We start from the raw sequence: 57,671 nt of genomic DNA on the forward strand, positions 1-57,671 counted from the left end.
AGTGTACTAAAGAAAGAGTTTGTTTATTGTACTGTTTATTGTACGAGATTTTTGACCAAAGCCCAAGCACAACAAGATATGTTCGAATACATTGAACTTTTTTACAATCGTAAAAGGATCCATGGTTCTTTGGGTTACCTTTCACCAGTTCGATTCGAAGAAAACTATTACAAGAGTGTTGCTGAATTCTCTTAACGAGTGTCTACTTTCTTGACAGAGGTCCAAACCTCCATCTATTAGCAGAGGAATCACACATTTGAGCCTCATCGTGTAAAATTAATTACATAAAATCCATCTAACTCGATATATCGGCGAGATATCTCAAAATTAGATGGAGTTTTTCCAGTTAATCGTTATGTTGAATGGTTAAGATAGGACATTTAAGTCATAGCGTTAATTCAGCTTCGTTTTACTGTATATAACAGGACGTATCCTTACTCGATATTTTCACTAAACCAGCTTTACGGTACGGATGGAAACGAAGCAGCATCCACAACCGCGGGAGAAGCATCCAGCAGTGGAAGATCGTCAGGTGGATCAGCCAAGTACCAGGGATCCAAGGATACAGGATGAGTATCAAAGCAAGTCCAATGCAGAACAGGTGAAGCTGTACTTTGGTAACGAGACGTACGGATGCATTGCCTTCAGGTAAGAAGCCGGACCAGAAGATGCCCCAGCGATAGGACCAACCACGCATGGCCATTCCAATGGTGAAGTGGAAATAAGCGCGAATGAGCAAGGTATGGAAGATGAGCACAAGTGGATAGCTAACTAGTAAGGGGAGCCAATGAGACGAGTCAAATTTGTACAATACTATTAGAATAAGGGACGCATAATAGAGAACTATTTTATATATAGAATGGTAAAATCGCCTCATTAACGTGTAACTGTAAATCGTAGATTGTTTGGATAAATTGGATTCTTGTTTGATTGACATAAAGAGACCTCCGCGCTGCGGTAACGTGTATGAAGGTATTATCGGCATCTCCCTGCCAAAATATGAGCATTTAGCTAGTTTAGGAGAATCGAGAATCGGACATACTAGTTATAAAAGGTCATGGGGTGATCATATGGAGGAGAATCGGTTTGGACTATGTATGATTTGTGAGCAACAGCGGATTGGCGGCATTCATATTGTGACGGCGTTCATATGTGATGAATGTAGTAAGGAGATCGTCAAAACGAGCGTTTCTGACCAGAAATATCCGTTTTTTGTGAATCAGATGAAGAAGGCATTTTACATGGGGAATTCGAGACAGTATATGAATTAAGAGGAGAAGCTTCTTTTATAGAAGCTTTTTTTGTTTTTTTATCGGTAATCCACTACTATAGAAGGGTAAATTGAAAATTGAAAGCTATTGTAGCTGGGGGAGTTTGATCTGTTTGTGCAGCGAACATTTACATAAGGCTCGAGCCCCGCTTTTTGAGGCTATGGTTGCCCATCACGCTACGAAGTCCGTTAGCCTGCATGTGCCAGGTCATAAATCAGGCCAAGGGCTGCTGGAAGAAGGAGCAGGCTTTCTACAATCGATCATGTCCATTGATTATACAGAAATAACGGGGCTGGATGATTTGCATCATCCGGAAGGCGTTATTAGGGAGGCGGAGCAGCTCGCGGCTGATTGTTTTGGCGCGGAGGAGACGTATTTTCTCGTCGGGGGCAGTACGGTTGGTAATTTAGCCATGATCGGAGCTGTTTGTCAGAGGAATGACCTCATCCTTGTTCAAAGAAATGTACATAAGTCAGTCATTCATGGACTCATGCTGGCGGGTGCACAAGCTGTTTTCTTAGCGCCAGAGGTCGACGAAGAAACAGGCGTTGCAACAGGTTTACATATCGAGGTTGTTAAACAAGCGATAGAACAGTACCCAACTGCGAAGGCGTTATTTATAACGAATCCGAATTATTATGGTTTCGGGACGGATTTGAAGCCTTTTGCAGAGATGATGCATGAGAAAGGGAAGCTCCTGCTCGTGGATGAAGCGCATGGTGCGCATTTCGGCTTCCACGAAGAGGTACCCCCATCAGCCTTATCTCAAGGCGCTGACGCCGTCGTACAGTCTACACATAAGATGCTCACCGCTATGACTATGGGGGCGATGCTGCACGTACAGGGTTCAAGGATCAACCGTAAAGCCCTCCAACAATTGTTGGCGATGCTGCAAAGCTCAAGCCCTTCCTATCCAATTATGGCCTCATTGGACTTAGCGAGAAAGCGAATGCATACCGAGGGCCAATCTTGGTTGGAGCAAGGACTTACAATCATGAAAGAATTCAGAGAAGGTGTAGAGGCGTTGCAATGTCTCCGTTTCTATCCAAGAGGGCATCAGCAGTCATTCGGCGCGGGGGGCGTAGCAACTACGACAGATCCTTTTAAAATTGCTATATATGATCCTACCCATAGAATATCTGGAGCCGAGCTCAAAGAGCGATTAGAGGCTGAAGGGTGTTATATTGAGATGACGGATGGCTATCTGGTTTTACTGGTATTTACCCCTTCTAATTCAAGGGAGGATATGCTGCGTGTAGTCCAAGTTTTAAGCAACATTTGTTTGGACATCATGAACCGTAAGCAGGAACTTCAGGCGCCTATCTCGAATATAATTAAATTACCCACCTACGCACCCATCTCCTCACCAATAAGGTTTGACCATGGTGTCTTGTTTCAAGAGACAACTCAACTGGTTAATATAGAGGAAGCGATTGGGAAGCGTTCAGGTGAGATGGTCATTCCTTATCCGCCAGGTATTCCTTATTTATATCCAGGTGAAGTCATAACGGCTTCTGTAGCTGAGGCACTCGTATTTTTGGCTAGACAGGGCATCAGGTTCCAAGGAACCTATTTTGGGCAGACGAACAAATTAACTATATACACAGATCACGAAGGGGCTTCGTGAGGCAGCTAAGCAGGAGGAACACGTGAACGGAATTTTTATTACGTTTGAAGGGCCGGATGGCTCCGGGAAAACAACGCAGCTCAAAATGGTAGCGCAAGAGTTACAAAAGTTAGGACATGACGTACTTGTTACAAGAGAACCGGGTGGCACTGCAATTAGCGATAAAATCCGCAGTATTATTCTCGATCCTGTGAATAAGGAGATGGTGGATCAAGCAGAGGTATTGCTTTATGCAGCATCGCGTGCGCAACATGTTCACGAGCTTATCCTTCCAGCGCTGAAAGCTGGTCGAATTGTGCTTTGCGATCGATTTATTGATGCTAGTGTAGCCTACCAATCTTATGGGCTTGGCGTTGATATCGAGATGGTGAAGAATATTTCGAAATATGCAAGCTCAGGACTGCAGGCAACTAGGACTTATATGATGGACGTTCCCGTTGAAGTGAGTTTGGAACGATTAAATCAGCGAGCAGGTGCTACTGAGTTTACACAGCAGCTGGATCGCATTGAGCAGAAAAATGTCGATTATCACAGCAGAGTACGAGCAGGATTCCACCAAATTGCATCCGATCATCCAGAACGAGTCATCATGATTGATGCTAATCGAGACGTAGAACGTATAGCCGCGGATATATGGCAGGATTGTAAACAGTTGCTTGAGGAACATATTTCCGTCTAAAGCGGAAAACCAATTCTTAGTTTATAATATAAGGAGGCATCACCTATGAAACTAGTCGTAGCCGTTGTTCAGGATAAAGACAGTAACCGTCTCTCTAAMGCTTTAATTAAGGAAGGGTTCAGAGCCACGAAGTTGGCAAGTACCGGTGGGTTTTTGCGTGCGGGGAATACAACCTTTATGATTGGTACGGAAGATGATCGTGTGCAAGAGGTGATGCAGGTGATTCGAGCAAATTGTAAAATTCGCGAGCAGTTGGTGACACCTGTTTCTCCAATGGGAGGAACAACGGATTCGTACATTCCATTTCCAGTGGAAGTGCAAGTGGGTGGAGCAGCCGTTTTCGTATTGCCAGTCGAACGATTCGAGCATTTCTAAACATAATCAGCTCTACACAAGGATGGATGCGTCTTGAAAATTAACCCGGGGCTGCAGCCCATCGGTAAGAATATTAAAGTTGGTGAGAATGTTCCACCGCCACAGATGGCTCCGCGGAATTTCTCTGACATCATGCAGCAGCACGATGAGAAGTATACGCAGGAACAGCTTACCAAAATGGTACAACAAATTACACTCCAAGGCGATCGTTTGTCGAGAGGCATGACCGTTAGAGCGCTTTTGCAATATAAGCTGCTCATTCGTCAGTTTCTCGAAGAAACAGCTCGTCGAGGTGTTAACTTAAGAGATACGAAGGGCTGGGATCGCCGCGGCCGTTCGAAGCGATATAAGCTTTTGGAAGAAATCGATCAAGAGCTCCTCTTGTTAGCTGATGAATTATTGGAAAATGAGCAGGGGCGGATCGAAATTTTGCATAGAATCGGAGAAATCCGAGGTATGTTGATCAACTTGTTATTTTAAAAATATAAGTGTGTAATGGGGCGAAAATAAATGTCCTTTCAATCTATACCGGGACAAGCAGCAGCCAAACGGCTGCTGCAGAACGGACTACGTCAAGACAGGCTGTCGCATGCGTATATTTTTAGTGGCCCTGTTGGGACAGGGCGTTCGGAAATGGCAATCGCACTCGCTAAAGCGATCTATTGTCAGATTGGAACGGATGATGCATGTGGTGAATGCCTGGAATGCCGTAAAGTCGAACATGGCAATCATCCAGACCTTCATATGGTCGCTCCTGAAGGCGCTTCAATTAAGATTGAGCAGATTCGGGAGTTGCAGAAGGAGTTCGCTTACAGAGCAACAGCGTCCGGAACGAAAATATATGTTCTATACCATGCAGAGAAAATGACGGTACAGGCTGCGAATAGTTTGTTGAAATTTCTAGAGGAACCGAACTCTCGTGTGGTAGCTATTCTGATCACTGAGAACGGAAATGCACTGTTACCTACGATCCAATCGCGGGCACAGTGGATCCAATTTACACCAATGCCACGTGAGCAGATGGTGCTCACCTTGCTGGAAGAAGGGCTTCCAGCGGCATTAGTACAACCAGCAGCACATGTAACAGCAGGTTTGCAAGCGGCAAGAGATTTAATTGCAGCAAATTGGTTTGCAGAAATGAGAACCGTAATGTTACAATTAGCGAAGGAGACGCTCACACGTTTCCCTACTTCCATGATTACCGTACAACAGCGGATTGTGAAAACAGAACTTGCGGATCATGTTTCGGCTTTGTTCGACCTATTGATCCTCTGGTTTAAAGATATGGTGCAGTTGCGCCTTGAGCGCAGAGATAAGCTTGTATATAATGACCAGCTAGACTGGATGAGCTCTCTCGCGTTAAGTCGAGATGTCTCGGTCTGGGTGCGTATGATGGAGCAAGCCGTAGATTTACAAAAGCGACTGCGTTCCAATGCCAATTCTCAGCTGGTTATAGAGAAAATGCTCGTGGAGATGCAGGGGGTGTAAGATGTACTCAGTGGTTGGCGTCCGCTTCAAGAAGGCGGGTAAAATATATTATTTTGACCCCATTGATTTACCGATCGAGAAAGAAAGTGCCGTTATCGTAGAAACCGCACGCGGTGTAGAATACGGCAAGGTCGTAGTGGGCAAAAAGATCGTCAAAGAAAACGATGTGGTTCTGCCACTCAAAAAAGTCATTCGCATTGCGGATGAAACGGATGCTGATTTGGTTGAAGAGAATAAAAAAGCAGCCAAGGACGCTTTCCAAACGTGTCATGATAAAATTAAAGACCACAGTCTTAAGATGAAGCTAGTGGACGTAGAGTATACCTTCGACCGGAATAAAATTATATTTTATTTTACAGCTGAAGGACGCGTCGATTTCCGTGAGCTTGTGAAGGATTTGGCGAGTATTTTTCGGACAAGAATTGAGCTTCGTCAAATTGGTGTGCGTGATGAAGCGAAGATGCTGGGTGGCATAGGTCCGTGTGGGCGAATTCTATGTTGTTCCTCCTTCTTAGGTGATTTCGAGCCAGTCTCCATTAAGATGGCGAAAGATCAGAATCTGTCCTTGAATCCTACCAAGATATCAGGGTTATGCGGAAGATTAATGTGCTGCTTGAAATATGAACATGATAACTATGAAAGTGCCAAAGATTCGTTACCGACGGTTGGCCGATTAGTGATTACATCTTTTGGCAGTGGAAAAGTATTGGGGCTTAATATTAAAGAACGTACGGCAAAGGTTCAATTGTTTGATCTTGGGAAAGCGCTAGATCTACCATTCGATGATGTTGTTGAACAAGAGTAGAAGATCGAAGATCCAAGGAGGCGCTGGCCAGTAAGCATGCATGGCACTAGAGGTGAAAGCGTGGATAAACAAGATATTTTTGGACAAATAGATGGGATCGAAGAACGAATGGGTACCACGTATGCTGAATTAGGTGCCTTGAAGAAACGGATTATTACCCTCATCGAAGAAAATAAGAGATTAAGCATAGAGAATCAGCAACTTCGTAAGCTCATTCGCCAAGAGGAAACGGTGGTTGAGGAGCCGACGAGAGATACTGAAGACGAACCGGTACAGCTCCCAGGAGCCGGATATGATAATTTAACCCGCTTATACAATGAAGGATTTCATATTTGCAATGTGTATTATGGACACCTTCGGACCGAGGGAGATTGTTTGTTTTGCTTATCCTTTTTAAATAAATAAGATGCTTGGCCGTAGGGGTGTATCCCTTACGGTTTTTTTCCATAATAAGCAAGAAAGAGAAAGGGAAGACGTATGAAGCAAGTTTCGTTACAACCGACAGAGCGAATTGATGATTTATTGACATATGATTTGAAAATTATCCAAAGTGATGAAGTGTTCAGCTTCTCGATGGATGCGGTACTCCTAGGGAGGTTCAGCAGTGTTCCGCCTAAGGGGCGAATCGTAGACTTATGTACAGGTAATGGTGTGGTGCCCCTGTTGCTATCAACAAGGACGCGTGCGGAGATCTGGGGCGTTGAGATCCAAGAGCGTTTGGCGGATATGGCTGTGCGCAATGCGGAGATTAACGATCTATCGGAACGGTTGCATATGGTACAAGGCGATTTGAAAAACATTCACAAGACCTTGGGACACGGACAATTTGATGCTGTCACCGTAAACCCGCCTTATCTGCCTGTGCCTAATGGGGAGCAGAATAGTAATGCGCATTTTGCGGCGGCGCGTCACGAGATTCATTGCACGCTGGAGGACGTGATTGCGGCAAGTGCTAAGCTAGTCAAAGCAGGCGGTAAAGTCGCCATGGTACACCGGGCTACGCGGCTGGTGGACATCATCTGTCTAATGAGGCAGTATCGTATTGAACCGAAGCGAATTCGTTATGTACACGCACGTGCGGGAGAAGAAGCAATGATGGTGTTGATCGAAGGAATGAAGGATGGCAAGCCGGAGATTCGTACCCTGCCGCCTCTGATTGTATACACAGAGAAGGAAGAATACTGCCAAGAGCTGAAAGACATCTACTATGGTGGACGGAGCGCTCTAGAGTTCTCGTAGACAGGCTAACTGTACGATTAATATAAAGTGATGAGGGATTTAACTGTGAGTGTAACGATACAGAAAAGCTACCGCGATGATTCTAGCGGTGTAGGCACGCTATACCTGGTTGCCACACCGATCGGCAACCTGGAAGATATGACCTTCCGCGCGATTCGCACGCTGAAGGAAGTGAGCATGATTGCCGCGGAAGACACGCGGCAAACACGCAAGCTGCTGACCCATTTCGAAGTCGCTACGCGACTGGTCAGCTATCACGAACACAACAAGCAAGCAAGCGGCCCGGAGCTGGTCCGCTTGCTGCTTGAAGGGCAGAGCATCGCGCTAGTCAGCGATGCCGGCTTGCCGGCCATTTCCGACCCAGGTTATGACCTGGTGCGGATGGCCGTAGACGAGGGCGTGCCGGTGGTGCCCATCCCCGGCGCCAATGCAGCCCTGTCGGCGCTGATTGCATCAGGCCTGCCGACAGAGCGATTCGCCTTCGTCGGTTTTCTCCCTAGGGAGAAAAAGGACCAGACGAAGTTGCTTGAAGGGCTGCAGCATGTGCAAGACACACTGCTGTTCTATGAATCGCCGCACCGCGTGGAGAAAACACTTCAGCGCATGGCGGAAGTGTGGGGGGCGGAGCGCAGGGTTTGCCTCGCCCGCGAGTTGACGAAGCGGTACGAGGAGTTCTTGCGCGGCACAATCGCAGAGTGCCTCGCGCACTTGGAGCAGTACCCGCCGCAGGGCGAGTACTGCGTGATCGCCGAAGGCGCATCCGACGCGGCCGTGCAGGAGGCGGCCGATGGTTGGTGGGAGGCGAAGTCGCTCGGCGAGCATGTCGCCCACTACGAGAATCGCGGGATCGATCGCAAGGATGCGCTGAAGCTGGTTGCTACCGATCGCGGATTATCGAAGCGTGATGTATACAATGCGTTGCTGGAGCGTTAAGGTGCCAAGCAAGGGGAATTATAGAAAAAGGCCCCACTAGGGGGGCCTTTCCATCTATCATATATGTAAGGGTGGTAAAATCATTGCATCAATTCATATTATGTCAGTCTTCTATCTTCTAAGGTCTATACAAAAAAAGATCTCTAACCCGTGGCCGAAGCCAACAAAGTTAGAGATGAAAGGAGATATGAAAAAGGTTAGAATTACCAATAGGATAAGTGCTACTTCTATTATATACTACTTTTCTTATTTTGTCACAGGTGTTGGCATTTCTGCTAAACAAATATGACAAACAATTTTTCCTTTGAAGTACGATACATTCTCCGCATTGCCACAGAAGATACAAGCTGGCTCATATTTCTTCAGCATGATGCGCTCACCGTCTACATATATTTCCAAAGCGTCTTTCTCGCCAATACCCAACGTGCGGCGCAACTCAATTGGAATAACAACGCGTCCTAGTTCGTCCACTTTTCTAACAATTCCGGTAGATTTCATCATATATATAAAACCCCTTTCGATTTTATCAATTTTTTATCAATATCGTCATGTTTCGACATTTGCTTATGACTTATGATACCAACGATTCCCAAAATAGTCAACCATATTTTCGCTGAAATCGAGTAGTTTTATCCCTATTTTAATTATTTGTGTAACGAGGTAAAAAACGAAGATGGCGCTATCTACAAGGGGTTGTAAGGATTATATTACGCGCTTTTCAAATGCCTATTTAATAAGAGATACTGGAAAATAGGCGATTGAGATCTGCATAAATTGGAATTTCAAATTCGACAATAATCGACATTGTAAAAGGTTTCATGTCGAAAATGTCGAAAGTATTAAACTATATTAAGGGGGTTCAAGCTGTATGAATGAAGAAAAGGTATTTAAAGATCCCGTTCACAAATACATTTACGTGCAAGACGATACGATTTGGGATTTGATTAATACCCGTGAGTTTCAACGGCTGCGCCGCATTCGTCAATTAGGCACGTCGTATTTAACTTTTCATGGTGCGGAGCATAGCCGCTTCTCCCACTCGCTTGGTGTCTATGAAATTACGCGGAAAATTATTTCGCAATTCGAACGCAATCACTATGAGGATTGGCCGAAGGAAGAGCGTCTGCTATGTTTATGCGCCGCATTGCTGCATGATTTGGGTCATGGTCCGTTTTCACATTCAATTGAGAAGGCTTTTGGCACAAAGCACGAGGACTGGTCCTGCCGCATCGTGTTAGGGGATACTGAAGTGAACGAAGTGCTGAGTCGCGTCTCGCCTGATTTTCCGAAGAAGGTGGCAGGTGTCATCTGTAAATCCTATAGCGAAGAGATTGTCGTCAGCCTGGTTTCCAGTCAGCTGGATGCGGACCGGATGGATTATTTGCTGCGTGATGCCTACTTTACAGGGGTTAACTATGGGACATTCGATTTGGAGCGAATTCTTCGGGTGATTAGGCCTTACAAGGGGCATATTGTTGTCAAAGAGAGCGGTATGCATGCGGTTGAGGATTATCTAATGTCTCGCTATCAGATGTACTGGCAGGTTTATTTTCATCCCGTTACGAGAAGTGCAGAAATTCTTTTGCATAAAGTATTTGCACGAGCTAAACATTTGTATGAGGAAGGCTATACGTTCGGATTTATGGTCGAGCCAATTCTTCATCTCATTCAGAATCAAATCTCCTTAGAAGATTATTTGCTGCTGGATGAGTCTGTCATGCAAACGATGCTGACCTTTTGGATTCAAGAGAAGGATGGTATGCTGAGGGATATGTGCAAGCGCTTCTTGGATCGTAAATTGTACAAGTACAGTACCTTCGATGGAGATCAGGGGGAGCTTATTCAGCGTATGGAAAAAGTGATGAGCGAAGTTGGTTTCGATCCAACGTACTATATGGAGATCGATTTCCCTTCGAATCAATCTTATGACGTGTACAGAGCTGGTGAAAATGATGATAATTTGCCGATCTTCTTGCTGGATCATAAGGAGACATTAACTGAAATTACGCATCGCTCCGAAATTGTACAGTCGATTAGTGGCTTCCAGATGGGTAAGCATCATGTGTACTATCCAGAAGAGTTTCTTGAGCGGTTGAACGCCGAAGATTATCCGGATGTTTGGAAGATGTTGGGGGAGCAAGAATAAACAGGTATAAGAGGCTATAAGCAAAATGACGGAACATCATTCATATTTAGTTACATAAGGGAGAACAGTCATGCTAACGGATTCACACACACATTTAAATGCGGAGCAATTCAAAGATGATCAAGATGAGGTCATTCAGCGGGCGTTAGAGGCCGGCGTTACAAGAATTGTGAATGTTGGCTTTAATCGAGAAACGATTCCTAGCTCAATCGAGCTTGCTGAGAAATACGATTTTATATATTCGACGGTTGGCTGGCATCCTGTAGATGCGATAGATATGATGCCTGGTGATTTGGAATGGATTGAGTCCTTATGCCAGCATGAGAAGGTGGTCGCGATTGGGGAGATTGGTCTAGACTATTACTGGGACAAGTCGCCCAAGGATGTTCAGCAACGAGTTTTTCGGGAGCAAATTCGGCTTGCACGTAAGTTGGGGATGCCCATTGTGATTCATAATCGGGATGCACATCAAGACATTCTAACGATTCTCAAAGAAGAGAAGGCAGCGGAGGTCGGAGGTATCATGCATTGTTTCTCGGGCAGTTGGGAGACAGCGAAGCAGTGTCTGGATATGAATTTCCATATTTCCTTTGGAGGCCCTGTTACATTTAAAAATGCGGTGCAGCCGAAAGAGGTACTGGCGCAGGTTCCGCTTGACCGTTTATTGRTCGAGACGGATGCGCCGTACTTAACGCCACATCCTTTCCGCGGTAAGCGCAACGAAACCGGTTATGTTCGCTTGGTGGCCGAGACTGCCGCGGAAATTCGAGGAATGACGCTGGAAGAGATAGCTGAAATTACAACAAACAATGCGATTCGGTTACTCGGCCTCAAGTAAGGCGTTTTTCTTGAACTTCCGGCGTAGGACAACGCCGCATGCGAAAGAAATAAAGGCAAGACTGAGCAAGGGGACTACGATATACAGGATGGGGGTTCCCATCATGAATGGAATCGTTAGGATCACAAGCTCTAGTAAGAGGGTTAGCCAGATGATGAAGGCTAGCGAACCTGCTCTGGTTTTAGGTTCCAATGGATACATATGGAGCCAAAACGTATAGCGATGTGCACGCTCCAATGAAGTAAGCTGAACCATCGAGATGACAAGCGCAATGAGTAGGATGACGCTGCGCGCAGTCGTGGAATCTGCAACGGCCAGGGCTAAGATGCCAATCACAGTCAGACGTAGCACAATGGCGAACATCTCGGTGCGCAACAAGGTCTTCATATATAAGTAGAGAAACGCCGAATCCTGTCGAAATGGAATCGTTCGGGTAATCCCGCTGATCCAACCTCGGCGGGCTATTCGCGTTGGCAATTGAGGTACATCCACGAACCAGTTGAAGAAAGCATAGAGTCTTGCTTGCTGCTGCTTCTCTTTGGCAATCAGATAGTCCCATCCGATCACATATTTACCCACGGATCGGAAGGCAATCAGCCAAATGAATACAAGAAGCATGGCAGCTACACTTGCCCATAAACTGCTATAGTGAAACTGGATCGTTATTAAGGCAAGTGATGCCACCCATCGAAAACAAACAGATACGAATCGAGTTCGTTCAGCGGCAAATCTGCCTTCCTGCCAACTCGCTAATAGGTTCGCTACTTTTAATAGAAGTAATAGAGCGAATATGAGAAGAAATGGCTGTGCATCAGTACCTAGACAGTGTTTATATAGGGGTTTTACTGCGACCCATCCGAGAAATAACCAAACAGCCTGAAGTGATAAACTATACAAAAAGCTGCTTCGGAAATAGGTGCCCATTTCATGTTCAATCCGCAATAGAAACATCCGATCGGCACTGCGAGTCAGCGTTCGAATGGAGCTTGAAGCGACGAGTGGAACAAGCACGAGCAACACGATCCATAGGTACGGATAATCTGTCGGAAGACGCTGTAATGTTTTTGCATAATAATAGGAAGAAACGATGACAAGAAACAACAAAAAGCCGATAAAGTTGCTGCGTGCGGCATACTGCCAATATCCCATGGATTCCTTCCAATAATGTTGAAAACGCTGCTTCCATAATGCATGTGTATTAAATGCAGGCGTACTATCGGTTAAGTGACTCATGCCTTGTCTCCTTGAACGAGCTTGTAGAAGATGTCGTCTAATGACGCCTGAGGCAGCGCCGTCTGGGCGCGTAATTCGACTAAATCTCCCTGAGCCACCATGTGCCCTTTGTGGAGAACGACATAAGCATCGCAATATTTTTCAATTGTAGACAAAATGTGTGAGGAAATGAGAAAGGATGCACCTTTTTTCTTCATTTGAACCATGAGATCAAGCAAGGAACGTATGGCTAAAGGATCGAGTCCGAGAAATGGTTCATCGATAATATATAAAGAAGGTTCGATCAGGAAGGCATTCATGATCATGACCTTCTGTTTCATCCCTTTGGATAAATGACTTGCGAAGCTATTCAGCTTGTCTTTCATTTGAAACTGCTCTAATAAGGATCGAGAACGGGTTTCATAATCCGCTTTAGAAATACCGTAAGCCATCGCTGTTAGCTCGAGGTGTTCGCGAATCGTAAGTTCTTCGTATAACTCTGGACTTTCAGGCACATAAGCGTATGTTGCTCGGTAAGGTAGCGGATTTTCGGCCAACGTTAAACCGTTAATGCGAATGGACCCTTTTTGTGGCTGAAGCAGCCCAAGAATATTTTTGATGGTGGTACTTTTCCCTGCACCATTAAGTCCAATTAGCCCCATCATTTCACCTTGACGGATCGAGAAGGAAAGGTTATGAAGAACGGGTTTGTTGGGTAAATATCCACCGAATAAAGCGTTTACTTGCAAGATGGGACCCATCTCAATTGCCTCCCTAAATAGCAAATTTTTGGTATTATTCATTCAAATACTTCCAGAATCATTATAAACAAAATTGCATTTTTAGCCTAGTTTTGACCATTATACACTGAAAAATCGCGTATACGTACGTTAAAGTTAGACACATGTAGATATAAGTGGGTTATATATGAAAAATAATCGAAATTTAGGCGATTTAGCCCTTTTTAACGGGTGTTAATCCCTTTACAGGTTGAGATTAACAGCGTAATATACTTTTCATAATAACTTAATATCCAATTTGCCAATTTTCCATTCGCTGAGTTCCAAATGTGGAAACGGGGGAACCACTGCAAGCTTAATGAGCATACCAATGCGGTTAAGTAAGCAGAGAGTAACAGGGGTGAATCATAGACGTCAAACAAGCAGTTTGCGTTTACGTAGGGCGACTCTCACGTCCGAATCCGTCAGCTAACCTCGTAAGCGTAAGAGAGGTAACGATTGTCGTGCGTGCTATTTGTATTTCATTATGCAAACTAAGCCAGCGAGAAGAGTCCTCTTCTTGCTGGCTTTTTGTCCACATACAGGGTTCTACACAGATCAGAAGACATAAAATAACCCGGAATTCATAGGATGATGAATAGGTAAAAGGGGGGGACGACCAGATTCAGCGAAGTAACTTGCTGATGATGGCGAGCATTAAGTTAAACTAAAAACCTTAGTCGCGTCAAATTAATCATGCTGTAACCTGGCGGCGAGGCTTTGAAGGAGGACCGAAGAAGTGGGCAGTATCTCAATTAGCGAGACCCATGTAAAACGATCATCCAGCATGTCCTTCGCATTGCGATGGAAGCATGAAAACTTGCGTTTGATTTTAAGCCTAGCTATAATCTCAATCGCAATGACTTTCATGTTTTTGGTGTTGTTGTACGGAACGGCTACCAAGAGCGTATCCGTGGTTGTTAATGGACAAGAAACTATTGTGCACACGAAGCAATGGGTCCTGCAACGCCTACTGGATGAACAAGCCATAACGATTGGTGAGCACGATGAAATTTCAGCTTCACTCACGACCAAGCTCAAGGGTGGAGACAAAATTGTTATCGAGCATGCTTCACCGATTCAATTGACTGCTGATGGAAAGACCACCACTGTTTACACAACTGCAAGAACGGTAGAAAGTGCATTGCAACGTTTACATATTGCACTTGGGGAGAACGATCGTATTTCTCCCGAACCGACGTCCGCTCTTACCACTGGCGATGAAATCAAGATCGTCCGTGTGAAAAAAGAGACGGAGGAAGTCTCTGAACCGATCGCATTCGAGACAGAGAAAAAGAATGACGCATCTTTACTTAAAGGGAAAGAGCAAGTGGTCCAAGAAGGTAAAGAAGGCGTTTTGGTCAAGAAGAAAGAAAAGACTTTCGAGGACGGTGTTTTAGTCGCGGAAGCAGTTGTGGGTGAAGAAGTACAAACAGAAAGCATTAAGAAAGTAGTTTCCGTAGGCACGAAAAATCCTGTGGTTGTTCTCTCCGCCTCTTCACCGAGTGTGGATGAGGTTTCCAAGAACGGTGTGACCTTCGGCTACAAACAAATTCTCAAAAACGTGAAGCTGACGGCTTATTCAGCGGATGTTGCTTCGACAGGCAAAACTGAGGGCTCCTCGGGTTATGGTAAGACCTACACAGGTACTACGGTGACTGAAGGGCGTACAATTGCTGTCGATCCGAAGGTTATTCCGCTAGGTTGGTGGGTATACATCGAAGGGATTGGTTTCCGTCGTGCTGAGGATATTGGAAGCGGCGTGAAAGGCCAAATGATCGATGTGTACTATGAAGATCACGGCTATGCGAATAAATTTGGCACGAAGCAAGGGTACACTGTGTATGTGGTTGGCCCTACAAAACCGTCCCAAAACTAACGTGTAAACGGTAGTTTTGACGGGAACACTACTAAATACACGTAGCTTGGCATCTGCCTGCGCGAAAGAAGAGGAGACCCCTCTTCTTTTTCTGCGTACTGGGGAAGGAAAACGGTGATGATAAAAGAAATGATCGTTGTGGAAGGCAAGGACGATACAGCTGCAATCAAACGGGCTGTGCAGGCGGATACCATTGAAACAGGCGGTTCTGCCATCGGACAAGCCGTACTGAAGCGGATTGCGTTGGCTCAGCAGCGCAGAGGCGTCATTATATTCACGGATCCGGATCACGCAGGGGAACGGATACGCAAAATCGTGGCAGCGAAGGTACCTGGCTGCAAGCATGCCTTCATTACGCAGGAGCAAGCGGCGTATAAGGGCGACATCGGTGTCGAGAACGCGACGCCGGAGACGATCCGTCAGGCGCTGCAGAGCCTGCGGACAGAGTATAACGCTGTCGTCTCGCAGCTGACGATGGAGGATCTGATCGCTGCCGGTCTCATCGTGCATCCGGATGCGGCTGCTCGCCGCTTGGCCGTAGGCAATGCGCTGGGCATTGGTTATTGCAATGGCAAGCAATTTTATAAGCGCTGCGCCATGTTTCAGATTTCTCGTGAAGAATTTGAGGCGGCGCTCGAACATTTGAATCAGTAGAATCCCTAGAACCCTATAGATACGAGGTCTATACTATGAATATAACCGGACAAGAGGTTGTTGTAACAGCAGAAGATGTGGCAACACCAAGTAAAACCAAACAAATTATTAAGAAAAATGGTCTAGTGCTGAAGAAAAGCTTAGGCCAGAACTTCTTAATTGATCAAAATATATTGAGCAAAATCGTCTTGGCTGCTGAGCTCGGGCCTACGAAGGCTGCGCTCGAGATCGGCCCTGGCATCGGCGCGCTCACACAGCAGCTAGCCAAGCTCGCTGGCCGCGTGCTGGCCGTCGAGATCGATCAGCGCCTGCTGCCCATCCTGGACGAGACGCTGGCTCCTTACCCCCATGCCACTGTCGTTCATGGGGATATCTTGAAGACGAACCTGCCGGAGCTGTTCCGGCAGCATTTCGAAGGCATGGAAGGCGTCAGCGTTGTCGCCAACTTGCCTTACTACATCACGACGCCAATCATCATGAAGCTTCTCGAAGAGAAGCTTCCCCTGGAGAATATCGTCGTGATGATTCAAAAAGAAGTAGCCGACCGCATGGCGGCTCGTCCGGGCACCAAAGATTACGGCAGCCTTAGCATTGCCGTGCAGTTCTACTGCKAGCCGGAGCTCGTCACGATCGTGCCTCGCACCGTCTTCGTGCCGCAGCCGAACGTCGATTCCGCCGTTATCCGGCTGCGCGTGCGTCAAGCGCCGCCAGTTGAAGTGGCGGACGTGGACTTCTTCTTCGCTGTCGTCCAAGCGTCCTTCGTTCAGCGTCGCAAAACCCTCTATAATAACCTCGCGGCGAGGTTCTTTACCAAAGAGAACAAGCCTGAGCTGGAAGCGTTGCTGCATGGCATTCAGATCGAGCCTTCACGCCGGGGTGAAACACTCAGCATGGAGGAGTTCGCACGCTTGTCTACGGCTCTTCGTGCGCACGGCTGCAAATAACCCGCACCAAATGCCTAGTCTCACCATAGGATACCCTTAGGAGGGGATTTGTGCGATGAGGCAAGGAGATTTTGTTACCCGTATTTCCTATGGCGGCGACGTCGTGTTTAGAATTGAACGAATTGAGCATCTCAAGGCCATTCTGAGGGGTGTCGATTTTCGGTTACTTGCAGATGCGCCGCTCACGGATCTGACGAAAACGAATCCTAAGGAGACCTTAGATCATCCACGGTCAAGCTCGCCTGAATTTCGTGAGTCACTGCGTCGCCTGGCGGTGTCCCAAGTGCAATTGCAGGAGAAGAATCAGATAGCCGTCAATCATAAACAGAAGTCACAACCGACTCATAACAGTTATTTTGAAGTGCCTGGAAGAGTTCTTCACTTGGATGGCGATCCGAGCTATCTGCGAAAAAGTATGCAGCTCTACGGCGAATTGCGCGTACCTGCAGAAGGTTTCTTCGTTCCTGAGGCGCAAATGGCGGAAGCACTGCAAAGATTGCTTCCTCAATATAAACCGGACATTGTCGTCATTACGGGGCATGATGGTATTTTGAAAAATCGGCAAAGCGTGAGCCCGAGCAATCTGTCGAGCTATAAGAATTCCCAAAACTTTGTGAATGCGGTGCGAGTAGCCAGACAATTTGAGAGGAATCGGGATTCCTTAATTATTGTGGCGGGCGCTTGTCAGTCGCATTTCGAAGCGTTATTGCGGGCGGGGGCTAACTTCGCAAGTTCTCCTGCGCGCATACTCATCCACGCCTTAGACCCTTTGTGCATCGCTGCTAAGCTGTCCTATACCCCAACTAGAGAAACGATTTCGATGTTGGATATTATGGATTTGACGGTGACAGGCCTAGAGGGGCTAGGCGGGGTGGAGACGCGGGGCAGTTATCGGATGGGTGTTCCTGGTATTCAGCACACAGAAGAGTCAGTATAGCTGAATTAGGCGCCCTTAGAGGACGACAAGTGGCTTGTAGTTACTTGATGCGAGTGAAACTCTAGCCAAATTGTGCGATTCAAAGCAACACTTTCTGTTATGAACTCCGTATGGAGGGTGACAGAAAGTGTTCTTTTTTTTATCCACGGCAGGCCGTTAAGCCTTGGTGTTTGCTCATCTTCGTGAGTCTAGGGGAAGAAGTTTCTCCTTAACTGGAAAAGTGTGAATAATTTGCGAACATTGGTGACAACCTGAAGGGAGGAGAAATCGGAAAACCTACAAAAATGCCGTTGACAACGGGATTGGGGTGCTGATATAATATTTGCCCTCATTTGACATGATGGGGTGAATGGGTTATAATTGACAAGGAAAGAGGTGGTAGTTGACAATGGCAAAAAATGCGCTATTGGAAATCAAACGCAGTTTGGAGCCCCATGTTGGGCAGAAGATCATGTTGAGAGCGAATGGTGGCCGTCGTAAGACTGTCGAGCGTTCCGGTGTTTTAGAAGAAACCTACCCTTCTGTGTTTATTGTGAAATTAGATCAAGAATCCCATGCCTTCAAACGAGTGTCATACAGCTACGCCGATATCCTAACCGAGTCCGTTGAAGTTACCGTATGCAACGATGATGGTCAGGTTCGCATCACTTACATACAGCATTAGCTTAATAGCGTTCCGATATTGAACAGGCCCTTGTGGCCTGTTTTTGCTTTGATTGATAAGAGTTTATAAGTTTTCAAGGACGGCGTAGCCGTTCATTTTGTATCTATCCGAACTATCAGGGCATAATACTATAATCGTCATCAATCCATGCTTATGATGGTTGCAGCGATCATTGTGCAAATGATAAGGAGGATTTGGTATGAGTCGAAGAAGAAGTGTAATGTCTGAGAATTTTAAATATGAGTTAGCGAAGGATCTTGGTTTTTACGATGTCGTGCAGCGAGAAGGCTGGTCAGGGATTCGAACTAAGGATGCAGGGAATATGGTGAAGCGGGCGATTCAAATAGCACAGGAGCATCTGGCCAAGCAATATGTTTCAGCTCCGACGAATGCTTATAACTCCTCGTCTAACTATCATCAGCCAACCGCAAGTCAGCCGGCATTTAATGGACAGGGCTATACAAACTATTCACCGTCATATAACAGTCATCATCAGCAACAAACGGGGGCTACGAATAATCCGCCGGCTGGCTACCAGCAGTCCTACCAGCAGTCCGGACAAGGAATGCAACGTCCGAATTACAGCTAAAGCAAATGCTTTAGCTTTTTTTTTATGCTTTTGTTATAATATCGGGGTGGCTAACGAGCAAAAGAAGGTGATCGGATGAAGATTTTTGAGAAAGCACCGGCTAAAATTAATTTGTCTCTTGATGTTTTACATAAAAGGCCAGACGGTTACCATGAAGTTGAGATGGTAATGACGATGGTGGACTTGGCTGATCGGATCGAAATGCAGGAGATGGCGCGCGACACGATTATTATATCGAGTCAGGCGGGGTATATTCCGCTCGATGAGAAGAATCTAGCCTTTCAGGCTGCGCGTCTCATTAAAGACCGCTACGACGTCAAACAGGGCGTCTATATTCACTTAGACAAGCGGATACCAGTGGCTGCTGGTTTGGCCGGCGGGAGCAGTGACGCAGCAGCAACCTTGCGAGGGCTCAACCGTCTCTGGAATCTGAATATCCCAAATGAGGAGCTTCAGGTGCTAGGCGCAGAGCTTGGCTCGGATGTGCCTTTCTGTGTGACAGGAGGAACTGCTCTTGCTACGGGGCGTGGCGAGAAGCTGGAGCATATCTCAGCGCCACCTCAGTGCTGGGTTGTCCTAGCGAAGCCGCCTATTAATGTGTCGACCTCAGAGATCTACGGAAAGCTGAACGCGAGAGAGATCAAGCATCATCCTTCTACGTCGGGTGTATTAAGTGCGATACGGGACAAGCAGTTCGATCGTTTGTGCGATAATCTAGGCAATGTCCTGGAGGAAGTAACGCTGGATCTGTACCCAGAGGTCAGGCATCTGAAGGAGTGTATGCAACGCTTAGGGGCAGACGGTGTATTGATGTCGGGCAGCGGGCCAACCGTCTTCGGTCTTGTTTCCAAGGAGGCGAAAGTGCCGCGCATCTATAACGGGCTGCGAGGCTTTTGTAAGGATGTTTACGCTGTGCGCATGCTGACCTAAAGTAGCTTAGTTGAGCCCCGTGACGGGGCTCTTTTTTCATCTTAAGGGGCATATTGGAAAGAGAAGGTGACGAATCCTAGGCGATGTTAGATGTATGTTAAGTTTGTGTTAACATATTTTTCATGGTTCGCTTGAACAAATACGTATAAAAGTGGTATATTTTCATTATAATATTCGGATTTTGGGGGGTAGTGCGATGAAAAAGTTGAAAAGGAGCGCTAGGCTGGTAGAAATGACACAATATTTGTTATTTCGCCCCCACTCGTTAATCCCTTTAACGACTTTTGCCGAGCGTTACAACTCCGCGAAATCTTCCATAAGCGAAGATCTTGCCATCATCAAGGAAGTTTTTGAAGAAGAAGGATTGGGCGAACTGAATACGCTGGCCGGAGCGGCTGGGGGCGTGAAGTTTTCACCGAAGGTACCCAAAGAAATATCACTGAAGTTTATCCAGAACCTATGTTTACAACTTCAACAACCAGAACGGATTCTTCCGGGCGGCTATTTGTATATGTCAGATATCATGGGACAACCCCAGTATTTGAACGAAATTGGCAAAACCTTTGCATCCGCTTTCGCAGGTCGCGACGTGGACGTGATTATGACCGTTGAAACCAAAGGAATACCGCTCGCGTATGCGACGGCCACTTATATGAATTTGCCAGTTGTAATTGTACGTAGAGACAGCCGAGTGACGGAAGGTTCTGCTGTTAGCATTAACTATGTGTCGGGCTCCAACAAGCGAATCCAGACCATGTCACTTGCAAGGCGCGCATTGAAGGAAGAATCCAAGGTGCTGATCATCGATGACTTCATGCATGTTGGCGGAACGATTCATGGCATGATGGACCTGCTAGCCGAGTTTAAAGCAACTGTACAAGGTGTTGGCGTATTCATGGAATCCTGCGAGGCCGAGGAGCAGTTGGTGGATAACTACGTGTCACTAGCTCGGCTATATGGCGTAGACTCCAAGACGAAACAAATTACGGTAGAGCCTGGCAACTATTTTGACGCTAAATAAAAGGAGATTCGTACAAATATGGAATTCATTTCAACATCAGCAGCACCTGCTGCTATCGGACCTTACTCACAAGCGGTTAAACTGGGTAACCTGTTGTTTACTTCCGGACAAATCCCGCTAGGCTTAGATGGTCAAATCGTAGAAGGCGGCATCAAGGAACAGGCGCATCAAGTTTTTGCAAACTTGCAAGGCGTGCTTGAGGCAGCAGGTTCATCATTCGGCCAAGTTGTGAAGGCGACTGTATTTCTGAAGGACATGAACCAATTTGGCGAGCTTAATGAGATCTATGCAAGCTACTTCGGTGACCACAAACCTGCTAGATCTACCGTTGAAGTTGCAAGATTACCTCGTGATGTTTTTGTCGAAATTGAACTAATTGCTGTGATTCCTGTCGAAATTTAACAGAAACATTAAGAACACATTAAATTATCAAAAATTTCAAAATAATAAGAAGGAATTTGCATGGAGATGTTGAATATATCACCCAAGTCTCAGAGATGGAAAAAGGTGGTGAACACAAGTGCAAATTACAGATGTAAGACTCCGCCGGGTAAACTCCGAGGGGAGGATGAAGGCGATTGCTTCTATTACCATTGATAACGAGTTCGTCGTACACGACATTCGTGTCATCGATGGCAATAACGGAATGTTCGTTGCTATGCCGAGCAAGCGAACACCAGACGGTGAATTCCGCGACATCGCTCATCCGATTTCGTCCACAACTCGTGAGAAAATTCAAGCAGCAGTACTTGCTGAATATGATCGCGCGGCTGTAGAAGAGGAAGTTATTGAAGAAGGCGCATAATTCAGATTATTGAGAGAGCCCTTGGGGCTCTCTTTTCTTTTGACAGGTAATGATGCTATATTGGGGGAAGAACTCATCGTTTTAGAGATAAGCTTTAGAGAGATATAAAGAGAAATCATGAATTCATAATAAAGGAGTTGGATATTCGTTGAAGCTCATGGCAATTGTGTTGGCTGCAGGACAAGGGAAACGAATGAAATCAAAGCTATACAAGGTGCTTCACCCGGTTGTTGGTAAACCGATGGTGGGTCACGTTGTAGATACGCTGGAACATATAGAAGTAACGCAAACCGTGGTGGTGGTTGGATTTGGTGCAGAAGCTGTAAAAGGCTACTTAGGTGATCGTGCCCAGTATGCGCTGCAAGAGCAACAGTTAGGAACGGGTCATGCCGTGCTTCAGGCCAAGGATCTACTTGGTGAGGAAGAGGGGATGACGGTTGTCATTTGCGGCGATACGCCTCTAATTACGGCAGCTACACTGAAAGAGACGATTGAACTACATCAACAATCGGGCGCAGCAGCGACGATTCTCACAGCGAAGTTGGGTGAGCCGACAGGTTACGGACGTATTATTCGCGGAGAAGATGGGCGCGTAGCACGTATCGTTGAGCAGAAGGATTGCTCCCCAGAGGAAGCCGCTGTTCAGGAGATTAACACGGGTACGTACATTTTTAATAATCGCAAAATGTTCAAAGCGCTAGCGTCAGTTACGAACAAGAATGTACAGAATGAGTACTATTTGACTGATGTTATCGGGATTATGACAAGTGCTGGCGAAGTTGTTCAAGGGTATTGCATGGCAGATCCAGCTGAATCGATTGGTGTGAACGATCGTGTGGCATTGTCCGAAGCGGAGCAACTGTTCAAAGCGCGGATTAACCACGAGCATATGTTGAATGGGGTTACGATTATCGATCCAATCAATACGTATATCGAGAAGGATGTAACGATTGGCGCAGATACGGTTCTGCTACCAGGGACGATATTGCGCGGAAACACCCAGATTGGTGAACTGTGTACGATTGGACCGCAAACTGAAATCATCGATTCCATTATTCGGGACGAAGTAACAATTAAGCAATCTGTTCTTCAAGAGGCTTATGTGGATAGTGAAACATCGATTGGGCCATTCGCGTATTTACGACCTGGCGCTAAGCTTGGCAAACAAGTGAAGGTTGGCGATTTCGTTGAGATCAAAAATGCGACGCTGGGTGAAGGAACGAAGGTTTCTCATTTGAGCTACGTTGGTGACGCAGTGGTTGGCACGAATGTGAACATCGGCTGCGGTGCTATAACGGTGAATTATGATGGGTTTAATAAAAACCTAACGGAAATCGGAAATGATGCGTTTATTGGCAGTAATGTCAATTTGATTGCGCCTGTGAAAATCGGCGATGGGGCTTATGTGGTCGCTGGCACCACGATCACACATAATGTGAACGAAGGTGATCTGTCTATCGCTCGTGTACGCCAAGAGAATAAAGCGGGTTATGCTGATAAAATTAAAGCGCGGATGAAGGCGAAGAAAGAAAATAAGGGTCGTTGATGGACCGTGCGTTGCCATATACGACGGAGTGATTGAGCAATAGGAATGGAACCTCTTAAGGCGGGGTACGCTAGCAATGAAGTGCTGCCCACTCAGCTTGGTTTACGTGGAAGCGTCCAGGCTGAGCGAGACCGATAGAGGTTCTTTTTCGTAAGCTAGTCCATGGATCAGCATCCAAATTAGGGTGTGTCCCTTCAATGAAAGCGCTTAATATCCAGGCCGCGAAACAAAAGTATGCTTCTTTCTGCTATAAAAGATACGATTAATCTTAACGAAATGACGGTTGTACATTTCAACGAAGCCTATATCCTTGTGCAGATTTTGATAGTATACTTGGACGGGTACGTCCGCATCGATATGATCTTGAAAATGATCATCTTCTGTAAGCTGTTGTCCATGAAGATACATCGTTCTTTTATCACCTACAGCTTTTATGGGATGGATAACATTAGGTAACAGGTATATTGTAAACAATAACCTTTAGAAGCGGGTTCCGCAAAGGTTTTTTAGTTTATCGATAGTTGAAAAAGAAAGTATTCATTTTTACTTTCTAGTCAACCTGGACAAACACGCTCGTCCCTCGAAGGACGGCGTATCCGTTTATCTATGGGGGGATTTTGAAAATTATGAAATGTTTTATCGGACTAGGAAATCCGGGAAAGCAGTATGAGCTAAATCGGCACAATGTTGGATTCATGGCAATTGATCGCTTTGCCGCCAAGTGGGGGATTACCTCTTTTCAGAATAAAGGAAAAGGGCTGCTCGCAGAAGGTAATGTGAACGGGACGAAGGTATATTTATTGAAACCAATGACGTACATGAACCTTTCAGGTGAATCCATGCGCGCCTTCCTTGATTTCTATAAAGCGAAATTGGAAGATGTCGTGATTGTTTATGATGATATGGACACATCCTTCGGTCAGATTCGTCTTCGTTATCAAGGGAGTCCAGGCGGACATAACGGTATTAAGTCCATTATTCAGCATGGGGGCACACAGATCTTTAATCGGATTCGAATTGGTGTGAATCGCCCGGCACCGGGCTATAATATTGCGGATTATGTACTGTCTAACTTTTCCAAAGATGAGATGAAATCCATTAACGACGTACTGGATTTAACCTGCGATGCCATGGAGTTTAGTTTGGGCGAGTCCTTCGAGAAAACGATGGCTAAGTTTAATAAATAATCACCACATGTAAACCTGCTGTATATAAGATGATATGTAAGCTCCATATTCGAAAATGACAATGGCAGATTCGGCTAAGTATTCCGAAGAATGGTCATACTAGGATGTAATCGAATTGTCGAAGGAGGCATACATATGATCAAGTATATTTGCAGGCATTGTCATACCTTTGTTGGGGAAATTAATCAGCGTGCGATTACCGAGCAGCAGTTAGGCTTCCATTTCTTGACCCCTGATGAGCGTAGAGATATAATATCGTATAATACGAACGGAGATGTTACGGTTAGGGTCGTTTGCGACTACTGTCATGAGGCATTAGAAGCGAACCCAGAATTATCCCTGCTAGCCAGTCCGTTGCAATAATTTATGATGAAGATAAAGAGTTAATAGCCGAGGCAAGTGTGCCGAGGCTTCTTTTTGTGAGGGGAGTGTACTTGTTTGCAAGCTTTAATTCAAGCTTTTTCTGCGGATTCCGACTTTCAAACGATCGTGACAGGCCTCAAGTCCGAAATGAAAGAGCAGCTCATCGCCGGTTTAACTGGCTCCTCCAGACAAGTGATGTTTGCCTCACTTGCGCGTGAGCTGGAGCGTCCGCTTTTCGTTGTTACGCACAATATGTTCGCTGCGCAAAAAATAGCGGAAGACCTCTTGGAGTGTCTGTCCCCTGATGAAGTGCTGCTCTATCCATCTCAAGAGCTTCTGACGACAGAAGAAGCGGCTTCAAGCCCAGAGATGCTAGCGCAGCGTATTGACGTTCTCACTAAACTTGCTGGCGGATTCCGCGGTGTAGTTATTGCACCTTTTGCTGGTGTGCGAAGATTGCTGCCACTCAAACAGGTGTTCGAGGAATCCCGAGTAACGATTAATGTCGGTGACACGGTTCAATTAGACGAGCTGCTGGCTTCTTTATCCAGTCTAGGCTATGAACGGGTTGAACGCGTAGAAACCAAAGGCGAAATGAGTGTGCGAGGCGGTATTCTCGATTTATTTCCGCTAACGTCGGAGAATGCGATTCGGATTGAGCTGTTTGATATCGAAGTCGACTCTATTCGGACTTTCGATGTAAGTGACCAACGGTCAATTGATAAACTAACAACGGTGACGATCCCCCCATGCCGCGAGATTCAAGCGGATAGAAAGCGGTTACAGTCAGCCGCACAGCACGCATATGAGCTGCTGCAAGCGCAGTTGGCGAAGATGAGCGAACGCTCAGCCAAAGACAAGCTGTTGGAGGTCGTAGGCCGCGATATCGAGCTTATGCGAGAAGGGCAGACGTTCCCAGGCATTTATAAATATATTTCTCTCCTATACACGGAAAGACAGACACTCATGGACTACATGCCCACAGACTCGATTCTCATTATCGACGAGCCTGCCCGCCTCCTGGAAACAGCGAAGCAGCTCGAGCGTGATGAAGCCGAGTGGATGATGCATGCGTTGACTGAGGGGAAGAGCTTGCCGGCTTTTGTGCTGTCCAAATCTTACGAGACCCTGCTGCACCGCAGACCGTTCCCGACGTTGTATGTGTCCCTTTTCCTTCGTCAGGTAGCGGGTATTCAGCCGCAGAATATCGTGAACTTCGTATGCCGTGTCATGCAAAACTTCCATGGGCAGATGAATCTTCTCAAGGCGGAGATGGAGCGGTGGAAGAAGAATGGCAGTAAGGTCATTCTTCTAGCGAATGGCGATGACCGTGCAGAACGTGTACGTCGTGTTCTTGGCGACTACCAGATTGAAGTTCCTGAGATTGTAGATGGCAATCTGCAAACAGGCTTTGAAATGCCTTCCATTCATCTCGTCGTGATTACAGAGGGTGAGATATTCACTCAGAAGCAGCGTAAAGCACGTAAAGTGGAGAAGAAGCTGGAGAACGCAGAACGGATCAAAAGCTATCAAGAGCTGAAGGTCGGCGATTACGTTGTTCACGTCAATCACGGGATCGGGAAATACGTTGGCATCGGCACGTTAGAGGTTGGCGGGATTCATAAGGATTATTTGCATATTATGTACGCCGGCGGCGATAAGCTGTCTGTTCCGATTGATCAAATTGATTTGATTCAGAAGTATGTCGGTTCCGAAGAGAAAGAACCGAAGGTATATAAACTTGGCGGCGCTGATTGGGCACGGGTGAAAAGCAAAGCACGCGCATCCGTCAAAGATATTGCTGATGAGCTGATTAAGCTGTATGCCGAGCGTCAAGCTGCGACGGGTTACGGATTTAGCAAGGATAGCTCCTATCAGAACGAGTTCGAAGCGATGTTTCCTTACGATGAAACACGGGATCAACTTCGTGCGATTGAAGAAATTAAAACGGATATGGAAAAAGCACGTCCTATGGATCGATTGTTATGCGGAGACGTTGGCTACGGCAAAACCGAAGTTGCCGTTCGTGCAGCCTTCAAGGCAGCGATTGACGGGAAACAGGTTGCTGTTCTCGTACCAACGACGATTTTGGCGCAGCAGCATTATGAAACGTTCCGTGAACGCTTCTCCGGTTATCCGTTCAATGTAAAAGTGTTAAGTCGTTTCCGTTCGAAGAAAGAACAGACGGAGGTCATGAAAGGGGTCAAGAAAGGCGTCGTTGACGTCGTGATTGGAACTCATCGCCTCTTGTCGCAAGACATTCAGTTTAAGGATCTAGGTTTGCTCATCGTCGATGAGGAGCAGCGCTTCGGTGTGTCCCACAAAGAGAAGCTCAAGCGTTTGAAGACGAACGTGGACGTGCTGACGCTAACGGCGACGCCAATTCCAAGAACGTTGCATATGTCCATGCTGGGCGTTCGTGACTTGTCAGTTATTGAAACCCCGCCAGAGAACCGCTTCCCGGTTCAGACCTATGTGGTGGAATACGGGCCGACGCTGGTTAGAGAAGCTATCGAACGTGAGCTAGCGCGTGAGGGGCAAGTCTATTATCTTTACAATCGCGTGCAAGGCATTACACAAATCGCTGATCAAATCTCGATGATGATTCCGGATGCACGTGTAACCGTAGCGCATGGTCAAATGGGTGAGCAGGAGCTCGAGAAAACGATTCTCGATTTCTTGGACGGGGAGTACGATGTTCTCGTCAGCACGAGCATTATCGAAACCGGCGTAGACATCCCGAATGTGAATACACTTATTGTCCATGATGCGGATAAAATGGGCCTTTCTCAGCTCTATCAGCTGCGCGGACGTGTAGGCAGGTCGAATCGCGTCGCTTATGCGTATTTCACGTATCAGCGTGATAAAGTGCTGACAGAAGTAGCCGAGAAACGACTTCAAGCGATTAAAGAGTTTACAGAACTTGGTTCAGGCTTTAAAATTGCGATGAGGGACTTATCCATTCGTGGCGCAGGAAACTTATTGGGTGCTGAACAGCACGGCTTTATTGCATCTGTCGGCTTTGATTTGTACTCGCAAATGTTAGCCGAAGAAATTGCAAAGCTGAAGCTTGCGATAGATGGAGAAGCGGTCATTCCAGAACCGGAATGGCATACGTCAATCGACATTCAATTGGATGCGTATCTGCCATCTGATTACATCTATGACAGCATGCAAAAAATCGAAATTTACAAAAAAGTGGCCGCCATTCGTACGCTGGAAGAAGCCGCGGATCTGCATGATGAGCTCGTTGATCGCTTCGGCGATCTGCCGCAGGCCGTGTTCAACCTACTGACAGTGGCTCGTTTGAAAGCATACGGTTCGGATTACCGGATTGAAACGATTAGCCAAAAAGGGGAGGATTACCTAATCAAGGTGCATATCGACCAGAATGGCAGGCTGGATGGCCAGAAGCTGCTCGCCTTGTCCAAAGGCTTTGATGGTCGTATCAAATTGAACGCAGATCCGCAGCTACTTATTGTTATCCGATTTAAAGGCATGAAGCCGGAAGCCTCCATCGAATTGTTGGAGAAATTCTTGGTACAATATAAGGATGTTCTGAAAACGAAAGGGGAATTACAGGATGTTGCCAAATGAAACTAGCAGACAACGACGTACTTCGAAAAAATGGATATTAAGTTTGGTGACAGTAGTCCTTGCATTCTCTGTCCTCAGCGCGTGTGGAGACAAAAAGGAAGGCGCTGCAACAGCTTCGCCTTCCGCATCAGCGGCTGCTACAGGTAATCCAAGCGATATTATTGCTACGTACAAAGAAGGCGGGAAAATTACACGGGGTGAATTCAATTCTTTCATCAACGTAAATAAAATGTTTTCCCCGCAATTAGCTCAATACTTGGCAGATCCAGCTTTTCAACAAGATATGTTGAAGCAAATGGTTACTTTCCGTGTTCTTTCCGCTAAAGCGGACGACAAAGTGAAAGCGGATGCTGACAAACAAGTAACAGAGCAAATGAAAGCCATCACCGATTACTTCGGTAAGCAAGAAGGCGGAATGGACAAGCAGTTGAAAGACAACGGGATCGAATTGAAAGATATCGAGTCCTTGATGAAATTAAGCTTCTACACAATGGGCAGCATGGAAAGCAAAATTACGGACCAAGCGGTTCAAGATGCTTACAAAGAACAGGCAGCTGCACATGCGTTTGACGTTGCAACCGTTAGTCACATCCTGATCGCGTTGAAGGATTCTGCAACACAAAAAGATCTTCGTACGAAAGAAGAGGCGCTCAAGATAGCGAAAGAAGTAAAGGCGAAGTTGGATGCAGGCGGCGATTTCGCAGCACTTGCGAAAGAATTCTCTGATGATCCAGGTTCCAAGGATGTAGGCGGTACGTACAAAGATGCGAACATCAATGAATGGGTAACAGAGTTCAAAGATGCAGCAAGCACGCTTCCATTGAACAAAATCAGTGATCCTGTAGAATCCACTTTCGGTTATCACGTGATGAAAGTAGAATCCAGAAGCACGAAGCAACTGGATGATACACTTAAAACACAAATCAAATCTCAGCTTGCAGAGAAATCCTTGTCTKAATTTGCTGAAACGGAGTATCCGAAATTGATCGAAACGAATAACCTTCCTAAAGTGGAAGCGGCGCCAGCGCCAGCAGCTAGCCCTGCAGCTAGTCCTGCAGCAAGCCCGGCGGCAAAGTAAGAACTTACCAGGATGTCCGATAAGGGACATCCTGTTTTTATTTCACATTTTTGGACATGATAAGCGCAGCAGGGTGCAGAGCTAAATAAAGTAAATTGCTTAGTCGAGGCGTCTGCATAGAAGAATGGGAAGTGAAGAATACTATGGATAGATTTCAAGTTCCCACCAAATCCCGATCTAGCATACAAGGTTTCATGCTCGTGTCGTATCTAATTCGAAAGCGGAAAGTGAGGCATCTAGAGGTATGAAAGCAACTGGAATTGTCCGTCGGATAGATGATTTAGGGAGAGTTGTAATCCCCAAGGAAATACGGCGCACCCTACGCATTCGTGAAGGTGACCCTTTGGAAATTTTCGTGGATCGTGATGGAGAAGTTATTCTGAAGAAGTATTCACCGATTGGTGAGCTTGGTGATTTTGCGAAGGAATATGCGGAGTCCCTGTTTGAAAGCACCAATCATGTTGCCTTGATTTCGGATCGAGATAATATTATTGCTATGGCTGGCGGATCTAAGAAGGATTACTTAGAGAAATCAGTTGGGGCGATCATAGAGTCTTGCATGGAAAATCGTAAGGCTGTTATTGAAAGCAGTTCAGGTCAATTCGAGATTATTAAGGATAACAATGAAACATTCACTTCCTTCGTAGCTGCGCCAATTGTAGCAGGAGGAGATCCCATTGGTTCGGTAATCCTGATTTCGAAGGACGAGAATGTGAAAATGGGTAATATGGAAGTTAAAATGGTTGAGACTGCTGCGGGATTCCTAGCGAAGCAGATGGAGCAATGAACACATAATTCCAAACGAAGGCTTCCTTACGGAGATGATGCATCTGTAAGCGAAGCTTTTTTTGTCTGAACTGGCAGATTTCGCTATAATACGTACATAGGAAACATGTTGGTGTAAAGGAGTAAATCGGAATGAGGGTCACCGGCAAGGAGCAAGATCAGCAGAAACAAGGGCTCCAGAGGCATGGTGATGGTAAACAGAACAAGCTGTTAAAGGGCGCTGCGCTGCTTGGGGGTGCGGCTGTGCTCTCTAAGCTACTAGGGACGCTGCAGAAGATTCCTTTGCAAAACGTAGCTGGAGATGTAGCTTTTGGTATTTATAATGCGGTTTATCCGCTCTATATTCTGATCTTATTTGCAGCCACGGCTGGATTTCCAGTCGCGGTGTCTAAATTTGTAGCCGAACGCGTCATGGAAGGAGATCATCCAGGCGCGAAACGGATTGTGGTCGTCTCATCTGCGCTATTAATGAGTGCAGGGCTTCTCTTATTTCTCCTGCTGTATCTTGGTGCGGAGACGATCGCTGGCTGGATTGGCATTACGCAGACCGCGACAGCGATCCGCAGTGTATCTTTTGCCCTGCTCTTATCTCCCGTTCTTGCTGTCCTGCGAGGGTATTTCCAAGGGTATCAAAACATGGTGCCTACCGCGGTCTCGCAAGTCATCGAACAGCTCATTCGTGTAATTACAATGGTCGCGCTATTGTTGTATCTGGTGGCGCTTGCCTATGATGAGGCCTGGATCGCGGCAGGGGCCACATTTGGCTCTGTGACAGGCGCTGGAGCGGGTCTAGTGGTGATGGCTGTGTTTTGGCGGCGAGAGCGACGTCAGGATGCTAGGAAAGCGACAGCAGCCGGCTCAGAAATGGAGCAAGCGATCTCATCTTGGCAATGGGCCAAACGAATTACGGTATATGCGATCCCAGTCTGTCTAGGTGCTATCGTCGTGCCGCTGCTCACGCTCGTGGATACGTTCACCATGCCACGGTTGCTTGAAGCTTCGTTCGGCAGCGAGCTGGAGGCCATGCGTCAGTTTGGTCTTTATAACCGTGGGTTTCCACTTGTCCAGTTGGTCGTGATGGTGGCCTCCTCGATGTCGGCTGTCTTGGTGCCGGCTATTGCGGAAGCTAAGCTAAGCGGGCGAGTGGATCTCATCCGCTTTCGCGCGGAGATGTCCGTCAGGCTCGCATGGTTGATCGGGCTTGGCGCGTCGTTTGGCCTCGCCTTCTTGGCCGTTCCGATCAACCTGATGCTCTATACGAGCACCGAGGCGAGCTGGACGATGGCCGTGTTGGCCTTCACGGCCTTATTTAGTACGCTGAACGCTGTCAGTGCCAGCGTTCTCCAGGGCGCCGGCGCGATCCGCACACCGGCGAATGCCCTGCTCGTTGCCATCGTGCTGAAAGCACTCGGCAACATCGTGTTGGTGCCCCGCTGGGGCATCGACGGCGCCGCGCTCAGCGCGGTGATCGCCTACGCCGCTGCGGCGGGGCTGAACCTGGTGCAGCTGCGCCGCAGCACCGGGGTGCGCTTCGCGCTGCGGCCGTACGCCGTCAGTCCCACGCTTGCCGTGGGGCTGATGGGCGGAGGCCTCGCAGCGCTGCAAGGGCTAGCCATGCTCGCTACGGCGGCATGGCACGTGCCGGAGCGATGGGGAGCTAGCGCCATCGCTCTCATTGGCGTAGCCGGCGGCGCGGCCGTCTACGCGCTTGCGCTGATGCGCAGCGGCAGCATCAGCCGCGAGGAGCTGCGGCTGATGCCGGAACTGGAGCGGAAGCTGGCGCCGCTCCTCGCGAAGCTGCGGCCGCGGAGGTCTTCGCGCGGCCGTCCCAAGTAGCGGCTGTTTTACACCCGCCAACTAACTTTCACAAATTGCCCTGCTCGGCAAATTATAAATAACCCCATTAATCAGGAGGTGTCATCCCATGGCAACAAGCAACCCGCGCATTACCGTCCTTGGACTCGGGACAGGAGACGAAGATCAATTAACTTTAGGCGTATGGAAGAAGCTTCAACTAGCTGCAAAATCACAAGCGAGGCTATTCCTGCGGACGAAAGATCATCCGATGGTACAACTGCTGGATGCCAACTCCATGCCGTACGAAACGTTCGATACGAATTACATGTCGAATGAGACGTTCGAGGGAGTGTATGAGTCCATTGCGGAAGAATTAATCACGGCAGCGAAAGGCCATGCGACTGAAGTGCTTTACGCTGTCCCTGGTCATCCCATGGTAGCGGAGTATACGGTGCAACTTCTGAAACAACGCTGCCCATCTGAGGGTATCGAACTGCAAATCACAGGTGGAGAAAGCTTCTTAGACCAAGCCTTCTTACGATTTGGCTTCGATCCGATCGACGGCTTCCAGTTGCTGGATGCGACGAGCATCAGTCGCTATGCATTAAATCCACAGCTGCATACGGTGATTGGGCAAGTATACGATACGTACACAGCCTCTGATTTGAAAATCAGCCTGATGGATGCCTATCCAGACGAGTATAAGGTCGTTGTTGGCCACTCCTTGGGGGTGGTGGGTCAGGAGCAGATCATCGAAGTACCGCTCCACGAGCTAGATCATGTCAAAGGTTATGGCAATCTGTCGCTAGTATGGGTGCCACGCAGTGAGCAGGAGGGGCCGTACAATCGGACATTTGGTAAGCTGCATGAGATTGTTCAGATCCTGCGAAGCCCAGAAGGTTGTCCGTGGGATCGTGAACAGACACATGAGAGTCTGCGCAAGAATCTGATTGAGGAAGCGTACGAAGTGCTGGAAACCATTGATGAAGATGATCCGGATCACATGTGTGAGGAGCTTGGCGATTTGCTTTTACAAGTCATGCTGCATGCGCAAATGGAAGAGGAGATCGGCACGTTCTCCGTGTATGATGTGATCGCTACGTTGAATGAGAAGTTAATCCGCCGCCATCCGCATGTGTTCGGGGAGTCGAAAGCAGATGATGCTGATGAAGCGTTAGTCAATTGGAATGCAATTAAGGTCGAAGAGAAGCGAAAGAAAGGCATCGATGTTACGCAGCAGTCTGTGCTGGATGGCATTCCGCGAGAACTGCCGGGCTTGATGAAGGCAATGAAGCTTCAGAAGAAAGCGGCGACGGTTGGTTTTGACTGGACAGAGCTTGATGATGTGCTTGCTAAGGTGGAAGAAGAGCTCGTTGAGCTGCGAGAGGCGATTGCGCTAGGGKCGGAAGACGGGGCTCAGCAGCGTCGTGACGAGTTGGGGGATGTCCTCTTCTCTATCGTCAATGTTGCTAGATTCCTTAAAGTAGACCCTGAAGAGGCCCTAGCACAAACGAATCGGAAATTTATGCAAAGATTTTCATATATTGAGGAACAGCTACGTTTAAAGGGCTTATCTTTTGAACAAACTGGGTTATCAGAGATGGAAGTTTACTGGCAAGAAGCAAAAAAAGTTATAAAACTTGATCAACAATAGAAGGATTTTGCCGAAAAAAGCAGAATACTAGACTTGTTGCAAGGTATAATCATGAAATGTAACCACAGTTGGTACATAGAAGACCTGATCTTCAAACATTTTGGGAGGTAAAGAAAACACATGAACAAAACAGACTTGATCAACAACATCGCTGAAAAAAGCGGACTTACTAAGAAAGACGTAGAAGTTGTCCTTAACGGATTCCTTGGTGAAGTGACAGACGCTCTTTCATCCGGAGATAAAGTACAATTGATCGGTTTCGGTACATTTGAAACTCGTAAGCGTTCTGGCCGTACAGGTCGCAACCCGCAAACGGGTAACCCAATCGAAATCGCAGAATCCAATGTTCCTGCTTTCAAAGCGGGCAACAAGCTTAAAGATGCTGTAAAATAATGCGTATCGATAAATTTCTCAAAGTATCTCGTCTGATCAAACGCCGTACAGTTGCAAAGGATGTGTCCGACCAAGGACGCGTGTGGATTAACGGTAGGGACGCTAAAGCGAGTACGCATGTGAAAGTTGGAGATGAGTTATCCATTCAGTTCGGTCAAAAGAAAGTGACGATTCGCGTTGAACTTTTGACAGAGTCGACCCGTAAGGAAGACGCTGCGCAGATGTACACGCTGCTGAAGGAAGAGCCCCTCCAATCCGAATAACGCATAACGATGAAGTAGCCTGGGATTCCTGCAGAGGGGATTTCAGGCTGCTTTTTTTGTAGGCATAAGATGCAAGGCTTGGTTCTAAAAAAGGACATCCTCCCATATCGTAAGATTAGGTGAAGGAGGGGTACAGGCCATGATTGAACCTGTGAAAAACAGCAATAAAAGGCAAGAAATTAAGATGCTGAATCGCAAGCTCTTGGAAATATCAGGAGTTTTGAACGTAGAAAGTTTTGATAGCGAAGAATTCCTCCTAGAAACGGAAATGGGCTACTTGATGATTAAGGGGCAAAATTTGCACATCAAGAACTTGAGCTTGGAGCAAGGATTAGTCGCCATTGAAGGTATTATTCATGAATTAGCCTATGTGGACGGGAATACCCAGGAGAAATCCAAAGGGTTTCTTGGTAAGCTATTTAAGTGACGCTTCACGTTCAATTTCAGACGATTTTCATGATGTTCCTGAGTGGAATTTGCATAGGGGCTCTGTTCGATATTTTTCATGTGCTCTCGGGCAAGCTGCGGTTGCCACGATGGACCATCCCAATTGTAGATAGTATCTATTGGATTGTGGCGATAATCCTKGTGTTCAAGATGCTTATTTACAGTAATGAAGGACAAGTTCGTATTTTTATTTTCCTTGGAATGGGGATCGGAATTTGCTTCTATTTCGCTCTTCTTAGTTCGCTAGTCATTCGAATAACGCTCATTCTCATACGAATTATTGTGGCGATTTACCGCTTCCTTATGAGGACTGTCGAAATTATCATCATTAAACCGATAATTGGCATATATCGTCTAACGGTGATAATTTTAGGCTTTTTGCTAGCGGTAGCTATATTCCTTTACAGAATTGTGCTACAATTGCTCTATCCTATGTGGAGATTATTCCTCTGGATGACTAAGCCTGTGCATAAGTACTTGGTGATCCCTGACTGGTTGAAGAAACTGAAGGGACGCATCATTGCGCTTTATCGCAGGATATTCTCGAAGTAGGAGGATTTCCTATTCATGCATGCTCAAGCAACCGTTTCAACCAAGCGCATCAGTCGGGAAGGCTCGAAGCGAAGACTGCGTATCCTTTTGATCATTGTCTTATGTTTTCTGAGCTGGGCTGCTGTTAACATCTGGGGGCAGTTCGCCAAGCTGCACGAGAAGAAAAGTGTCGTAGCGAATATGGAACAACAACTCGTCGAAGCACATAAGATAAATGCCCTCACGACGAAGGAAATCGCACGGCTGCATAACGACGAATATTTGGATCAGATCATTCGCCGAGACTTTCATTACAGTAAAACGGGAGAGACGCCATTAAGTGTCTCGAAGTCGCAATAAAGAAACGTTATGAAGAAGTGGCTAATGCCGTGTTGACCGTGGTTTCTGCATCGGTTATAATCGGCGTAGCCAGTGTTTTCAACATTTTAAGGGAGGAACATTTTACTTTATGGCAATTGAAGTTGGCACCAAGTTAGAGGGAAGAGTGACGGGGATTACTCACTTTGGAGCATTCGTCGAGCTTGCTGAAGGAGTTACCGGTCTTGTTCACATTTCGGAGATCGCGGACAATTATGTGAAGGACGTTAATGACCACTTGAAGTTGGAAGACAAGGTAACGGTCAAAGTAATTAACGTGGACAAGGATGGCAAGATCGGACTGTCGATCAAGCAAACGATTGACAAGCCAGTTGAGGAAAGACCAGCTCGTCCTGAACGTACAGGTGGCAGCAGCTATCAAGGTCGTCCTAGTGGAGATCGTCCAAGCGGCGGTTACCAAGGTGGTCGTCCAAGCAGCGGTGGAGACCGTAGTGGTCCTCCAAGCGGTGGTCAAGGTGGTAGTGGCGGTCGTCCAGGTGGCGGCGGTGGCTTCAATCGTGGCGGCGGCGGTGGTGGTCGCGGCGGCTTTAACAAGCAGCAGGGCGGAGCTAGACCGTTTTCGTTCGAAGATAAAGTATCTCGTTTCCTAAAAGATAGTGAAGAGCGGATTTCGTCCTTGAAGAAGAACACCGAGTCCAAACGCGGTGGCCGAGGCGGAAGAAGAGACTAATAGATGCAGATGATGAACCACATTCGCTCCGGCGAATGTGGTTTTTTCTTTGTCATACATGACTCATGTGCGACAAGTCCGGCAAAAACAATGCGAATCAATCGACATGGAGTTACGGGTATCTCCCTCATATGCAGGTCGAAGTTTCGAGGTATTCAGACTTCTGGAAACGTTTTCAGTATAAGGAACCCAGAGCAGGCAAGGGCTGGGACCTGTTGACAAAGACATCGGGACATGTCGGAAATTTTTTTGAATCTATCAACTCATTCTGACAAACTTTCTGCTAGATTGTCTCTATACTAGAGTAACAAATAAKGGAAGAAATGGATGGTGTTCGAGAATATGCAAAGACGAAGCTTAGGCGCGGTGATGGGTAGCGGATGGTCGGGAATTTGGCAGAAAACAAAAGTAGGCGTTCACAGTGCAGCTGTGGAGAATCGATGGGTACAAGCTTTTGTTGCTAAGAAGTGGTCGTTACTGCTCATCGTTATGGGCTTCTTGCTCGGTCGGGCGATGATTCTGGAACAGTTATCACCATTTGCTTTGGCGTTTGTCGCAGTCATCTATTTTACAAGAAAGGATATCTTGCATTGGGTGGGTATTGCTGCATTTGCAGGTAGCTTGCTCGCAGTGAATGGAAACACCGGTTATCTGGTGACAGAAATTATTATCTTCCTAGGGATCCAGAAGGCACTTGAGAAATATGAACGATCTGACGTTTCGTTAGCTCCGATCCTCGTATTCAGCTCAACGTTCCTCGTACAGCTCTTTGCGGAGTTGGTTGTTTCTAACTTGACGTGGTACTCCTTGATGATGATTGCCGTTGAAGCGTTGCTAAGTTTGGTGCTGACGCTCATTTTCATTCAAGCGATCCCTGTATTTACACTTACCCGCAAGAACTATCATCTGAAACATGAGGAGATTATTTGTTTAATTATTTTACTGGCTTCGGTCATGACGGGTACGGTTGGTTGGCTTGTGGGTCCTGTCACGATAGAGCATGTGCTATCTCGTTATTTGATACTCCTGTTTGCGTTGGTAGGAGGAGCACCGTTCGGGGCATCCGTCGGTGTTGTTACGGGGCTTATCCTGAGTCTTGCGAATAGCAATGCGATTTATCAGATGAGTTTGCTTGCTTTCTCTGGTATGCTTGCAGGTCTCCTTAAAGAGGGGAATCGCTTGATGGTTGCGTTTGGGATGCTGATTGGATCATCTATTCTATCTTTCTATATGGGTTCTAGTGTGGATATGATCAATTCGGCGTGGGAATCTCTTGCGGCTGTTGCCCTGTTCCTGCTTACGCCGCGCAGCGTGATTCTCATGCTTGCTAAGTATGTGCCTGGTACCCAAGAGAATCTGAAATCGCAGCAGGATTACGCGAAGCGTGTGCGGGATGTGACGGCTGGACGCGTAGAGCAGTTCTCTGAGGTGTTCCGCCAGTTGGCGCGCAGCTTTAAACAGCTAACGACGGAAGATGAAGTGAGTCGTAAGGAGGAAGATGTCGGACATTTCATGAATGCTGTCACCCAGAAGGCGTGTGAGTCTTGTTGGAAGAAGAGCCAGTGCTGGGATCAGAAATTCTATCAGACTTATACGTATATGACGGATATGATGAGCCAAATCGAGACGAAGGAGAGTATGACGAAGAAACAGATTCCGCCTGAGTGGAAGAAGGTGTGCATTCGTACGGAACAAGTGCTAGATGTAATGAAGCAGCAATATAGTCTATATAAGAATGACAGGCATTGGAAAAAGCAGATCATCGATAGCCGGCACCTTGTTGCCGACCAACTATCAGGAGTTTCGCAGGTCATGGAAGACTTAGCGAAGGAAATTAAAAGGGAAGGACAGGAGTTGTTCCTCCAAGAAGAGCAAATTCGTAATGCCCTAGAGGAGCTGGGCTTATCTATTCATACCATCGATGTGATTTCCTTAGACGAAGGCAACATCGAAATCGAAATCATCCATCAATATACGAAGGGATTCGATGAATGTCGTAAGATCATCGCGCCGCTTCTGAGCGAAATCATCGGCGAGAATGTCGCCGTGATGCGTGAGGAAATGCACACGCGCGGCGAGGGCTACAGCACGGTCGTATTCGGCTCCGCCAAGGAATACGAGGTGGAAACCGGAGTCGCCGGCGCTGCCAAGGGAGGCGATCTCTTCTCGGGCGACAGCTACTCCACGGTGGAGCTGGGCAATGGCAAGTATGCCGTTGCGCTGAGCGACGGCATGGGGAATGGCGAGCGAGCCCGCGCGGAGAGCGAGACGGCGCTTAGCATCCTGCAGCAGCTGCTGCAGTCGGGCATGGACGAGAAGTTGGCGATCAAGTCGCTGAACTCGGTGTTGATGCTGCGTTCATCGGATGAGATGTACGCCACGGTGGATATGGCCTTGATCGATATGTACAATGCTAATACGACATTCATGAAGATCGGCTCTACACCAAGCTTTATTAAGCGCGGCACGGAGGTTATCCCGATCTCGGCAAACAATTTGCCGGTAGGCATCTTGAGCGAGATTGATGTTGATCTGGTCTCCATTCCGTTGCAATCAGGAGATATCCTAGTCATGATGACCGATGGTATCTTTGATGCCCCGGGCCATGCTGTGAACAAGGAGATGTGGATGAAGCGGATGATTCAGGAAATTGATACGACGTTACCGCAGGATTTCGCGGATTGCTTATTGGAGCGTATTTTCCGTCATCATCATGGGGAAATTCAGGATGATATGACGGTTGTTGTAGCACGTATTGAGAAGCGGCAGCCGGAGTGGGCAACGTTCCGTTGGCCGGGTATTACACGTATGGAGCGTCCGAAAACAGTTAGTTAAAGGTTCTAATAAGCCGTGCCGGCTCATTTGCCGGCGCGGTTTTTCAGTCGAGAAGGGCGGTTAGCTGAATGATCAGGAGGATGTTTGCCATATTGCTCATACTTCTGGGTGTATGTCTGTTTCTGTATCCCACGATAAATGATCGATATGAAAGTTATCAACAACATCAGATTTTGAAGCAATGGCAAGACAATATGCAAGGAATGGATCAGTTAATTGGAGAGGAAAATGAGGAGGTACTTGCCGCAGGAGTTTCGAATTCACCCGTTGGGGGTGACGTGACTTCCTCAGCAGATGCAAGTGTATTGCCCAACGAGCCATTGGTGTCTGAATCCGCAAAGCCCACAAGCATGAGCGACACGGTTGTGAAGGTTGCGGCGACAGCAAAGCCTCCCCCTGCGAAACTAAAGAACATGGAAGGGGTTCTAACTATTGATAAAATTGATTTGAAACTCCCCATTCTATCTGGTGCGACCATGGATAATATGAAAATCGCAGTTGCTAGTATTGCGAATACAGGAAAAGCTGGCGCAATAGGTAATTATGCGATTGCTGGGCATCGGAATTTGACGTACGGTAAGAATTTTAATCGCTTAGATGAAGTTGTCCCTGGTGATGTAATAGAAGTAGATACAGGGAGTAGCAAATTCGTTTACCGTGTAGAGGAAAAGTTATATGTTCTACCTACGGATGTGTGGGTCTTGCAAAGCAAAGATAGCAATCGGGAAATTACATTAATTACGTGTGATCCCATGGTGGACCCGACGCATCGCCTTATTGTGAAAGGGAAATTAGTTGAATAGTTAGAAGTTCACGTATAGAAAGGATGGAAATGACATATTTTCAATACATGCTATATTTTTCGTTGTTCAATATGATACAATTTGTATCATAACCTTTTTGAGAGTACTTTTCTTGCCTATGACAAGGTACATACCTGAAATGGAGGTCTAAACAAAGATGGTGAAGAAACAAACGAAGGCTATGCTAATTGCGCTCTTGATGTTTATGCAATGCCTTTATGGGATTACCCTTTCAAGCCAGGTGAATGCAACTGAGATATCGGGCAGCATCCTAGATAGTGTTACATTAGCGGTATACGATAGTAACGGTCAAGTTGTAACGGGTAATGTGTATGACCAGAATGCACAAGCGAAGCTGGATTACACCTGGTCTTTGCCAAATGGTCATGGCTATCATAACGGAGATACATTTACTTTTACGCTGCCGCAGGAGTTTGTGTTATTCAACAATGTAAGCGGTGCCCTTGTCATAGATAACAGTTCAACAGTAGGGAATTTCCATGCCGATAAAGATAGTCATCATGTGGTGATTACATTTAACGAGTTTATTGAGAGTCATGATGATTTGAAGGGAACGTTGAGCTTCCTTACGCAATTCAATAAGAGTCAAATTACAGGGACTACGGAACAAACGATTGTGATTCCAATACGTAGCGGCGATCAAATATTTACCATAAAGTTCAAGCCTAACGTAGATTCAACGATTAGTAAATCTGGTGCTCCTCTAAGTTATAATGCGAAGTCGATTGATTGGACAGTGGATGTGAACAAGACGTTGGATACTGTTCAGGATGCCGTTGTTACGGATCCGATTATCCAGGGATTAGCTGTTCCTGTGACGGTTGCCGTTTATCAATTAAATGTGCAACTCGATGGGACGGTCATACAAGGGGTGAAATTGGACAGTAGCAGCTATGCGGTGAGTACCGAGGGTGGGGTTCTTCGTGTTCAGTTTACGGAGAGTCCAATAACGTCTGCATATCGTATTCAATTTTCAACACCAATTACAGATATGTTCAAGACTTCCTTCACGAATACAGCCAGTTTCTCTGGATCTAACAAGGAACCTGTTCAAGCTTCTTCAACAGTTAGTGTATCACGTGGGAACATGCTGATGAAGGAAGCGACGAAGTATGATCCAATAACTCAGACCATGGAATGGGCTATCTTATATAACGCTGGAGAAGAGGGGATCTCTCAATCTGAGGCCGTACTAACTGATTTATTTGATAATATTCATCAGTTGGTGGGAGGAACAATTCATGTATATAAGGTGACATTGAACAGCAGTGGTGTACCAACACTCGCCGGCGAAGTGCCAACGGATAAATATACGGTTTCCTTACTTACGGGAGAGGGGAAAACAGGCTTTAAATTGCAATTTCTAGAAGACATCTCTTCTGCGTATAAAATCATCTATAAAACGAAAGCAACAGGTCCCATATATGAGGATGGAATTCTTACTAATAAGGTAAGCACAGGAGAAAATAGCAGCACTACGGCTACCAAGCCATATACGCAAGTTGGTATTGTAAAGACGAGAGGTGATGTTAACTATCAATCGAAGATAGTGGGATGGCAAATCGTCATTAATGGTGACAGTCAGGAAATGGATCACGTCGTTGTAACAGATACATTTCCTAGTAAGGGACTACGGTTGATACCAGACTCCTTAGTCGTAAAGAAAGGGAATGTTATCCTTACTAGTCCAGCAGACTACACCCTTGATAGCAGTATTGGCGCAGATGTTGGATTCACCCTGACATTTACCGATCCGATTTCTCAGCCTATACAAATTACTTATGATACTGCGTTCAACCTTGAGTTAGCACTTCCATTGGGCAGTGCAAATGTATTCACCAATCAGGCGACAATCGACTGGATTAGACAAGAGCAAGCGCATACGAAGACAGTGACAGCGGAGTTCAATCCCTACAACGAAGTGAAGAAAAATGGATTTAAAAGCGGTACTTATAACGCAGTGAATAAACAAATCACTTGGAGTGTAGGGATTAATTACAATGGCAAAAGCATTTCCGAAGCCAAAATTGAAGATATGTTGGAGTCTGGTCAGACCCTGCTTGAAAACTCGTTAGTTATTCATAAAATGCTCATCGCTCCAAGCGGAGGCCATTCGCTAGGTGATTTGGTGGATCCTGCAAAGTACCACTATGAGGTTACGCCTCAGAAAAAACTTATCATTACTTTTCTTGACCCCATTTCAGAGGCTTATACGATCGATTTTATTACAAGCTTAGAGAACCAGTTGATAACCAATCGGGTGTTGAATACAGCGAAGCTATTTGATGGCTCAACCCAAGTGTCTAAAGATCTTACAGCAGCTGTTAATATCCCTCATGGTGGGGAATACGTGAGCAAGAACGGTTCACAGAACGGTGATAAGATCAACTGGCAGATTACCGTTAATCAGGGGCAATCGAAGCTAACCGATGCGGAAATATTCGATACGCCATCTAGCAATCAAGTGTTACTGTCGGATTCATTTCATTTGTTCAGTATGAAGGCAGCTGCCAATGGTGATTTAACCAAGGACATTGAATTAGTAAAGGGAGTTGGCTACACCGTTGATATTCAAACAGATGCAACAGGGAATCAGACGTTCCGTTTAAAATTCAAGAGTCTGATCTCGACAGCTTTTGTGTTGGAATATCAATCTGTCATAGCGGCCCGCGATCAGGAATCTATCACCAATGCTGTCAGTTTCAGCGGAAATAATGTACAAACGATTACAAAAGAAACCGTCACAGACATTGTGGTAGGCGTATCCTCGGGTTCAGGCACAGGAAATGGTGTCCGCGGGTCCTTAGAAGTGAAAAAGGTAGATTCTTCTAACAAAGAGTTACCTCTAAGTGGAGCAATCTATGAGCTTTACCGGAAGTCTGGTGAAACGAAGAATTTAATTCAAACGCAAACGACGAATGAAGCAGGTATTGCCTTTTTCCGAGGCTTGCTTGCAGGAGACTATGTGATTAAGGAAACCACAGCACCAAGTGGGTATACTCTAGATGGAAGTGAGCATCCATTTACACTACAACCGGCAGAGAATAAAAAGGTGACGTATACGAATAGCAAAACGCCAGCATCGACACCAACACCAACATCGCCGCCAACATCGACACCGACACCACCGCCAACATCGACACCATCATCAACACCGACACCGACACCAAGTATAACACCAAGTCCTTCTATTACGCCGTCATCTAAGCCTTCACCACCGGCTGCGACGGTGCCGTCACCTAAACCTTCCGCTCCTGGTGTGGTGGCTCTTCCCACTATGGAGCCTGCAACATTGCCGGTAACGGGTGAGTCTAGCCATCTCTATGTCAAGCTTGCTGGCTTAACTTTCGTGCTGTTTGGTATGATGTTAGGAAGGAAAGTTCGGAGGAGACGCTAACTTAATCGCGATTGACTAACGCTACAAATAAGCAGGGGGATGCCCCCTGCTTATTTGGTTCTTAACATATGCTTTATAGGATAAAATCGAGTAAATACCTTTCGTAATCCCTACCTGCAAGATGATTAGACACTCTCACAAATGGAAAAACTAGGATATGAAACTACTAGAGAGCGAATCTTATCGGTCAGGGAGGCAGAAGATTATGATGAAACAAATTTTATTAATTACAGATGGTTGTTCCAATGTTGGCGTAAGTCCCGTGATAGCAGCGGCACAAGCACAAGCAGAGGGTGTTGCTGTGAATGTCATTGGTGTGATTGATCATGGGGAGTTAGGCGTGCTTGGCTCAGAAGAGATTCGAGAGATTGCAGCAGCAGGCGGTGGCATGAGTCGGATTGTTAATTCCGAACAACTATCGCATACCGTGCAAATGATGACTCGGAAAACCGTTAATGCAACCATCCAGCATGCTGTGGGCAAGGAACTGCAAAGTATATTGGGGATTTCACAATTAGAGCAATTGCCACCAGAGAAGCGAGCTGAAGTCGTACAAGTTATTGATAATATGAGTGAAACCACGTCGCTACGTGTTGCTCTTTTAATAGATGCAAGTGCTAGTATGAAGCCGAAGCTTGCCGCGGTACGTGAAGCGATTCATGACCTTTTGCTTAGTTTAAGAGCCCGAAGTGGCGTGAGCGAGCTTGCTGTATTCCATTTTCCATCTGCCAAATCGAGTGATCAGGAACTAGAAATGGATCATGGTTGGACGAATCAGCTTGCAAATGTCGACAAGATGTTCTATAAAATAAACATGAAGGGTACGACACCAACCGGTCCAGCATTGCTGCAAACGTTGCAGTTCGTGACAGAGAAGCCTTTCTCACCAAAGACGACTGAGGAAGGGATGCTGAGTGACTACGTGGTATGATGAGGCCTTTCGCCCAGGGGCTGTAATTAAGGGGAAGTGGAATGGCCACGTGTATGTGGTCGAACGCTTATTAGGTGCAGGCTCCAATGGCATTGTTGCTCTTGTTCGAAGGGGAAACGCTAGATTTGCGCTTAAAGCTGGATATGAAACGGTTGACCATCAGTCAGAGATCAATTCCTTACTTGCTATTTCAATGAAAGAGAATTCTTTTAAGAACTTTTTGATTGATTCAGATGATATGATGGTTCAAGGGAAAGGAATCTCCTTCTATGTCATGCGATATATTGAGGGAGTGACTCTTTCTGAATTTATACATAAGCGGAGTCAAGACTGGATATATGTGATCGGCACGAACCTATTGCGGAAGCTCACTGAAATCCACAGGAGTGGGTATGTATTTGGAGACTTGAAGGTCGAGAATATGATTGTTTCTAACTATGGCGATGTGGACCTCATTGATTTCGGGGGCGTATCACCCAAGGGACGAGCGATTAAACAATTAACAGAAGTCTACGATCGTGGGTTTTGGAATATGGGGGAGCGGGTTGCGGAGGAAAGTTACGATCTATTTTCATTTGCTATTTTACTATTAAAAACACTAGATCACCGCAAACGCTTCGCTGGCTTTATCAAAACTCTCCCTCAAAACCGAGAGTTAGATCAATTAACGTCAATAATGCGGGAAAATCCAGTTGCTGCTCAGTTGGCACCTTTTCTGAATAAAGCTTTGCGCGGCGAGTTTAATACGTCGGAAGAAGCGATTGTGGAATGGAAAAAGCTGATTGCAGGTAAGAAGGTCGCACAGTCGACGCTGAAAATGCCATGGCTTAAAATATGTTTTGCTGCATCTATTTTTATTTGTGGAGCAACGATATATATGTATTGGTAGCGCAGGGGAAGAAAAGGCCGAAAGGAATGCGAGATGGATACGGATCTTGTTACCAAAGTGGAACGACGAATTGAGGAAGAAAAGCTTGCAGATGCAGGGGATGTGATCGTCGTCGCGGTTTCAGGGGGACCTGATTCAGTGGCGCTGTTGCATGTCCTTTTTCGTCTTGCAAATACCCACCAGTGGACGATCGTGGTTGCCCATGTGAATCATCAATTCAGGGGCGTGGAATCGGATGCGGAAGCAGATTTCGTTGCGGAGCTTGCGGCAGGGCTGGCCCTTCCTTGTGAAATTGGTGTTATCGATGTTCCTGCTTATATAGAGGAGGCTTCCTTAAATGGGCAAGCGGCAGCGCGCGAGAAAAGATATGAATTTCTCCATGGAGTCGCTGAGCGGTACGGTGCACAACGGATCGCTTTGGCCCATCATGCCGATGACCAAGCTGAAACGATGTTGATGCGAATCTTGCGTGGGACAGGTCCATCGGGGCTAGTTGGCATGCCGGAACGAAGGCGCGAAAAAAAAGTGGAACTGATTCGTCCTTTTTTACGTATATACAAATCAGATATTGTGAATTATTGCGCTCAGCACGAAATTACCTATTGTAAGGACAGCAGCAATGAGCTGCGGAAGTATTTCCGCAATCGGATTCGGCTAGATCTTATGCCAATGCTGAAACAGTATAATGAACAACTTCCAGAGTCACTCAATCGATTGACGGATGTGATGCAAGCTGAGAATGATTATTTGGATGCAGAAACGGATAAGGTTTTTCGCCGAATCGTGACATTTCAGTCGAACATCTGCCGCTTGAATCGGAGTGATTTCGCCGAGCTTCACGTTGCTTTACAAAGGCGTTTGATTAAATTAATATTAAACTGTCTTTGTTTGGAAAGGGAACGGCTGGTATTTACACGAATTGAGCGCGTGCGTGAGTTAATGATTAAAGATCAGATGTCGAATCAAGTCCTCCAAGTGGATGAACAGATTTATATTGTGAGAGAATATGGATCTATTCAATTTCAGACCCTTGCACCAGATCCTAAGCCTTATGCTTATGAGATCCGGTTAGCATCGAATGAGCTGGACCTGCCGGACATGAACGCCAAATTGATCTACTCATGGATGCCTTTAAGCGCGTATGAGACAGCTGCTTCATCACCAGACCATAATGGCGACGTATTTTTGGATGTAGACCAGGTAGAATTGCCGCTTTGTTTGAGAAGCCGCAGATCGGGAGACCGATTGGAACCTCTTGGTTTAAACGGGTCCAAAAAGGTAAAGGATATGTTCATTGATGCCAAAATGCCACTAACTCGGCGTGAGGTCATCCCACTACTGGTCGACGCATCCGGACGAATTCTCTGGATTGCTGGATTTCGTAGGTCCAAACACGCTTTGGTCGGACCAGACACAGAACGTGTGCTTCATATGAAGCTAGTGCTGCAGGAACATACGTAAATTTCGTTCTTCTAGAATGTAAATTTATAAGGATTCATAATATAATCTAGGGGGTTCATCCTTGTACAGCGACATTCAAGAAGTACTTTACAGTGAAGAACAAATTCAAGGCAAGATCAAAGAATTAGGGGAATTGCTTTCCGCTGATTACGAAGGTAAGAATCCATTGGTTATTTGTGTACTGAAGGGCGCTTTTATTTTTATGGCGGATCTTGTAAAGCAAATTAGAGTACCTTTGGAACTTGATTTTATGGCGGTATCCAGCTACGGTCAATCCACGAAATCCTCGGGAGTCGTTAAAATTATCAAAGATCTTGATGTACCCGTGGAAGGGCGTCATATCCTGATCGTGGAAGATATTATCGATAGTGGGTTAACGCTAAGTTATCTGATAGATGTGCTAGAACGTCGCAATGCTAAGACAATCTCGGTTGTTGCGCTGTTTAATAAACCGGCACGCAGAACGGTAGAGCTTGAACCTGATTATGCGGGTTATGTGCTACCCGATGAGTTCGTTGTCGGATATGGTCTGGATTATGCAGAGAAGTATCGTAACCTTCCATTTATCGGCATATTGAAACCAGAGATCTACTCGAGCTAGTGTCATGTTCCGTAGGCGCACTAAGGCACTAAAGTTGTAGCGCTTTACCGGAGTGTGGTAAAATAATAATTGTGTGCCGTTTGAGAGGAGGCTCGTTATGAATCGAATTATCCGGAATACCGGCTTTTATTTGCTTATATTTTTGGTTACCGTGGGGATCGTTCATTTCATCAGTACCCAGAATGAACAGAAGGAGTTAATCACTTACGATAAATTCCGACAAGCAGTTGTAAACAAAAATGTAGAGTCCGTAGTGTTAAAGTTCGATGGGTATACCTATTCGATTAAGGGTAAGTATATTAACCCGCCTAATGGCGCGGATAAGAAGAGCTTTGAAACACATGCTCCTTATGAGCCGTTAGTTGTACAAATGATTGAAGCGAACGGCGTACCTTCGGAAGAGTACGGGCCGATGGAACGCGATAGCGTTTGGATTAGCTTTCTTACGTCCATTATTCCATTCGTCATTATCTTCATTTTGTTCTTCTTCTTATTGAATCAAGCGCAAGGCGGCGGCGGTAAAGTAATGAACTTCGGCAAGAGCCGTGCGCGCCTGTATAATGAGGAGAAGAAACGTGTCACATTTGAAGATGTGGCAGGTGCGGATGAAGAGAAGCAAGAATTAATCGAGGTTGTTGAATTCCTTAAGGATCCTCGTAAATTCGCAGCAGTTGGCGCTAGAATTCCTAAGGGTGTTCTATTGAATGGTCCTCCAGGAACAGGTAAAACGCTACTTGCTCGTGCTGTTGCCGGTGAAGCAGGCGTTCCTTTCTTCAGTATCTCCGGTTCTGACTTTGTTGAGATGTTCGTCGGTGTCGGCGCATCCCGTGTTCGTGACTTGTTCGAGAATGCGAAGAAGAATTCACCTTGTATTATCTTTATCGATGAAATCGATGCGGTTGGTCGCCAACGTGGCGCTGGTTTAGGCGGCGGACATGATGAGCGTGAGCAAACACTCAACCAATTGCTTGTTGAAATGGACGGATTTGGCGCGAACGAAGGTATTATCATCGTAGCAGCAACGAACCGCCCTGATATTCTAGACCCTGCCTTATTGCGTCYAGGCCGTTTCGACCGTCAAATCACGGTAGATCGTCCGGATATCAAAGGCCGTGAAGCTGTATTGAAAGTTCATGCGCGTAACAAACCGCTTGCTAAAGATGTGAAGCTAGATTCACTTTCACGTTATACAACTGGGTTTACGGGTGCTGATCTTGAGAACTTGTTGAATGAAGCAGCTTTGATTGCAGCTCGTCGTAACCGTAAAGATATTTCGATGGCGGAAGTTGAAGAAGCCTTTGATCGTATTATCGTAGGTACACAGAAGAAAAGCCGTATCATCTCTGATGCTGAGAAACGTATCGTAGCGTACCACGAAGCGGGTCATGCGATTATCGGTTATCATGCGGAGAATGCGGACATGGTTCACAAGGTTACGATCGTACCTCGCGGACGCGCTGGCGGATATGTGATGATGCTGCCTAAAGAAGGCGAAGATCGCATGATGCAAACGAAGAACGAGCTGCTGGATAAAGTAACTGGACTCTTGGGTGGTCGTGTTTCCGAAGAATTGTTCATCGGAGAAATTGGCACAGGGGCATACAGCGACTTCCAGAAAGCAACGGGAATCGTTCGTCGCATGATTATGGAATACGGGATGAGCGATAAGCTTGGACCGATGCAGTTCGGCAGCTCCCAAGGTCAAGTATTCTTGGGCCGCGATATCGGACACGAGCAGAATTATAGTGATGCGATTGCTTACGAGATCGATCAAGAAATGCAAAGCTTTATTCGTACGTGCTACGAACGTGCACGCACAATTCTTACGGAGCATGCGGATCAGATCCACCTTGTTGCCAAAACATTGCTAGAGAAAGAAACATTGGATAAAGACGAAATCATCGAACTCTTGGAAAAAGGCAAGCTTAACGCTAGCACGGATGAGGAAGATGTTAAGGTTACAATTCAAGGTCAAAGTCAAGCTAGCGAAAGCAATAAGCTGGAATTTGACAAAGACAAAGAAGTTAAAGAGATTAAGCCGGATCAAACAGAAGAGTAAGTTGCAATGCGAACTCGGAAATCCGTTGTACACGTTCAGTGTGCACGGAATTCCGAGTTTTTTCAATGTATTTGCGCATTGACAGGCGATGTGAGAATGTGTAAATTAGTTGTAAATCTCTAATTTTGTTGCTTTTAGATCATACTACTTTTAGATAGACGATTGAGACGATTCTTACGTCCCAGATAGGGGAGGAAGCACCATGGAAGCCTTAGCATTAGAGCGCAAAGCGGAACAAAACCGCGAGCTCAAAGAACGACTGTTGCAATTGAAGAAAGAACGGAATGCCATTATTCTTGCACATTATTATCAGCGTGACGAAGTTCAAGAGGTAGCGGATTTTCGAGGAGATTCCTTTTTGCTTGCTCAGAAGGCGGCACAAACCGATGCGGATGTCATCGTATTCTGTGGTGTTCATTTCATGGGGGAAAGCGCGAAGATTCTTGCACCCAATAAAACCGTAATTATTCCAGACGAACGGGCTGGTTGCCCGATGGCAGATATGGTGAATGTTGAAGGTCTACGTGCCCTTAAACGCCAGCATCCGAATGCCAAAGTCGTTGCTTATATTAATACTTCGGCTGATGTGAAGTCCGAAACCGATATTTGTTGTACTTCTGCGAATGCGATCAATGTCATCAATTCCGTCGATTCAGATGAGATTATCTGGGTACCGGATAAAAATTTGGGTGACTATGTATCAAAATTCACAAGCAAAAAAGTGATCATCTGGGAAGGCTATTGCAACACGCATGATATGCTGACTGTTAAAGATGTAGAAGAAATGAGAGCGCAATATCCGAATGCACAATTCGTTGTTCATCCTGAGTGTCGTCCAGAAGTAGTGAAGCTTGGGGACTTCGTAGGCAGCACGACGGCGATAATTAAATACTGCAAAGAGTCCGACTGCCAAGAGTTTATCGTAGGGACGGAAGATGGAACCGGTTATCAGTTGCGTCTAGATAGCCCGAATAAGAAATTTCATTTTGCTACGAAGTACTTAGTTTGCCCTAATATGAAAGTGAACAACTTGAAGAAAATCGTGAAGTGTCTTGAGACGATGCAACCAGAGATTTATGTACCGGAAGACGTAGCAGATAAAGCGAGATTGTCCTTAGAGCGCATGTTACAAGTTAAGTAGCATGCGCTACTCTCTTGTACGGTGAATAGGTCCCCTCGTAAAGCAAGGCTAGTATCGATCCGATAGGCGAATTGTGGACGAACTGACGTTGCTTTTCGAGGTATTAATGGTGGAGAACAGGTGAAACGTCATGATTCCTAGATATCTCGTAGATGTTGATTTAGATACTATTCCTCATATACATACGGATGTAATTGTTATTGGCGCAGGCATAGCAGGTTTATTCGCGGCGCTCCGTGCCAGCGAGACTAAGAAAGTGCTCATGATAACGAAGAAATCTCTCTTGGATAGCAACACACGCTATGCGCAAGGCGGGATTGCTGCTGTAATCTCAGATGAAGATTCACCGGAATATCACCGTCAAGATACTGTGATTGCAGGTGCAGGACTCTGTTCGACAGAAGCTGTTGATGTTCTTGTGCATGAAGGGCCAGAAGGCGTTCAAGATTTGATTCGAATGGGAACCCAGTTCGATCTAGAGAACGGGGAATTTGCTTTGACGAAGGAAGGAGCGCATAGTCAGCGTCGAATATTGCACTCCAATGGCGATGCGACTGGCGCGGAAATTGTCAGAGCTCTTTCGGAGCGTACGAAGCAAGATCCGAATATTGAAATCTGGGACGACCACTTTGTGATCGACCTGATTACCCAAGACGGCGAATGTTACGGAGCGCTCGTACAGAAACCAAACGGACAGCGTGTGTTTGTGCGTGGCAATGCCACGATCCTTTGCTCCGGTGGCGCGGGACAGCTGTTCCGTTACACAACCAATCCGGACATCGCTACAGGTGATGGGATTGCGATTGCCCACCGCGCGGGCGCACAAATTCAGGATGTGGAATTTATTCAATTCCACCCAACAGCGCTATGCTACCCAGGGGCACCGCGGTTTCTGATCTCCGAAGCGGTGCGGGGAGAAGGCGCCTATTTGCGCAACATCAAAGGAGAGCGCTTCATGGAGCGCTACCATCCACAATTGGAGCTAGCGCCAAGGGATGTTGTTGCACGTGCCATTGTTGATGAGATGGAGAACTGTAAATCAACTTTTGTCTACATTGACATTACACACGAATCCGAAGAATTGATTAAACATCGTTTTCCGACGATATATGAATATTGCCTGAATTATGGACTTGATATGAGTACCGATTGGATCCCGGTTGCCCCGGCAGCGCATTATATGATGGGTGGCGTAAAAACGGATCTATACGGAGAAACCAAAGTTCGTCGCCTATTCGCATGTGGTGAAGTTTCATCTACAGGCGTACATGGTGCAAACCGTTTAGCGAGCAACTCGTTATCGGAAGCCATTGTATTCGGACGTCGAATTATTGAACGTATCCAAGAGTTGCCTGCCTTACAAGGGGATATCCAGATTCGTTCGGCTTCCGAAGCCCCTCGGACGGAGATCGCGAATCAAGCCGTTGTAGAGAAAAAGTTGAAGCTTCAGAAAGTCATGCTCCGCTACGCAGGTCTCAAACGGTCTGCCAAAGGCTTGCAGAAGGGTTATGAGGAATTGGCGAGACAATTGTCGATCTTTGATTCGTTGATGACCAAACGCGAAGAGTATGAGTTTGCTAATTTGCTTAACGTAGCTCTTTTAACAACAACAGCAGCATTAACCCGTGAGGAAAGTCGCGGCGGTCACTATCGAGAAGATTTCCCGGATCGGGATGACTTGGTATGGAGGAAGCATATCGTTTTCCAACGCGGGGAAGATAGGATTGAGGAGTGGATCTAATATGTTAGAAATAAATATGGAATTAGTTCGGAAGCAAATTCGCCTTTGGCTTGAAGAAGATATTGGCACTGGCGATGTCACGACTCTGACAACAATCCCTTTGGAACAAGTATCCAAAGGGATTATCCACGTCAAAGAAGATGGAATCGTTTGTGGGCTTCGCATCGCACAGGAGGTTTTTGCTGTGATCGATGCTTCACTTCATTTTGAAACAAAAGTGGTCGAAGGATCGTCTGTTAATAAAGGGACCATACTAGCTGAAGTGGAAGGCAATACACGAAGTATCTTATTGGGCGAGCGGTTAAGTCTGAATTTGATGCAACGATTGTCGGGGATCGCCACGAAGACGCATGAATTTGTGGTTGCTTTAGAAGGCTTGCCTACCAGACTGGTTGACACACGCAAAACAACGCCTGGACACAGATTGCTTGAGAAATATGCAGTACGCGTTGGTGGTGGTTATAATCATCGTTTCGGACTCTATGATGCGGTTATGATCAAAGATAATCATATCAAAGGCTCTGGTGGTATTACCCAAGCTATTCAAGCAGCTCGTCAGAACATTCCCCACACGATGAAGATCGAGGTGGAAGTTGAGAATTTCGAGCAGCTTCATGAAGCGCTTCAAGCCCATGCGGATATCATCATGTTGGACAATATGGCTCCAGTTCAAATGAAAGAAGCAGTTTCGATAATTAAAAGCAAAGCGCCGCATATTGTAGTAGAAGGGTCAGGTTCGGTCACCCCGCAAACAATTAAAGCAATGGCAGAAACGGGTGTAGACGTGATTTCTGTTGGACGACTGACGTACTCGGTAGCGGCGCTCGATATTTCATTAGATCTGAATGAGCGGAAGGAGACGGCACTATGATTCTCGTTATCGATGTCGGGAATACCAACATTGTGCTCGGCCTCTACCAAGAACGTACGCTCTTGCATCATTGGCGGGTAAGCACGAATCGGTCGGCTACTGTTGATGAGTACGGCATGCAGCTGCACAGTTTGTTCCAACACTCGGGTATTTCCTTTGCGCAAGTAGAGGGTGTCATTATTTCATCTGTCGTGCCCCCGTTGATGAATGCGATGGAAAACCTCTGCTTACACTACTTGAAAAGGGCGCCGTTTATCGTAGGACCAGGGATCAAAACAGGATTGAATGTACGTGTAGACAATCCGAAGGAAGTTGGCGCAGATCGCATCGTGAATGCGGTAGCGGCGTTGGAGCTATATGGGGCTCCGTGTATTATCGTCGATTTCGGGACAGCTACAACGTACGATTACATTGATTCCTCAGGGCAATTAGTGGGATGCGCCATTGCGCCAGGCATTGGAATCTCCACTGAAGCGTTGTATCAGAAAGCGGCGAAGTTGCCCCGCATTGAGCTGGTTAAGCCCAAAAGTGTTGTGGGTCGGAATACCGTTGCTGCGATGCAGGCGGGAATTATTTATGGGTATGTTGGCCAGGTTGATGGGATCGTCGGACGTGTCATTCAAGAGTTTAATGTAAATCCAACAGTTATCGCGACGGGTGGTTTGGCAGAGCTTATTTCCAGTGAGTCTCGGACGATTCAAGTCGTCAACCCATTGCTTACTTTACAAGGTTTGCAAATGATTTATGAGAAAAATGTTTAAGTTGTTTAAGGAAGGACACAGACATGACTGATTATTTAATTCGAGGAACAGCGTTAGATGGACGAGTGCGTGCGTTCGCTGTTCAGACGACTCTTCTAACGGAAGAGCTAAGTCGAAGGCATCAAACGACACCAACAGCGACAGCTGCCTTAGGAAGAACAGCCGCGGCGGCGCTTCTTATAGCTGCAATGCTCAAKGGAGAGGAACATCTCATTGTGCAAGTCAAAGGCGATGGACCGATCGGGCAAATCGTGGTTGATGCGAATGCGAAGGGTGAAGTGCGTGGATACGTAGATAATCCTTTGGTAGACCCGCCGCTCAAAGAGAACGGCAAATTAGATGTTGCTGCTGCCGTGGGCACAGACGGTTTTTTATACATAACGAAAGATCTAGGCATGAAAGAGCCTTATAAAGGAAGCGTTCCTTTAATTTCAGGCGAATTGGCAGAGGATTTCACGTATTATTTTGCTAAGTCGGAACAAACACCTTCGGCAGTTGCACTTGGCGTTTTGGTGAATACGGACCATACGATCCTTGCTTCTGGGGGATTTGTGATTCAGTTGCTTCCTGGTTTAACGAATAGTGAAATTGATGAGATTGAAGCCATGTTGGGCCAAATCCCGACATTCACGAACATGTTAGGCGGAGGATTGAATTTAGAAGAAATTTTACAAACCGTACTCCCCTCTTTCCGTAAACTTGACGAGATGGACGTCATGTTCCGCTGCAAATGCAGTCGGGAGAAAGTGGAGTCTACACTGATTTCGCTGGGCAAAAAAGAACTTCAAGAAATGCTGGAAGAAGAGGGAGTTGCCGAAGTCGTTTGTCATTTCTGTAATGAAGCTTACCGGTATGAAGGGGAAGATTTACAACGGATGATTGATAGGCAATCATGGTAATCTGCTTGATTTAGCTAGTGAATACAGATGCAAGCAGCAATATGGAAGTAAAAGAGGGAAATAGGATGCGCAATGTAAAGCGATTGTGGGGAGTCATCATCGCGATGGCGATATGTATTCTCGTGCTCGCCTCCTTGCTGATCAGTCATGCCATCAACCAATCAGAGCCAAGACAATCACCGGAGCCAGAACAGCAGGGTGAGAAGAAGCATACACGAGTTATCGCCAAAATTGGAAATCGTGAAATTACCATGGATGAGCTCGAATTAGCGCTAACACGCCATTATGGCCCAGAGCAGCTAAGTCAAATGCTGGATCGTGAAGTAATTCGCTTAGAGGGAAATGAGTCGGGGATTCAGGTAGAGAGTGCGGAAATCAATCGTGAGCTGAAAAGGATGCAGCAAGGGTACGAAAGTGAACAGCAATTTTATGACTCCATGCAAAGTCAATTGGGGATGTCTGAGCAGGAAATCCAAGAGGATGTATCGAATAAGTTGTTACTTGAGAAGCTAGCAACGGCATCCATTCACATCACTGATACTCAGGTTGATACATACATAAAGACCCATGCAGATGAGTTTAAACAAGAAACAGAATACAACATTGGGCAGATCATTGTATCCACGAAGGAACAAGCGACGAAAGTCATTGCGGAACTAGCCAAAGGCGGGAACTTTGGGATTCTTGCCAGAGATCGATCCATTGATGATGCCACCAATAACACGGGTGGTGATTTGGGTTGGATTGAAGGGGATGATCCTTTTGTGGAGGCTCCGATCCTAGAGGCAGCGAAACTGTTGAAGGTTGGCGAAGTTAGTAAGCCCATCCCTGTTTTACAAGGATTTGCCGTCGTATTACTTAAGAGTAGGCGGGACAAAAAGAATCCGGATCTGGTGTTCATTCGGGAGAGTGTACGCAGGGAGCTTGCGTTGCAACAAGCACCTCCATTGAAAGAGTTTGTCGCGCAGCTACGGGGTAAATGGCAGGTAAGTGTGTTGGATCCAACACTCCGATAAGGGATTGTGAGAAATGGGTTGACAACCTGTAAGTGCATTGTTAAGATTAATATAATTAATACCGACTAATTAACTCGGAAATCATGCAAACTTAATCTGGAGGGGAAATATTATGGCAAGATTAGTACAGAGCATTACGGATTTGATTGGAGATACACCACTAGTTCGTTTGAACCGTGTTGTTCCAGAAGGCAGTGCAGAGGTTTATGTGAAACTAGAGTACCAAAATCCAGGTGCTAGTGTAAAAGACCGTATTGCCATCTCCATGATCGAAGTTGCCGAGCAAGAAGGCAAATTGAAACCAGGTGACACAATTGTAGAACCAACGAGTGGTAACACTGGAATCGGGATTGCCATGGTGGCAGCAGCTAAAGGATATAAAGCTATCCTAGTTATGCCAGAAACAATGTCATTGGAGCGACGTAACCTGCTTCGCGCTTACGGTGCACAGCTCGTTCTAACTCCTGGAGCAGAAGGCATGAAGGGTGCAATTAAACGTGCGGAAGAACTTCAAGCAGAGAATCCTACCTACTTCATTCCACAACAATTTAAGAACCAAGCGAATGTGAAGGTTCACCGTGAAACGACAGGACCTGAAATCGTGGAAGCGATCAACGCACATGATGGGAAACTGGATGCTTTCATTTCCGGTATCGGTACAGGTGGTACAATCACAGGTGCAGGTGGCGTTTTGAAAGAAAACTTCCCGAACATCAAAATTTACGCAATTGAACCTGCGGCATCCCCAGTTCTTTCCGGCGGTAAGCCAGGTCCTCATAAAATTCAAGGTATCGGCGCAGGTTTTGTTCCAGATATTTTGAACACGAATGTGTACGATGAAATTATTGCTGTTGAGAACGAAGATGCGTTCGAAACTTCACGCCGTGTTGCCAAAGAAGAAGGTATTCTTGGCGGAATCTCCTCCGGTGCAGCGATTTTCGCAGCATTGAAGGTTGCTAAAGAGTTAGGCGCTGGCAAACGTGTCGTTGCTGTCGTTCCAAGTAACGGTGAGCGTTACCTTTCCACGCCTTTGTACCAATTCGAAGAGCAATAAGGTCCAAACACATGCAAAGAGATCGAGCCTTCAGCTATTACAGCTGGGGCTTTTTTTCTTTATAGGGTTGGAGTATACTAATGGACAACGAATTAACGGATTTTAAGGAGCACAAGTATGATTTTAACTACAGTGGAACAATGGCAGGAGTGGTCTTCTAGCTACAACATGCTGCCGTATGTAATCAAATTAGGCTTAGCCGATGATCGGATTGCCTCGTGGGAAGACGCATGGAAAGAAGCTTCGCCCGATTCCTTCGTGCTTGAAAGTGGAAAAGGCGGACGTTATACGCACTTTGGGCTGCATCCCTTTTCGACTGTGCGGGGTACAGGCTTGGAAGCAGAAATCAAAGGTCACACGGCCTCAACGGTATCACATCTGAAGGGGAAGCCGCTCGACATCGTCAAGCAGTGGATGTCATCTTATCGTAGTCCGAAAGTCCAAGGTGCGCCCAAATTTGTCGGTGGCTGCGTAGGCTATTGGAGCTACGATGTGATTCGCACCATTGAGAAACTGCCAGAACAAGCACAAGATGATCTGCCGATCCCTGATTACTGCTTTGCCATGTATGATCAGGTGTGGACGTTGGATCACACGGAGAAGAGCCTGTATATCGCTGTGCACATGCCATGCACAACAACCACAGACCTCAGCGAGCTCTACGC

The 57,671-nt window shown here is 46.3% G+C and carries 57 protein-coding genes, 1 pseudogene and 1 riboswitch (1 of these 59 running past the window's edge); of the genes and pseudogenes, 53 read left to right on the forward strand and 5 right to left on the reverse strand.

Annotation, left to right across the window (positions count from 1 at the left end):
* Positions 1–195: IS3 family transposase (locus AC1DLM_RS22360; RefSeq protein WP_477571242.1), on the forward strand; the 195-nt coding region annotated here is incomplete at its 5' end.
* 214 nt (positions 196–409) lie between these two features.
* Here AC1DLM_RS22360 and AC1DLM_RS22365 read toward each other — a convergent pair.
* Positions 410–937 (reverse strand): hypothetical protein, encoded by a 528-nt coding sequence (locus AC1DLM_RS22365; protein ID WP_441991501.1) that lies wholly within the window; start codon positions 935–937, stop codon positions 410–412.
* Positions 938–1,070: 133 nt separating this feature from the next.
* On the opposite strand from AC1DLM_RS22365, the gene AC1DLM_RS22370 reads away from it, so the two are divergent.
* The 10 genes from AC1DLM_RS22370 to rsmI all read left to right on the forward strand — a co-directional run bounded on the left by AC1DLM_RS22370 (position 1,071) and on the right by rsmI (position 8,417).
* Complete coding sequence (locus AC1DLM_RS22370) at positions 1,071–1,271, forward strand: sigma factor G inhibitor Gin (protein ID WP_057313330.1); 201 nt, start codon at positions 1,071–1,073, stop codon at positions 1,269–1,271.
* A gap of 112 nt (positions 1,272–1,383) precedes the next feature.
* Positions 1,384–2,898 carry an aminotransferase class I/II-fold pyridoxal phosphate-dependent enzyme gene (locus tag AC1DLM_RS22375; protein WP_441991502.1) on the forward strand — a complete coding sequence of 505 codons (1,515 nt, stop codon included), beginning with the start codon at positions 1,384–1,386 and terminating at the stop codon, positions 2,896–2,898.
* 22 nt (positions 2,899–2,920) lie between these two features.
* Positions 2,921–3,577 (forward strand): dTMP kinase, encoded by a 657-nt coding sequence (tmk, locus tag AC1DLM_RS22380; RefSeq protein ID WP_441991503.1) that lies wholly within the window; start codon positions 2,921–2,923, stop codon positions 3,575–3,577.
* A gap of 45 nt (positions 3,578–3,622) precedes the next feature.
* Positions 3,623–3,952 carry a cyclic-di-AMP receptor gene (locus AC1DLM_RS22385; RefSeq protein WP_477571243.1) on the forward strand — a complete coding sequence of 110 codons (330 nt, stop codon included), beginning with the start codon at positions 3,623–3,625 and terminating at the stop codon, positions 3,950–3,952.
* A 33-nt stretch (positions 3,953–3,985) separates the two neighbouring features.
* Complete coding sequence (locus AC1DLM_RS22390; protein ID WP_171629538.1) at positions 3,986–4,432, forward strand: YaaR family protein; 447 nt, start codon at positions 3,986–3,988, stop codon at positions 4,430–4,432.
* A gap of 30 nt (positions 4,433–4,462) precedes the next feature.
* Entirely contained in the window at positions 4,463–5,440 is a 978-nt protein-coding gene (gene holB / locus AC1DLM_RS22395) for a DNA polymerase III subunit delta' (protein ID WP_441991504.1), read from the forward strand.
* Between the two features lies 1 nt (position 5,441).
* Positions 5,442–6,245 carry a PSP1 domain-containing protein gene (locus AC1DLM_RS22400; RefSeq protein WP_441991505.1) on the forward strand — a complete coding sequence of 268 codons (804 nt, stop codon included), beginning with the start codon at positions 5,442–5,444 and terminating at the stop codon, positions 6,243–6,245.
* 60 nt (positions 6,246–6,305) lie between these two features.
* Positions 6,306–6,650 carry a DNA replication initiation control protein YabA gene (gene yabA / locus AC1DLM_RS22405; protein ID WP_441991506.1) on the forward strand — a complete coding sequence of 115 codons (345 nt, stop codon included), beginning with the start codon at positions 6,306–6,308 and terminating at the stop codon, positions 6,648–6,650.
* 72 nt (positions 6,651–6,722) lie between these two features.
* Positions 6,723–7,484, forward strand: a complete 762-nt coding sequence (locus tag AC1DLM_RS22410) for a tRNA1(Val) (adenine(37)-N6)-methyltransferase (protein ID WP_477571244.1) — start codon at positions 6,723–6,725, stop codon at positions 7,482–7,484.
* Positions 7,485–7,529: 45 nt separating this feature from the next.
* Entirely contained in the window at positions 7,530–8,417 is an 888-nt protein-coding gene (gene rsmI, locus AC1DLM_RS22415; RefSeq protein WP_477571245.1) for a 16S rRNA (cytidine(1402)-2'-O)-methyltransferase, read from the forward strand.
* A 246-nt stretch (positions 8,418–8,663) separates the two neighbouring features.
* On the opposite strand, the gene AC1DLM_RS22420 is transcribed toward rsmI, so the two are convergent.
* The gene (locus tag AC1DLM_RS22420) at positions 8,664–8,918 is read right to left on the reverse strand and encodes an AbrB/MazE/SpoVT family DNA-binding domain-containing protein (RefSeq protein ID WP_028557356.1); all 255 of its coding nucleotides are present in this window, start codon (positions 8,916–8,918) and stop codon (positions 8,664–8,666) included.
* A 367-nt stretch (positions 8,919–9,285) separates the two neighbouring features.
* Between AC1DLM_RS22420 and AC1DLM_RS22425 the strand changes: the two genes are divergently transcribed.
* Together AC1DLM_RS22425 and AC1DLM_RS22430 are read left to right on the forward strand one after the other, a co-directional pair.
* A complete protein-coding gene (locus tag AC1DLM_RS22425; protein ID WP_441991509.1) occupies positions 9,286–10,563 on the forward strand; it encodes an HD domain-containing protein in 1,278 nt (425 codons plus the stop codon).
* 70 nt (positions 10,564–10,633) lie between these two features.
* Complete coding sequence (locus tag AC1DLM_RS22430; protein WP_477571246.1) at positions 10,634–11,401, forward strand: TatD family hydrolase; 768 nt, start codon at positions 10,634–10,636, stop codon at positions 11,399–11,401.
* Here the strand turns inward: AC1DLM_RS22430 and AC1DLM_RS22435 are convergent.
* On the reverse strand, positions 11,384–12,634 hold the full coding sequence (locus AC1DLM_RS22435; protein ID WP_441991510.1) for an ABC transporter permease: 1,251 nt from the start codon (positions 12,632–12,634) through the stop codon (positions 11,384–11,386). The two genes, AC1DLM_RS22430 and AC1DLM_RS22435, sit on opposite strands and share 18 nt — an antisense overlap.
* The gene (locus tag AC1DLM_RS22440) at positions 12,631–13,374 is read right to left on the reverse strand and encodes an ABC transporter ATP-binding protein (protein WP_441991511.1); all 744 of its coding nucleotides are present in this window, start codon (positions 13,372–13,374) and stop codon (positions 12,631–12,633) included. The genes AC1DLM_RS22435 and AC1DLM_RS22440 overlap by 4 nt, the downstream gene beginning before the upstream one ends.
* A 283-nt stretch (positions 13,375–13,657) precedes the next feature.
* A riboswitch (cyclic di-AMP (ydaO/yuaA leader) is annotated at positions 13,658–13,851 on the forward strand.
* Between the two features lie 280 nt (positions 13,852–14,131).
* Here AC1DLM_RS22440 and AC1DLM_RS22445 point away from each other — a divergent pair.
* From AC1DLM_RS22445 to glmU, 11 genes and pseudogenes are all read left to right on the forward strand, one after another.
* Positions 14,132–15,271 carry a ubiquitin-like domain-containing protein gene (locus tag AC1DLM_RS22445; protein ID WP_441991512.1) on the forward strand — a complete coding sequence of 380 codons (1,140 nt, stop codon included), beginning with the start codon at positions 14,132–14,134 and terminating at the stop codon, positions 15,269–15,271.
* 117 nt (positions 15,272–15,388) lie between these two features.
* Positions 15,389–15,925, forward strand: coding sequence for a ribonuclease M5 (gene rnmV, locus AC1DLM_RS22450; protein ID WP_441991541.1), 537 nt, complete (start codon positions 15,389–15,391; stop codon positions 15,923–15,925).
* A gap of 35 nt (positions 15,926–15,960) precedes the next feature.
* A complete protein-coding gene (rsmA, locus tag AC1DLM_RS22455) occupies positions 15,961–16,869 on the forward strand; it encodes a 16S rRNA (adenine(1518)-N(6)/adenine(1519)-N(6))-dimethyltransferase RsmA (protein WP_477571247.1) in 909 nt (302 codons plus the stop codon).
* Positions 16,870–16,924: 55 nt separating this feature from the next.
* Complete coding sequence (gene yabG / locus AC1DLM_RS22460) at positions 16,925–17,806, forward strand: sporulation peptidase YabG (RefSeq protein WP_441991514.1); 882 nt, start codon at positions 16,925–16,927, stop codon at positions 17,804–17,806.
* A gap of 388 nt (positions 17,807–18,194) precedes the next feature.
* Positions 18,195–18,470 (forward strand): biofilm formation stimulator Veg, encoded by a 276-nt coding sequence (gene veg, locus AC1DLM_RS22465; protein WP_028557365.1) that lies wholly within the window; start codon positions 18,195–18,197, stop codon positions 18,468–18,470.
* A 199-nt stretch (positions 18,471–18,669) separates the two neighbouring features.
* Positions 18,670–18,840 (forward strand): annotated as a pseudogene (locus AC1DLM_RS22470) (small, acid-soluble spore protein, alpha/beta type); the annotation flags it as partial.
* Positions 18,841–19,134: 294 nt separating this feature from the next.
* The gene (gene ispE / locus AC1DLM_RS22475) at positions 19,135–19,989 is read left to right on the forward strand and encodes a 4-(cytidine 5'-diphospho)-2-C-methyl-D-erythritol kinase (protein ID WP_056617998.1); all 855 of its coding nucleotides are present in this window, start codon (positions 19,135–19,137) and stop codon (positions 19,987–19,989) included.
* A 196-nt stretch (positions 19,990–20,185) separates the two neighbouring features.
* Positions 20,186–21,010 carry a pur operon repressor gene (gene purR, locus AC1DLM_RS22480; protein WP_171629527.1) on the forward strand — a complete coding sequence of 275 codons (825 nt, stop codon included), beginning with the start codon at positions 20,186–20,188 and terminating at the stop codon, positions 21,008–21,010.
* 18 nt (positions 21,011–21,028) lie between these two features.
* Complete coding sequence (locus tag AC1DLM_RS22485; RefSeq protein WP_441991515.1) at positions 21,029–21,412, forward strand: RidA family protein; 384 nt, start codon at positions 21,029–21,031, stop codon at positions 21,410–21,412.
* 118 nt (positions 21,413–21,530) lie between these two features.
* Positions 21,531–21,815: a septation regulator SpoVG gene (gene spoVG / locus AC1DLM_RS22490; protein WP_028557369.1), complete on the forward strand. Its 285-nt coding sequence runs from the start codon at positions 21,531–21,533 to the stop codon at positions 21,813–21,815.
* A 148-nt stretch (positions 21,816–21,963) separates the two neighbouring features.
* The gene (glmU, locus tag AC1DLM_RS22495) at positions 21,964–23,361 is read left to right on the forward strand and encodes a bifunctional UDP-N-acetylglucosamine diphosphorylase/glucosamine-1-phosphate N-acetyltransferase GlmU (protein WP_441991516.1); all 1,398 of its coding nucleotides are present in this window, start codon (positions 21,964–21,966) and stop codon (positions 23,359–23,361) included.
* A 207-nt stretch (positions 23,362–23,568) separates the two neighbouring features.
* On the opposite strand, the gene AC1DLM_RS22500 is transcribed toward glmU, so the two are convergent.
* On the reverse strand, positions 23,569–23,769 hold the full coding sequence (locus tag AC1DLM_RS22500) for a hypothetical protein (RefSeq protein WP_171629525.1): 201 nt from the start codon (positions 23,767–23,769) through the stop codon (positions 23,569–23,571).
* Positions 23,770–23,987: 218 nt separating this feature from the next.
* On the opposite strand from AC1DLM_RS22500, the gene pth reads away from it, so the two are divergent.
* From pth to AC1DLM_RS22645, 29 genes are all read left to right on the forward strand, one after another.
* A complete protein-coding gene (gene pth / locus AC1DLM_RS22505) occupies positions 23,988–24,548 on the forward strand; it encodes an aminoacyl-tRNA hydrolase (protein WP_056617983.1) in 561 nt (186 codons plus the stop codon).
* Positions 24,549–24,683: 135 nt separating this feature from the next.
* On the forward strand, positions 24,684–24,911 hold the full coding sequence (locus AC1DLM_RS22510; protein WP_056617980.1) for an anti-sigma-F factor Fin family protein: 228 nt from the start codon (positions 24,684–24,686) through the stop codon (positions 24,909–24,911).
* 75 nt (positions 24,912–24,986) lie between these two features.
* Positions 24,987–28,508, forward strand: coding sequence for a transcription-repair coupling factor (gene mfd, locus AC1DLM_RS22515; RefSeq protein ID WP_441991517.1), 3,522 nt, complete (start codon positions 24,987–24,989; stop codon positions 28,506–28,508).
* Positions 28,495–29,586, forward strand: a complete 1,092-nt coding sequence (locus AC1DLM_RS22520) for a peptidylprolyl isomerase (protein WP_477571248.1) — start codon at positions 28,495–28,497, stop codon at positions 29,584–29,586. The genes mfd and AC1DLM_RS22520 overlap by 14 nt, the downstream gene beginning before the upstream one ends.
* Before the next feature lie 244 nt (positions 29,587–29,830).
* Positions 29,831–30,373 carry a stage V sporulation protein T gene (gene spoVT / locus AC1DLM_RS22525; RefSeq protein ID WP_171629522.1) on the forward strand — a complete coding sequence of 181 codons (543 nt, stop codon included), beginning with the start codon at positions 29,831–29,833 and terminating at the stop codon, positions 30,371–30,373.
* 131 nt (positions 30,374–30,504) lie between these two features.
* The gene (locus AC1DLM_RS22530; RefSeq protein ID WP_477571249.1) at positions 30,505–32,208 is read left to right on the forward strand and encodes a putative polysaccharide biosynthesis protein; all 1,704 of its coding nucleotides are present in this window, start codon (positions 30,505–30,507) and stop codon (positions 32,206–32,208) included.
* Between the two features lie 88 nt (positions 32,209–32,296).
* Positions 32,297–33,823, forward strand: coding sequence for a bifunctional methyltransferase/pyrophosphohydrolase YabN (gene yabN, locus AC1DLM_RS22535; protein ID WP_477571250.1), 1,527 nt, complete (start codon positions 32,297–32,299; stop codon positions 33,821–33,823).
* Between the two features lie 120 nt (positions 33,824–33,943).
* Positions 33,944–34,216 (forward strand): HU family DNA-binding protein, encoded by a 273-nt coding sequence (locus tag AC1DLM_RS22540; protein WP_028557378.1) that lies wholly within the window; start codon positions 33,944–33,946, stop codon positions 34,214–34,216.
* Positions 34,216–34,479, forward strand: coding sequence for an RNA-binding S4 domain-containing protein (locus AC1DLM_RS22545; RefSeq protein WP_171629519.1), 264 nt, complete (start codon positions 34,216–34,218; stop codon positions 34,477–34,479). The genes AC1DLM_RS22540 and AC1DLM_RS22545 overlap by 1 nt, the downstream gene beginning before the upstream one ends.
* Positions 34,480–34,618: 139 nt before the next feature.
* A complete protein-coding gene (gene yabP / locus AC1DLM_RS22550; protein ID WP_056617955.1) occupies positions 34,619–34,906 on the forward strand; it encodes a sporulation protein YabP in 288 nt (95 codons plus the stop codon).
* The gene (yabQ, locus tag AC1DLM_RS22555) at positions 34,903–35,478 is read left to right on the forward strand and encodes a spore cortex biosynthesis protein YabQ (protein ID WP_477571251.1); all 576 of its coding nucleotides are present in this window, start codon (positions 34,903–34,905) and stop codon (positions 35,476–35,478) included. The genes yabP and yabQ overlap by 4 nt, the downstream gene beginning before the upstream one ends.
* 15 nt (positions 35,479–35,493) lie before the next feature.
* Positions 35,494–35,817 carry an FtsB family cell division protein gene (locus AC1DLM_RS22560; protein ID WP_171629517.1) on the forward strand — a complete coding sequence of 108 codons (324 nt, stop codon included), beginning with the start codon at positions 35,494–35,496 and terminating at the stop codon, positions 35,815–35,817.
* A gap of 109 nt (positions 35,818–35,926) precedes the next feature.
* Positions 35,927–36,526, forward strand: a complete 600-nt coding sequence (locus AC1DLM_RS22565) for a S1 domain-containing RNA-binding protein (protein ID WP_057313299.1) — start codon at positions 35,927–35,929, stop codon at positions 36,524–36,526.
* Between the two features lie 342 nt (positions 36,527–36,868).
* The gene (spoIIE, locus tag AC1DLM_RS22570) at positions 36,869–39,361 is read left to right on the forward strand and encodes a stage II sporulation protein E (RefSeq protein WP_477571252.1); all 2,493 of its coding nucleotides are present in this window, start codon (positions 36,869–36,871) and stop codon (positions 39,359–39,361) included.
* Positions 39,362–39,453: 92 nt separating this feature from the next.
* Positions 39,454–40,164: a class D sortase gene (locus AC1DLM_RS22575; RefSeq protein WP_477571253.1), complete on the forward strand. Its 711-nt coding sequence runs from the start codon at positions 39,454–39,456 to the stop codon at positions 40,162–40,164.
* A gap of 157 nt (positions 40,165–40,321) precedes the next feature.
* A complete protein-coding gene (locus tag AC1DLM_RS22580) occupies positions 40,322–43,582 on the forward strand; it encodes a collagen binding domain-containing protein (protein ID WP_441991525.1) in 3,261 nt (1,086 codons plus the stop codon).
* A 208-nt stretch (positions 43,583–43,790) separates the two neighbouring features.
* Positions 43,791–44,513, forward strand: coding sequence for a vWA domain-containing protein (locus AC1DLM_RS22585; RefSeq protein WP_477571257.1), 723 nt, complete (start codon positions 43,791–43,793; stop codon positions 44,511–44,513).
* Positions 44,497–45,402 carry a protein kinase domain-containing protein gene (locus AC1DLM_RS22590; protein ID WP_441991526.1) on the forward strand — a complete coding sequence of 302 codons (906 nt, stop codon included), beginning with the start codon at positions 44,497–44,499 and terminating at the stop codon, positions 45,400–45,402. The genes AC1DLM_RS22585 and AC1DLM_RS22590 overlap by 17 nt, the downstream gene beginning before the upstream one ends.
* A gap of 33 nt (positions 45,403–45,435) precedes the next feature.
* Positions 45,436–46,863: a tRNA lysidine(34) synthetase TilS gene (tilS, locus tag AC1DLM_RS22595; RefSeq protein WP_477571254.1), complete on the forward strand. Its 1,428-nt coding sequence runs from the start codon at positions 45,436–45,438 to the stop codon at positions 46,861–46,863.
* Between the two features lie 61 nt (positions 46,864–46,924).
* Positions 46,925–47,464 (forward strand): hypoxanthine phosphoribosyltransferase, encoded by a 540-nt coding sequence (hpt, locus tag AC1DLM_RS22600; RefSeq protein WP_441991528.1) that lies wholly within the window; start codon positions 46,925–46,927, stop codon positions 47,462–47,464.
* 97 nt (positions 47,465–47,561) lie between these two features.
* Positions 47,562–49,523: an ATP-dependent zinc metalloprotease FtsH gene (ftsH, locus tag AC1DLM_RS22605; RefSeq protein ID WP_477571255.1), complete on the forward strand. Its 1,962-nt coding sequence runs from the start codon at positions 47,562–47,564 to the stop codon at positions 49,521–49,523.
* 202 nt (positions 49,524–49,725) lie between these two features.
* The gene (nadA, locus tag AC1DLM_RS22610; protein WP_056617922.1) at positions 49,726–50,664 is read left to right on the forward strand and encodes a quinolinate synthase NadA; all 939 of its coding nucleotides are present in this window, start codon (positions 49,726–49,728) and stop codon (positions 50,662–50,664) included.
* 130 nt (positions 50,665–50,794) lie between these two features.
* Positions 50,795–52,405 (forward strand): L-aspartate oxidase, encoded by a 1,611-nt coding sequence (nadB, locus tag AC1DLM_RS22615; RefSeq protein WP_441991530.1) that lies wholly within the window; start codon positions 50,795–50,797, stop codon positions 52,403–52,405.
* Position 52,406: 1 nt separating this feature from the next.
* The gene (gene nadC / locus AC1DLM_RS22620) at positions 52,407–53,276 is read left to right on the forward strand and encodes a carboxylating nicotinate-nucleotide diphosphorylase (RefSeq protein WP_441991531.1); all 870 of its coding nucleotides are present in this window, start codon (positions 52,407–52,409) and stop codon (positions 53,274–53,276) included.
* Positions 53,273–54,037, forward strand: a complete 765-nt coding sequence (locus AC1DLM_RS22625) for a type III pantothenate kinase (RefSeq protein WP_056617913.1) — start codon at positions 53,273–53,275, stop codon at positions 54,035–54,037. Before nadC ends, AC1DLM_RS22625 begins: the two co-directional genes overlap by 4 nt.
* A 23-nt stretch (positions 54,038–54,060) precedes the next feature.
* Positions 54,061–54,936 carry an Hsp33 family molecular chaperone HslO gene (gene hslO / locus AC1DLM_RS22630; protein ID WP_477571256.1) on the forward strand — a complete coding sequence of 292 codons (876 nt, stop codon included), beginning with the start codon at positions 54,061–54,063 and terminating at the stop codon, positions 54,934–54,936.
* Between the two features lie 65 nt (positions 54,937–55,001).
* A complete protein-coding gene (locus AC1DLM_RS22635) occupies positions 55,002–55,952 on the forward strand; it encodes a peptidyl-prolyl cis-trans isomerase (RefSeq protein ID WP_441991533.1) in 951 nt (316 codons plus the stop codon).
* Positions 55,953–56,064: 112 nt separating this feature from the next.
* Entirely contained in the window at positions 56,065–57,006 is a 942-nt protein-coding gene (gene cysK, locus AC1DLM_RS22640) for a cysteine synthase A (RefSeq protein ID WP_171629503.1), read from the forward strand.
* A gap of 117 nt (positions 57,007–57,123) precedes the next feature.
* On the forward strand, positions 57,124–57,671 hold the 5' portion of the coding sequence (locus AC1DLM_RS22645) for an anthranilate synthase component I family protein (RefSeq protein WP_441991534.1). 982 nt of this gene lie beyond the right edge of the window; the window shows 548 of its 1,530 coding nt (coding positions 1–548); it begins with the start codon at positions 57,124–57,126; the stop codon falls past the right edge of the window.

The organism is Paenibacillus sp. 01T442 (genome assembly GCF_056398345.1).

Excerpts from the sequence above, each read along its gene's own strand:
- AC1DLM_RS22365 (WP_441991501.1), bottom strand. The coding sequence starts at position 937 with ATGTCAATCAAACAAGAATCCAATTTATCCAAACAATCTACGATTTAC.
- AC1DLM_RS22370 (WP_057313330.1), top strand. The coding sequence starts at position 1,071 with ATGGAGGAGAATCGGTTTGGACTATGTATGATTTGTGAGCAACAGCGG.
- holB (WP_441991504.1), top strand. The coding sequence starts at position 4,463 with ATGTCCTTTCAATCTATACCGGGACAAGCAGCAGCCAAACGGCTGCTG.
- AC1DLM_RS22400 (WP_441991505.1), top strand. The coding sequence starts at position 5,442 with ATGTACTCAGTGGTTGGCGTCCGCTTCAAGAAGGCGGGTAAAATATAT.
- AC1DLM_RS22410 (WP_477571244.1), top strand. The coding sequence starts at position 6,723 with ATGAAGCAAGTTTCGTTACAACCGACAGAGCGAATTGATGATTTATTG.
- AC1DLM_RS22420 (WP_028557356.1), bottom strand. The coding sequence starts at position 8,918 with ATGATGAAATCTACCGGAATTGTTAGAAAAGTGGACGAACTAGGACGC.
- AC1DLM_RS22425 (WP_441991509.1), top strand. The coding sequence starts at position 9,286 with ATGAATGAAGAAAAGGTATTTAAAGATCCCGTTCACAAATACATTTAC.
- AC1DLM_RS22435 (WP_441991510.1), bottom strand. The coding sequence starts at position 12,634 with ATGAGTCACTTAACCGATAGTACGCCTGCATTTAATACACATGCATTA.
- AC1DLM_RS22440 (WP_441991511.1), bottom strand. The coding sequence starts at position 13,374 with ATGGGTCCCATCTTGCAAGTAAACGCTTTATTCGGTGGATATTTACCC.
- rnmV (WP_441991541.1), top strand. The coding sequence starts at position 15,389 with ATGATAAAAGAAATGATCGTTGTGGAAGGCAAGGACGATACAGCTGCA.
- yabG (WP_441991514.1), top strand. The coding sequence starts at position 16,925 with ATGAGGCAAGGAGATTTTGTTACCCGTATTTCCTATGGCGGCGACGTC.
- veg (WP_028557365.1), top strand. The coding sequence starts at position 18,195 with ATGGCAAAAAATGCGCTATTGGAAATCAAACGCAGTTTGGAGCCCCAT.
- ispE (WP_056617998.1), top strand. The coding sequence starts at position 19,135 with ATGAAGATTTTTGAGAAAGCACCGGCTAAAATTAATTTGTCTCTTGAT.
- purR (WP_171629527.1), top strand. The coding sequence starts at position 20,186 with ATGAAAAAGTTGAAAAGGAGCGCTAGGCTGGTAGAAATGACACAATAT.
- AC1DLM_RS22485 (WP_441991515.1), top strand. The coding sequence starts at position 21,029 with ATGGAATTCATTTCAACATCAGCAGCACCTGCTGCTATCGGACCTTAC.
- AC1DLM_RS22500 (WP_171629525.1), bottom strand. The coding sequence starts at position 23,769 with ATGTATCTTCATGGACAACAGCTTACAGAAGATGATCATTTTCAAGAT.
- pth (WP_056617983.1), top strand. The coding sequence starts at position 23,988 with ATGAAATGTTTTATCGGACTAGGAAATCCGGGAAAGCAGTATGAGCTA.
- AC1DLM_RS22510 (WP_056617980.1), top strand. The coding sequence starts at position 24,684 with ATGATCAAGTATATTTGCAGGCATTGTCATACCTTTGTTGGGGAAATT.
- spoVT (WP_171629522.1), top strand. The coding sequence starts at position 29,831 with ATGAAAGCAACTGGAATTGTCCGTCGGATAGATGATTTAGGGAGAGTT.
- AC1DLM_RS22530 (WP_477571249.1), top strand. The coding sequence starts at position 30,505 with ATGAGGGTCACCGGCAAGGAGCAAGATCAGCAGAAACAAGGGCTCCAG.
- AC1DLM_RS22540 (WP_028557378.1), top strand. The coding sequence starts at position 33,944 with ATGAACAAAACAGACTTGATCAACAACATCGCTGAAAAAAGCGGACTT.
- AC1DLM_RS22545 (WP_171629519.1), top strand. The coding sequence starts at position 34,216 with ATGCGTATCGATAAATTTCTCAAAGTATCTCGTCTGATCAAACGCCGT.
- yabP (WP_056617955.1), top strand. The coding sequence starts at position 34,619 with ATGATTGAACCTGTGAAAAACAGCAATAAAAGGCAAGAAATTAAGATG.
- AC1DLM_RS22560 (WP_171629517.1), top strand. The coding sequence starts at position 35,494 with ATGCATGCTCAAGCAACCGTTTCAACCAAGCGCATCAGTCGGGAAGGC.
- AC1DLM_RS22565 (WP_057313299.1), top strand. The coding sequence starts at position 35,927 with ATGGCAATTGAAGTTGGCACCAAGTTAGAGGGAAGAGTGACGGGGATT.
- spoIIE (WP_477571252.1), top strand. The coding sequence starts at position 36,869 with ATGCAAAGACGAAGCTTAGGCGCGGTGATGGGTAGCGGATGGTCGGGA.
- AC1DLM_RS22580 (WP_441991525.1), top strand. The coding sequence starts at position 40,322 with ATGGTGAAGAAACAAACGAAGGCTATGCTAATTGCGCTCTTGATGTTT.
- AC1DLM_RS22585 (WP_477571257.1), top strand. The coding sequence starts at position 43,791 with ATGAAACAAATTTTATTAATTACAGATGGTTGTTCCAATGTTGGCGTA.
- tilS (WP_477571254.1), top strand. The coding sequence starts at position 45,436 with ATGGATACGGATCTTGTTACCAAAGTGGAACGACGAATTGAGGAAGAA.
- nadA (WP_056617922.1), top strand. The coding sequence starts at position 49,726 with ATGGAAGCCTTAGCATTAGAGCGCAAAGCGGAACAAAACCGCGAGCTC.
- nadB (WP_441991530.1), top strand. The coding sequence starts at position 50,795 with ATGATTCCTAGATATCTCGTAGATGTTGATTTAGATACTATTCCTCAT.
- nadC (WP_441991531.1), top strand. The coding sequence starts at position 52,407 with ATGTTAGAAATAAATATGGAATTAGTTCGGAAGCAAATTCGCCTTTGG.
- AC1DLM_RS22625 (WP_056617913.1), top strand. The coding sequence starts at position 53,273 with ATGATTCTCGTTATCGATGTCGGGAATACCAACATTGTGCTCGGCCTC.
- AC1DLM_RS22635 (WP_441991533.1), top strand. The coding sequence starts at position 55,002 with ATGCGCAATGTAAAGCGATTGTGGGGAGTCATCATCGCGATGGCGATA.
- cysK (WP_171629503.1), top strand. The coding sequence starts at position 56,065 with ATGGCAAGATTAGTACAGAGCATTACGGATTTGATTGGAGATACACCA.